The organism is Candidatus Zixiibacteriota bacterium, assembly GCA_035380245.1.
In the GTDB taxonomy this organism is placed as follows: Bacteria; Zixibacteria; MSB-5A5; order GN15; family FEB-12; genus DAOSXA01.
In genome coordinates this window covers 461,372-519,042 of sequence record DAOSXA010000003.1, presented here as the reverse complement: position 1 = coordinate 519,042, position 57,671 = coordinate 461,372, and the positions used below count along the sequence as shown (strand labels likewise).

49 protein-coding genes and 1 pseudogene (2 of these 50 running past the window's edge) are annotated in these 57,671 nt (G+C 53.0%); 11 read left to right on the top strand and 39 right to left on the bottom strand.

Annotated elements, in window-relative coordinates; translation table 11 throughout:
* Together PLF13_12500 and PLF13_12495 are read right to left on the bottom strand one after the other, a co-directional pair.
* On the bottom strand, nt 1–1,895 hold the 5' portion of the coding sequence (locus PLF13_12500) for an efflux RND transporter periplasmic adaptor subunit (protein HOP08100.1). 415 nt of this gene lie to the left of the window's left edge; the window shows 1,895 of its 2,310 coding nt (coding positions 1–1,895); its start codon is at nt 1,893–1,895; its stop codon lies beyond the left edge, outside the window.
* Nucleotides 1,896–1,961: 66 nt separating this feature from the next.
* Nucleotides 1,962–3,713: a chloride channel protein gene (locus PLF13_12495; GenBank protein ID HOP08099.1), complete on the bottom strand. Its 1,752-nt coding sequence runs from the start codon at nt 3,711–3,713 to the stop codon at nt 1,962–1,964.
* 170 nt (nt 3,714–3,883) lie between these two features.
* On the opposite strand from PLF13_12495, the gene PLF13_12490 reads away from it, so the two are divergent.
* On the top strand, nt 3,884–5,032 hold the full coding sequence (locus PLF13_12490) for an FAD-binding oxidoreductase (protein ID HOP08098.1): 1,149 nt from the start codon (nt 3,884–3,886) through the stop codon (nt 5,030–5,032).
* 53 nt (nt 5,033–5,085) lie between these two features.
* Here PLF13_12490 and PLF13_12485 read toward each other — a convergent pair whose 3' ends face one another.
* Nucleotides 5,086–5,862, bottom strand: a complete 777-nt coding sequence (locus PLF13_12485; GenBank protein HOP08097.1) for a hypothetical protein — start codon at nt 5,860–5,862, stop codon at nt 5,086–5,088.
* A 280-nt stretch (nt 5,863–6,142) separates the two neighbouring features.
* Here PLF13_12485 and purF point away from each other — a divergent pair, with 280 nt between their 5' ends.
* Both purF and PLF13_12475 read left to right on the top strand, forming a co-directional pair.
* Entirely contained in the window at nt 6,143–7,558 is a 1,416-nt protein-coding gene (purF, locus tag PLF13_12480) for an amidophosphoribosyltransferase (GenBank protein HOP08096.1), read from the top strand.
* Between the two features lie 180 nt (nt 7,559–7,738).
* Nucleotides 7,739–10,474, top strand: coding sequence for a S8 family serine peptidase (locus PLF13_12475; GenBank protein ID HOP08095.1), 2,736 nt, complete (start codon nt 7,739–7,741; stop codon nt 10,472–10,474).
* A gap of 80 nt (nt 10,475–10,554) precedes the next feature.
* Here PLF13_12475 and PLF13_12470 read toward each other — a convergent pair whose 3' ends face one another.
* From PLF13_12470 to PLF13_12300, 35 genes and pseudogenes are all read right to left on the bottom strand, one after another.
* Complete coding sequence (locus PLF13_12470) at nt 10,555–12,003, bottom strand: NADH-quinone oxidoreductase subunit N (GenBank protein HOP08094.1); 1,449 nt, start codon at nt 12,001–12,003, stop codon at nt 10,555–10,557.
* Nucleotides 12,004–12,082: 79 nt separating this feature from the next.
* Nucleotides 12,083–13,681, bottom strand: coding sequence for an NADH-quinone oxidoreductase subunit M (locus tag PLF13_12465; protein HOP08093.1), 1,599 nt, complete (start codon nt 13,679–13,681; stop codon nt 12,083–12,085).
* A complete protein-coding gene (gene nuoL / locus PLF13_12460) occupies nt 13,682–15,622 on the bottom strand; it encodes an NADH-quinone oxidoreductase subunit L (protein ID HOP08092.1) in 1,941 nt (646 codons plus the stop codon).
* 14 nt (nt 15,623–15,636) lie between these two features.
* Nucleotides 15,637–15,939 carry an NADH-quinone oxidoreductase subunit NuoK gene (gene nuoK / locus PLF13_12455; GenBank protein ID HOP08091.1) on the bottom strand — a complete coding sequence of 101 codons (303 nt, stop codon included), beginning with the start codon at nt 15,937–15,939 and terminating at the stop codon, nt 15,637–15,639.
* Between the two features lies 1 nt (nt 15,940).
* The gene (locus PLF13_12450; GenBank protein ID HOP08090.1) at nt 15,941–16,501 is read right to left on the bottom strand and encodes an NADH-quinone oxidoreductase subunit J; all 561 of its coding nucleotides are present in this window, start codon (nt 16,499–16,501) and stop codon (nt 15,941–15,943) included.
* A complete protein-coding gene (nuoI, locus tag PLF13_12445) occupies nt 16,498–17,004 on the bottom strand; it encodes an NADH-quinone oxidoreductase subunit NuoI (GenBank protein ID HOP08089.1) in 507 nt (168 codons plus the stop codon). The genes PLF13_12450 and nuoI overlap by 4 nt, the downstream gene beginning before the upstream one ends.
* 16 nt (nt 17,005–17,020) lie before the next feature.
* A complete protein-coding gene (nuoH, locus tag PLF13_12440; GenBank protein ID HOP08088.1) occupies nt 17,021–18,004 on the bottom strand; it encodes an NADH-quinone oxidoreductase subunit NuoH in 984 nt (327 codons plus the stop codon).
* Nucleotides 18,005–18,008: 4 nt separating this feature from the next.
* Entirely contained in the window at nt 18,009–20,567 is a 2,559-nt protein-coding gene (gene nuoG / locus PLF13_12435; GenBank protein HOP08087.1) for an NADH-quinone oxidoreductase subunit NuoG, read from the bottom strand.
* 8 nt (nt 20,568–20,575) lie between these two features.
* Complete coding sequence (nuoF, locus tag PLF13_12430) at nt 20,576–21,910, bottom strand: NADH-quinone oxidoreductase subunit NuoF (protein HOP08086.1); 1,335 nt, start codon at nt 21,908–21,910, stop codon at nt 20,576–20,578.
* The gene (gene nuoE, locus PLF13_12425; GenBank protein ID HOP08085.1) at nt 21,910–22,386 is read right to left on the bottom strand and encodes an NADH-quinone oxidoreductase subunit NuoE; all 477 of its coding nucleotides are present in this window, start codon (nt 22,384–22,386) and stop codon (nt 21,910–21,912) included. The genes nuoF and nuoE overlap by 1 nt, the downstream gene beginning before the upstream one ends.
* Entirely contained in the window at nt 22,383–23,555 is a 1,173-nt protein-coding gene (nuoD, locus tag PLF13_12420; protein ID HOP08084.1) for an NADH dehydrogenase (quinone) subunit D, read from the bottom strand. The genes nuoE and nuoD overlap by 4 nt, the downstream gene beginning before the upstream one ends.
* Nucleotides 23,555–24,070, bottom strand: a complete 516-nt coding sequence (locus PLF13_12415; GenBank protein HOP08083.1) for an NADH-quinone oxidoreductase subunit C — start codon at nt 24,068–24,070, stop codon at nt 23,555–23,557. Before PLF13_12415 ends, nuoD begins: the two co-directional genes overlap by 1 nt.
* Nucleotides 24,071–24,146: 76 nt before the next feature.
* Nucleotides 24,147–24,596: pseudogene (locus tag PLF13_12410) on the bottom strand (NADH-quinone oxidoreductase subunit B family protein).
* Nucleotides 24,587–24,943 carry an NADH-quinone oxidoreductase subunit A gene (locus PLF13_12405; protein ID HOP08082.1) on the bottom strand — a complete coding sequence of 119 codons (357 nt, stop codon included), beginning with the start codon at nt 24,941–24,943 and terminating at the stop codon, nt 24,587–24,589. Before PLF13_12405 ends, PLF13_12410 begins: the two are co-directional and overlap by 10 nt.
* A gap of 234 nt (nt 24,944–25,177) precedes the next feature.
* Nucleotides 25,178–25,534, bottom strand: coding sequence for a hypothetical protein (locus PLF13_12400; GenBank protein HOP08081.1), 357 nt, complete (start codon nt 25,532–25,534; stop codon nt 25,178–25,180).
* 56 nt (nt 25,535–25,590) lie between these two features.
* On the bottom strand, nt 25,591–26,649 hold the full coding sequence (locus tag PLF13_12395) for a histidinol-phosphatase (GenBank protein ID HOP08080.1): 1,059 nt from the start codon (nt 26,647–26,649) through the stop codon (nt 25,591–25,593).
* Nucleotides 26,633–27,967: an MFS transporter gene (locus tag PLF13_12390; protein ID HOP08079.1), complete on the bottom strand. Its 1,335-nt coding sequence runs from the start codon at nt 27,965–27,967 to the stop codon at nt 26,633–26,635. The genes PLF13_12395 and PLF13_12390 overlap by 17 nt, the downstream gene beginning before the upstream one ends.
* A gap of 3 nt (nt 27,968–27,970) precedes the next feature.
* Nucleotides 27,971–28,531, bottom strand: a complete 561-nt coding sequence (locus tag PLF13_12385; GenBank protein HOP08078.1) for an HDIG domain-containing protein — start codon at nt 28,529–28,531, stop codon at nt 27,971–27,973.
* A 46-nt stretch (nt 28,532–28,577) separates the two neighbouring features.
* On the bottom strand, nt 28,578–30,605 hold the full coding sequence (locus PLF13_12380; GenBank protein ID HOP08077.1) for a TonB-dependent receptor plug domain-containing protein: 2,028 nt from the start codon (nt 30,603–30,605) through the stop codon (nt 28,578–28,580).
* The gene (locus PLF13_12375; protein ID HOP08076.1) at nt 30,602–31,126 is read right to left on the bottom strand and encodes a hypothetical protein; all 525 of its coding nucleotides are present in this window, start codon (nt 31,124–31,126) and stop codon (nt 30,602–30,604) included. The genes PLF13_12380 and PLF13_12375 overlap by 4 nt, the downstream gene beginning before the upstream one ends.
* Nucleotides 31,123–33,213 (bottom strand): hypothetical protein, encoded by a 2,091-nt coding sequence (locus PLF13_12370; GenBank protein ID HOP08075.1) that lies wholly within the window; start codon nt 33,211–33,213, stop codon nt 31,123–31,125. The genes PLF13_12375 and PLF13_12370 overlap by 4 nt, the downstream gene beginning before the upstream one ends.
* Nucleotides 33,210–34,046 (bottom strand): hypothetical protein, encoded by an 837-nt coding sequence (locus PLF13_12365; protein HOP08074.1) that lies wholly within the window; start codon nt 34,044–34,046, stop codon nt 33,210–33,212. The genes PLF13_12370 and PLF13_12365 overlap by 4 nt, the downstream gene beginning before the upstream one ends.
* Nucleotides 34,047–35,567, bottom strand: coding sequence for a glutamate formimidoyltransferase (gene ftcD / locus PLF13_12360; protein ID HOP08073.1), 1,521 nt, complete (start codon nt 35,565–35,567; stop codon nt 34,047–34,049).
* An 83-nt stretch (nt 35,568–35,650) separates the two neighbouring features.
* Nucleotides 35,651–36,610: a hypothetical protein gene (locus PLF13_12355; protein HOP08072.1), complete on the bottom strand. Its 960-nt coding sequence runs from the start codon at nt 36,608–36,610 to the stop codon at nt 35,651–35,653.
* Nucleotides 36,611–36,615: 5 nt separating this feature from the next.
* A complete protein-coding gene (locus tag PLF13_12350; protein HOP08071.1) occupies nt 36,616–37,458 on the bottom strand; it encodes a DUF3108 domain-containing protein in 843 nt (280 codons plus the stop codon).
* Nucleotides 37,455–37,943 carry a low molecular weight protein arginine phosphatase gene (locus tag PLF13_12345; protein ID HOP08070.1) on the bottom strand — a complete coding sequence of 163 codons (489 nt, stop codon included), beginning with the start codon at nt 37,941–37,943 and terminating at the stop codon, nt 37,455–37,457. Before PLF13_12345 ends, PLF13_12350 begins: the two co-directional genes overlap by 4 nt.
* Nucleotides 37,940–38,581, bottom strand: coding sequence for an L-threonylcarbamoyladenylate synthase (locus PLF13_12340; GenBank protein ID HOP08069.1), 642 nt, complete (start codon nt 38,579–38,581; stop codon nt 37,940–37,942). The genes PLF13_12345 and PLF13_12340 overlap by 4 nt, the downstream gene beginning before the upstream one ends.
* Nucleotides 38,574–39,188 (bottom strand): SPOR domain-containing protein, encoded by a 615-nt coding sequence (locus PLF13_12335; protein HOP08068.1) that lies wholly within the window; start codon nt 39,186–39,188, stop codon nt 38,574–38,576. The genes PLF13_12340 and PLF13_12335 overlap by 8 nt, the downstream gene beginning before the upstream one ends.
* A complete protein-coding gene (locus PLF13_12330; GenBank protein ID HOP08067.1) occupies nt 39,163–40,242 on the bottom strand; it encodes a sugar phosphate nucleotidyltransferase in 1,080 nt (359 codons plus the stop codon). Before PLF13_12330 ends, PLF13_12335 begins: the two co-directional genes overlap by 26 nt.
* Before the next feature lie 104 nt (nt 40,243–40,346).
* Nucleotides 40,347–41,285, bottom strand: a complete 939-nt coding sequence (locus PLF13_12325; protein HOP08066.1) for a phosphate acyltransferase — start codon at nt 41,283–41,285, stop codon at nt 40,347–40,349.
* A gap of 1 nt (nt 41,286) precedes the next feature.
* Entirely contained in the window at nt 41,287–42,249 is a 963-nt protein-coding gene (locus PLF13_12320; GenBank protein HOP08065.1) for a phosphate acyltransferase, read from the bottom strand.
* A 4-nt stretch (nt 42,250–42,253) separates the two neighbouring features.
* Entirely contained in the window at nt 42,254–43,321 is a 1,068-nt protein-coding gene (gene buk / locus PLF13_12315) for a butyrate kinase (protein ID HOP08064.1), read from the bottom strand.
* Between the two features lie 7 nt (nt 43,322–43,328).
* Nucleotides 43,329–43,931, bottom strand: coding sequence for an indolepyruvate oxidoreductase subunit beta (locus tag PLF13_12310; GenBank protein ID HOP08063.1), 603 nt, complete (start codon nt 43,929–43,931; stop codon nt 43,329–43,331).
* Between the two features lie 8 nt (nt 43,932–43,939).
* Nucleotides 43,940–45,721 carry an indolepyruvate ferredoxin oxidoreductase subunit alpha gene (gene iorA, locus PLF13_12305; GenBank protein HOP08062.1) on the bottom strand — a complete coding sequence of 594 codons (1,782 nt, stop codon included), beginning with the start codon at nt 45,719–45,721 and terminating at the stop codon, nt 43,940–43,942.
* 288 nt (nt 45,722–46,009) lie between these two features.
* The gene (locus PLF13_12300) at nt 46,010–47,680 is read right to left on the bottom strand and encodes a restriction endonuclease (GenBank protein ID HOP08061.1); all 1,671 of its coding nucleotides are present in this window, start codon (nt 47,678–47,680) and stop codon (nt 46,010–46,012) included.
* Between the two features lie 781 nt (nt 47,681–48,461).
* On the opposite strand from PLF13_12300, the gene PLF13_12295 reads away from it, so the two are divergent.
* Nucleotides 48,462–49,721 (top strand): NAD(P)/FAD-dependent oxidoreductase, encoded by a 1,260-nt coding sequence (locus tag PLF13_12295; GenBank protein HOP08060.1) that lies wholly within the window; start codon nt 48,462–48,464, stop codon nt 49,719–49,721.
* A 162-nt stretch (nt 49,722–49,883) separates the two neighbouring features.
* The gene (locus tag PLF13_12290; GenBank protein ID HOP08059.1) at nt 49,884–51,176 is read left to right on the top strand and encodes a hypothetical protein; all 1,293 of its coding nucleotides are present in this window, start codon (nt 49,884–49,886) and stop codon (nt 51,174–51,176) included.
* A 199-nt stretch (nt 51,177–51,375) separates the two neighbouring features.
* Here the strand turns inward: PLF13_12290 and PLF13_12285 are convergent, their stop codons facing one another.
* The gene (locus tag PLF13_12285; protein HOP08058.1) at nt 51,376–51,852 is read right to left on the bottom strand and encodes a manganese efflux pump MntP family protein; all 477 of its coding nucleotides are present in this window, start codon (nt 51,850–51,852) and stop codon (nt 51,376–51,378) included.
* Nucleotides 51,853–52,127: 275 nt separating this feature from the next.
* Between PLF13_12285 and PLF13_12280 the strand changes: the two genes are divergently transcribed.
* The 6 genes in view from PLF13_12280 to PLF13_12255 are tightly spaced (at most 33 nt apart) and all read left to right on the top strand, a layout consistent with a single transcriptional unit that may run on beyond the window.
* Complete coding sequence (locus PLF13_12280) at nt 52,128–52,640, top strand: Rrf2 family transcriptional regulator (protein HOP08057.1); 513 nt, start codon at nt 52,128–52,130, stop codon at nt 52,638–52,640.
* 30 nt (nt 52,641–52,670) lie between these two features.
* Complete coding sequence (gene sufC, locus PLF13_12275; protein ID HOP08056.1) at nt 52,671–53,438, top strand: Fe-S cluster assembly ATPase SufC; 768 nt, start codon at nt 52,671–52,673, stop codon at nt 53,436–53,438.
* A 3-nt stretch (nt 53,439–53,441) separates the two neighbouring features.
* Nucleotides 53,442–54,875, top strand: coding sequence for a Fe-S cluster assembly protein SufB (gene sufB, locus PLF13_12270; protein HOP08055.1), 1,434 nt, complete (start codon nt 53,442–53,444; stop codon nt 54,873–54,875).
* The gene (gene sufD / locus PLF13_12265) at nt 54,872–56,200 is read left to right on the top strand and encodes a Fe-S cluster assembly protein SufD (protein ID HOP08054.1); all 1,329 of its coding nucleotides are present in this window, start codon (nt 54,872–54,874) and stop codon (nt 56,198–56,200) included. The genes sufB and sufD overlap by 4 nt, the downstream gene beginning before the upstream one ends.
* Complete coding sequence (locus tag PLF13_12260; protein HOP08053.1) at nt 56,200–56,511, top strand: Rieske 2Fe-2S domain-containing protein; 312 nt, start codon at nt 56,200–56,202, stop codon at nt 56,509–56,511. The genes sufD and PLF13_12260 overlap by 1 nt, the downstream gene beginning before the upstream one ends.
* Nucleotides 56,512–56,544: 33 nt before the next feature.
* Nucleotides 56,545–57,671 carry the 5' portion of a cysteine desulfurase gene (locus tag PLF13_12255; protein ID HOP08052.1) on the top strand. 154 nt of this gene lie beyond the right edge of the window, so 1,127 of the gene's 1,281 nt are visible here — the first part of the coding sequence; its start codon is at nt 56,545–56,547; the stop codon falls past the right edge of the window.

The following is a 57,671-nucleotide window of genomic DNA, read 5'->3' as shown; positions in this document are numbered from 1 at the left end:
AGAAAATCAAGGTCGGCACGTTGACGCTGAATTTGCGATCTGATTACCGCCTCTTCCTCGGGTTTGGGCGGCGACTTGAGTAATTCCAGCTTAGCCTGCCGGTTCTTCAGCGTAGCCCGGGCGATATCGACACTGGAGCGAGCCGTTTCCAACTGCGCTGCCGTCGTGAGATTCTTGGCGCTCAGGGTTTCGATTCGCTGCAGATCGCGTTGGAGTTGCATAAGGTTGGCCTCGGCGGCTTCAACATCGGTCTTCGCTTCAGCCACTTCCTCGGCTTTGGGGGGGGATCGCAGCAGGGCCAGTTCGAACTCAAGTTGCTCCAGCTCCGCCAGTCCGGCAGATATATCGCTGGTGACCTGATTTGACAGCAGCACTGCCACCGTATCTCCGTTCGCCACCATCTGGCCGTCCGCCACCACCGGTTTAAGGTTCAAGGTAGCCATTTCGGTGGTGGTCATTTGAACGTATGACGATTGCGTACTCGGTTCCGCCCCGCCCTTCTGGAGCCGCTTCTCAAGAAGTCCTAAGTTATTGACAAGAAGACTGAACTGTGCTGCCGGACGAACCGCCACTTCGCCGGTGACTCGTTGGGTGAACGGCACCCAAAACAATATCACTATCAGTGCGATCAGGATGATTAACTGAATGATCAGTCTAAGCGGTTTTTTAGCGATTTCTTTCATCTGGACAATGTGCTTTATCAGTCCCTTGAAAAAGCCTGTGATACTGCCGTGAATAATAAACAAGATCAGCACCGCTAACAACAACAATCCGGTCGGCCCCATGGAGTCATAAAGAAAACGACCGATAACACGAAGCACCCAGAAAAGGAGAAAGAACGTATATAGCCCGGAAAAAACCGCGTATATCCCGAATATCCGCCGTTCTCTCCCGGTTGCAGGATATTTTGGCTCGGACCAGCCCAGAACTACCCGTCGGAACCAGTTGGAAACATAACCGAATGCCTTGGAGCGAAGATTGGGAATATCCAGCCAGTCCGACAGCAGGTAATAACCGTCCAGCTTGATCAGCGGATTGAAATTAAACAGCAATGTCACGAAACAGATAATCGCCACGATGCGGGCAATATCGTTGATCAATATCCCCGGGACGGTAACTCGCCAGACCAGCACCGCAACCGCCATCAGGAGTATTTGAAAATAGGGACCGGCAAAAGTCACCGCCAGTCGATGCCGCTTGTTCTTGAACAGCCAGGCATCCGAGAGATCACAATAAAAACAGGGCTGAAAATACATCAACAGAAAGCCCATTTCGGTTACCTCTCCCCCGTAGTAACGACAGACCACCGCATGGGCAAACTCGTGAAGCGTTATCAGAATGAAGAACGAAATGACAATCGCAATCACCGAACCGAGGTTGAATACCGAATAAAGATTTACGGCAAAGGTGTTGACATTGGCCGCCAGTACCGACAGCCCTACGACCAGCAAAATCAATTGCAGCAGCCACCCCGTCATCGAGTGCCAGGGGCGATACCAGGGCAGTAATCGATCCAGTAAACGCTTGGGATTGATCGCCCGCAGTCGCACATAAAGCAGACGTGACCACAGCGAACGGTGCTCTTCAGCTATATAGCTGGTACGCGAGACCGCTTGCTCGGCTCGACAGTTTTCCAGAAAAAAGAGTTTCTCCAGCGCTTGCACGAACTGCCTTACATTTTCAGCGCTGAGGTTAAAACCGTATTTCTCCTTGAAGCGGGCGGCAATCTCATCGTACGAGGTCACCCCGTCCAACTGATGGATCAGCCAATGCTCCGGTTCGCGTAAACGGAAAAAGGTCCCACGGATGGGATCCTTGACCGTATAGACCGTGGCCCCATCCACCTCCATCGGTGATGAGATCAGGTCGCGGCGCAATCTGGCATAATCCGGCATGAGATTAATTTACCCGCTCTACCGTTCTATATCAAGCTTGAGATTGGATAATAGATTCGGACTGGATTATTGACGCAGAGTATCTATCAACTGGCGGTTGTAGTAAGCCAGCATATCTTCACGGCGCAGGACACCGATTACCGTATTCTGCTCGCCGTTTTCCACTACCGGGATCAGCTTGAGGTCCTGCAAGCCAAACAGGTTGTAGGCTTTCTCGAGATCATCGTCGGCACAGAGAGTTATCGGCCGCGGTCGAACAAGATCCTGGGCTATTACGAGAAAATCAAGTTCGTGATGAGTCAACATCGATCGGATATCCTGGAACGAGAGAACGCCGCGGAGCAATCCTTTCGAATCGGTTACGATGAAATACGATTCCTTGGAATGTTCAATAGCGTGGAAGATAGTCGCCAGCGGTGTCGCCGCCGGCACCGACTGGAAATCTCTATCCATGATCTCCGAGACCTTATGCGAGCGCAGCACGTTGATATCTTTACCACCGCGGATGTCGATCCCGCGTTTGGCCAGCTTGACCGTATAGATTGAATACTCGAACAGCTTGCCTGCCACCAGCCCGGCAAAGACGACGGTTACCATCAGAGGCAGAATAATGCGATAGTCGGAGGTCATCTCAAAAATGATCAGGAGGGCCGTAATCGGAGCATGGGTAGCAGCAGCCACCATGCCCGCCATCCCGACCAATGCATAAGCTCCCGGAGTCGCTGTCGTATTGGGGAAGAAATAATTGACGACCACACCAAAAACGCCGCCAGCCACGGCCCCCATGAACAGCGACGGAGCAAAAATACCACCCGAGTTACCCGAGCCCAAAGTCAGTGAGGTTGCCAACAACTTCAGGAATACAAGAATTATCATCAGGGTGATACCGATCTGACCGTAAAGCGTCAGCTTGATCGTTTCATATCCGTCAGCCAGAATTTGAGGATAGAATATGGCGATAGTACCCAGCAGAATACCGCCCAGAGCCGGCTTAAAGACATTGGGTATTTTCATCCCGTCGAAGACATCTTCGAACCAGTCGAGCACTCGGGTGAAAGCGGTCCCGAGCCCTCCCAGCAGGATGCCCATTCCGGCATACAGGGGGACTTCCCAAACCGACACGAGTGAGTACTCGGGGACATCAAATGCCGGGTGATTTCCCAGCACTGAACGTGTGACGACCGAAGCGATAACGGATGAAATAATAACCGGGGAGAAAGTCTTAATAGCGAAATCACCGAGGATGATTTCCAATGAAAAAATGACGCCGGCGATAGGAGCGTTAAAGACCGCCGAAATGCCGGCTGCCGCTCCGCAGCCAACGAGAATTTTGACACGGTCGCCGGACATACGGAAAAGCTGTCCGATCGACGATCCGACCGCCGAACCGATCTGGACAATCGGTCCCTCGCGTCCGGCTGAACCACCGGAGCCGATACATATAGCTGAGGCTATGGTTTTGGCCACGGCCACCCTGGCGCGGATGATACCGCCCAGTCGGGCTACGGCGTTCATTACTTCGGGAACCCCGTGCCCCTTGGCTTCGGCGGCAAACTTAAAAACAATAGGACCGACGAGCAAGCCGCCGACCATTGGAATCAACGGCAACCAATACTTGTAACCGCCGGTGCCGACGGCATCGGTCAGAATCTGATCGGTCAGTCCGAAAAAGAGGTTGTTGAAGTACTCGATCAACCAGCGAAAACCAATCGCCCCGAGACCGGTTGCAAGCCCCACAACGGAAGCCATAAGGATAAGAACATGAGTTCCGGTGAACTTATACTTATTCTGAAGTTTGGCGATCGTACGACTAAACATTGCAGGGGCCAATCTATCTTTTTGATGGTCGCTCGACAAGGAAATAATAGCTGTTTCGTACCGGGAATCAATCCGAGAGCGGGCGTCCGGGCTTGACTTTCCAGCTTAATTTCAAGATACTTACCGGACTGTTGGCTTTGGTTGCTAACAGATTCTGTGAGGTTGGTTCAATGCGTAAACAAGCTGATGCCGTCATTATCGGCGGTGGAATAATAGGGGTCTCGGTGGCCTTCTATCTGGCCCGCGAGAAATACGGCAATGTAGTCCTCCTGGAGAAAGAAACGCTTCTTGGTACCGGCTCCACCTGTAAGGCTGCCGGAGGAATCAGAGCGCAGTTCTCCGACAAGACCAATATACGGATGTCGATGCTCTCCGCTGAGATATTCACTCGTTTCAAAGATGAAACCGGACATGATGCTTTATTCGATCAGGTCGGGTACATGTTCCTCCTCGAAGAAGAGGACGCTATCAAACGATTCACGGCCGATTATGAACTTCAGAAATCGCTGGGCTTGAATGTCTCCCTGCTCAAACCGGAAGATATCAAGCAAATCGCCCCGCAGGTTTCACTCGAGGGGATTCAACTGGCCACGTTCTGCCCGGATGACGGACTGGGGGACCCGGCCGAATTTCTGACCGGTTACGAAAAAGCGGCCCGCGAGCATGGCGCTGAAATCGCCATCGAGACCGAGGCGACCGGAATCGTGGTCGAGTCGGGTAAAGTCACGGGCGTAAAGACCAACCAGGGTGATATTTCTACACCTTTGGTCATAGACTGTGCCGGTCCTTTATCGAAGTACGTGGGGAAACTGGCCGGTGTCGAAGTTCGGGTCGAACCGATCCGTCGTCAGATCGTTACCACCGGTCCGCTCTCGTTCATCCGTCCCGATTTTCCGATGGTCGTAGACGTAAAATCCGGTCTCTATTGTCATAAGGAATCGAAGGGCATGCTGCTCGGTTGGGCCGATCCGGCCGTGCAACCGTCGACCGATATTTCAGTCGATCCCGATTACACCGACATCATCCTCGAAAAAGCCCTCGACCGTATTCCACAACTCGAAGAGGCTGAGATTGCCAATCAATGGGCCGGGCTCTATGAAGTCACTCCCGATCACCGCAGTATCATAGGATACAATACGGAGCTGGAAGGGATGTTCCACGCGACCGGCTTTTCCGGTCATGGTTTCATGCATGCCCCGGCAGCCGGCTTGGTCACCTCACAGATTTTAACCGGGAAGAAGCCCCAGGTCGATATTGAAAGCCTCTCCCCCAAACGGTTCACGACCGGTGAGATAATGACCGAGACTAATGTGATTTAATCGGCTCGAATAAAACTTGGTATGAAAAAAGCCGGGACCATAAGGTTCCGGCTTTATTTATCCTGGTCGGACGGCCGTTCGCGTTTCGGTAATCGTTGCATGACGATACCGTCCCCGTAATTGATCGAATCCACTTTCTTGATCTGCGACAACCCCCAGGTTACATCGCTGATCTTCTCGGCCGATTTCTCGATCGTCTTGAGTTTCTGCACCAGTTCATCGTCAAGATCGCTGCGACGATCGAGCAATAATCGGACATGCCCCATAATAGCCATCACGATTCCGTTGATTTCATGATTGGCCGTAACCGCCACCTCGCGAATGCCCTCGAGCTTGTATTTTTCGTAGCTTTCTTCAGAGGCCTTCTTAAGCTCAGGGACATCACCGGCGGCGTACGATAATGCTAACAACGCCGCAAGAGCCTCAAGAAAACCATCCTCGGCAATAAGCGTCCGCTTCCCTTCCTGGAGTCCGATAACGGCCCCGAAAGTCCGTCCGCCGTGCGTGAGAGGCAGCGTAAAGGAATGATACGGCGTTTCTCCGCCGAACGACATGTAAGCTGAAAGTAACTGTCGTTTCTTACGCAGATCGGAGAGCAGTTCCGATTCGAGCTTTTCCAGAGTTTCTCGGGAAGCTTGATTGACGGCATGGTTGACCGAAATCACCGGCTCCATCTTGTCGTCGAACAAGAACAAAGCAGCGGCATTGAGACCGACTAGACGGGCTGCCTGACCGAGAGCTATTCTGGCCACTGAGGCCATATCTTCGGCCTGGGCGCCGCCAAGCGCCAGTTCTCGCAGTATTTCGAATCGGTCCTGGTTCTTATCCATAGCTGTCTGAAAAAAAGTATTTACAACTTATCTGAGCAAATCAAGTGCCCTGGTCCTGGATTCGTTTCACCGTGCAGTAAAATCATGAAAGACCCTGTAATATAGGCATTTTCGGCCGTTGAGGCAGCATAATTGTGGCGTATTTCTGAGCAGATTTGATTGCAAAACGCAAGTCCTTGCAGTACGCAAGAGAACTGGATGCAGCTTGTTACACAAATGTTTGACAAGCTCGACCGAAAAACATAGATTGTTGGTTTTTCACATATGGAGGTGCGGCAACGTGCTGGACGAGATGATACATGACAACTGCGGGGTATTTGGGATATACGGACATTCCCGGGCATCCAAGCTGACATATTTCGGACTCTACGCCCTTCAACATCGGGGACAGGAATCAGCCGGAATCGTGACTTCGGACAACGGGACAATTCACCTGCACAAGGGTATGGGCGAAGTCTCGGAAGTGTTTTCGGGCGAAGCCACATTCGATAAACTCAGCGGCAACGTTGCCATCGGACACACCCGCTACTCCACGACCGGGGCCTCGTCACTGATAAACATCCAGCCGTTTCTGATAACCAACCGGTCACGCTGCCTGGCGATTGCCCACAACGGCAATCTCACCAACTCGGCCGATCTTAGAAGTCAGTTGGACGCCCAGGGAGCGATTTTCCAAACCACCTCCGACACCGAGGTCATCCTTCATCTCACCACTCATTCCCGCAAGAAAACCAGAGTGGAACGCATTTGCGATGCCCTCAAACAGGTGCGCGGTTCCTATTCGCTGGTTTTCCTGACAGAGAATTCAGTCATTGCGGCCCGCGATCCATACGGCTTCCGTCCTCTCGCCCTGGGCAAGTATCGTAGCTCCTGGGTGGTTGCCTCGGAAACTTGTGCTTTCGATATCATCGGCGCCAAATACGTGCGGGATGTCGAACCGGGCGAGATCCTGGAGATATCGGACAAGGGACTGAAATCGTATTACCCGCACGGGAATCACACCAAACACGCTTTTTGCATTTTTGAGTATATCTACTTCTCCCGACCGGACTCCAAGGTTTTTGGCGAAAACGTCGATAAGATCCGCCGCCGTCTGGGACGCCAGTTGGCGCGGGAGCATCCGGTCGAAGCCGATATCGTCATCGGTATCCCCGACTCCGCCAATACCGCGACCCTGGGTTTCGCCGAGGAATCCGGAATTAAATTCGAGATCGGCCTTATCCGCAACCACTACGTCGGTCGCTCCTTTATCGATCCCCATCAGGCGATTCGAGACCTGGACGTCAAGGTCAAATTCAATCCGGTTAAGGGCGTCCTTAACGGTCGCCGCGTGGTGGTGGTCGATGACTCGATCGTGCGCGGAACAACCTCCAAGAAAATGGTCAAGATGATTCGTGAAGCCGGCGCCAAAGAGGTTCATTTCCGCGTTTCATCACCGCCGATTATCGCCCCCTGCTACTACGGCATCGATATGCCGACGAAAGAAGAACTGATCGCTTCACGACAGTCGGTCGAGGAAATCGAAAAGTACCTCGGAGCGGACTCGTTGCGATATCTGTCGCTTGAGGGAATGCTGTCGATGTCTTCGTTACCGGACACGACTTTCTGTTCCAGTTGCTTCTCCGGTGATTATCCGGTTAAGCCGTCGGAAATAAACGGAAAGCACTGCCACGAGCATAAGTTGCAAAAGGTTTAATTCGACCTCTCCAAGCTTGATCCGGCCCTTTATCCTGCCGATAACCTGACAGACAGGCGTTTTTGCGTTCGGTAAAACAGTTTTTGCCTTATAACCGTTTAAGGTTATATTTATGATGGAGCCGGATTCCAGTTCGGATTCGCCCCACCATCGCCATACTGCAACATGCTCGGAGCTAAAATGAAAGTCAGATCCGCGATCCCCTTCCTGCTCATTGGCGGGATAACCGTCATATTAGTCCTGACCTCGATCATGACCGCCCAAACCCGAACGAATGATACAATCGCCGCTCAGTACCCTTTTATCGAACGAGTACCGGCACAAAAACCGACTAATGTCGCCATCGGACCGAACGTCAATATCTCGCACGTGGTAGTGAAGTTCAAGGACGACGCCGCAGTGAGACTGAGAAACAGCCGGATGATAGCACTGGGAGACACCTCCCCTGCCGGCGCAGTTGATATCCTGTCTCCCTACATGGACAAACGCCTTCGGCGTCTGTTTGCCGATCAGGATGAAACCAGGCTTGACCGGCAGCGCGATGCCCTTCAGTACAAAACCGGGTATGAGCTGGCCGATCTTAACGGCTATTACCGTATAGATGTGACCGATCCGAACGAGGCGGCAGGGCTTATTAATCGACTCAACGCTTTGGATATCGTTGAGATCGCCTACTTCCAACCGCAACCGGAAGAAGCAGAGGATATTGATCCTCCCACTCCCGACTATCATGCCGACCAGGATTACCGTGAGGCAGCCCCTGACGGTGTCGATGCCGACTATGCCAATACTTTACCGGGCGGGAACGGCTCCGGCGTAAAAATTATCGACATTGAAAACAACTGGCAAACCACTCACGAAGATCTGGAAAAAGCTCTGGGAGGCGTAATCGGCTCGTACCCGGGTGGTGGAACAACCGGTCACCACGGAACGGCCGTGCTTGGTGAGATGGTCGCGGGAGACAACGGTTATGGCATGACCGGTATCTGCCCCGGCGCCGATGTGGGGATGGTTTCAGTGACAGTGCAGTCAACGGCCGAGGCCTTGTACACGGCAATCGATAACCTGGAACCGGGCGACCATATTCTGATCGAGCTGCATGCCCCCGGGCCGCGCTATGATTTCACTGCTCGCCTGGATCAACTTGGTTATATCTGCATGGAATACTGGCAAGCTAATTTCGACGCTATTCAATATGCCTGGGCTAAGGGAATCGTGGTTGTCGAGGCCGCCGGTAACGGGGCGGAGGATTTCGATGATGTAATCTACGAACAGGTATTCGACACGACCTACCGCAACTCCCACGCCATCATCGTTGGCGCCGGTTATCCCCCGGCTTCAGGGCAAGATCGAATCCGACAATCTTTTTCGAATTACGGTGAAAGAGTTAACCTGCAGGGTTACGGATCAGGTGTTTACTCCACCGGATACGGTTCTCTATTCGACGGCAATGATGATATAAATCAGTATTACACTTCTTCCTTCAGTGGTACCTCCTCGGCCTCGCCGATAGTAACCGGCGCTTCTGTCTGTCTTCAGGGTTATTACAAGGCGAACTATGGCGTTAATCTGACCTCGGATATGATCCGTTCCATCCTGGTCCAAACCGGTACGACTCAGGCCGGTGATACTACGGCCCATATAGGACCACGTCCCAATCTCGCCGCAGCGATCCCAGCCCTGTCGCCGCCTCCTTCGCTGTATACCAACCCGATTTTAATCGACACCTTGATCGACGACAGTACCGTGGCCGATATATCACTTTGGTTGTATAACCGGTCCATAACCAATGCCTTGGACTTTGAGATTACAACTCAGGACACTCTGGACGTAAAGGATCCGGCGGAATGGTTAAGCGCCAGTCCCTCTTCAGGGGTAATCGCAGCAGCGGATTCTATTGAGATATTGGTTGAGTTGGATGCTACCCAGGTAGAAAACCGGCTGGAGCGCTATAAAGGATTACTTGAGATACAATGGGGAACCTCCGGGCTACCATTAGATTCCATTACTAATGTACCGGTTTACCTTACGGTGCCTTGTAACGATCTGACTTACGATGTCATTAGTTCTGATGATCCCAACGGTCCGGTTTTCGACTGGATATCAGCTAAAACACTCGGGGCCAAAATCAATAACAGCTCATTTTACAATCCGGGCTTTGCAGATCCGCTCGACGACGGCTCAGCCGGACCGCGTAATATCGGTTTCGCTTTCCCGTTTTACGATACCAGTTTCGTTCGTTTCTTCATCGGTGTGAACGGAGCCATTTCATTTACCGACACCAACATCAACGTCAGCGGTTACTTCTCGAGTATTGACATTCCCGGAGCCCCTTACGCTACGGTTGTAGCCCCGTTCTACGGTGACCTGATCATCGACGATGAGGTCAATCCGGAAGCGGGCGTCTATCTCTACAATCCGCCGGGATACGATAAGATGGTAATTGAATGGTATCATCCGGGCAGCTTTTACGATTCCGGCGATACGACCATTAACTTCGAAATAATCCTAACCAGATTCGGCGAGATATTCTTCCAATACAACGATGTCGGAATCAGCAGCATCAGCAGTACGGTGGCGGTGGGTATCGGCACTGAGGGCTGTGCGGCGTTAAATTATAAAACCGCTGTAGGCGAGAGTTATACCGGTGTCAATACGGGACAGGTTATCCGCTTCAAATGGGCCGGTCAGGAACTGGTAATGGCCGGCAACGTCAACGGCGAGGCAAGCATCGACATCAGTGACCTTGTGTACCTGGTCTCCTACATGTTCCAGGGCGGACTGGAACCGATTCCCATGGAAGCCGCCGACATGAACTGCAGCGGCGGCGGACCGGATATCAGCGACCTGGTATACCTCGTAAACTATATGTTCAACAGCGGACCGGAGCCTTGCAAATTCTGGATGTCCCAATAGACCGGTTCAATCCGAGACCAATAAGAAAAACCGGTGATCGTGACAACCACCGGTTTTTTTTGATTTTCTGCCTTCGAAAATTACAGGAAGGCAAAGAGTGCTCGCTGCGTAATCTCGATAACCGTCTCGGGGAAGAAACCGAGCCCCAGTGTCCCAAGCGCAGCAATGACAACCACCAGCATCAGGCTCGGTGAGAGCTTAACCGGCAGGAAGTTACCTTCGGGTGAATCGAGGTAAGCGGCTTTAATAACTCTGAGATAGTAATAAACCGAAATGAATGAGTTCATCACACCGATTACCGCCAACCAGATGAAACCGGCTTTGACGGCAGCCGAGAAGATATAGAACTTCCCGAAGAATCCTACGGTCGGCGGGAAACCGGCCAGGGAGAACATAAACAAAGCCAGAGCGGCACTCAGATATGGGTGCACTTTGGCCATACCGGCTATTTCGCTAATCATAGCCTTACTTCCCTGGCGAATCTCAAGCATGGTTATAATGGCAAAAGCGCCGGTGTTGAACAGCGCATAACCGATTAAATAGAACATGGCCGCCGAGATCGAGGCCTTTCCCCCAACCGCCAGCGCCACCATAATGTAACCGGCATGGGAAATCGAGGAATAAGCCAGCATCCGCTTGACATTCTCCTGACGCAGGGCGAACACGTTTCCAACGGTCATGGTCAGCACCGATAAAATCCAGAAGAGCATCGAAAGAACCTGCATCTGGTCGAAACCGTACAGGAAAATTCTCATCATTACGGCAAAACCGGCAGCTTTCGGACCAACCGAAAAGAACGCGGTCACCGGCGTAGGAGCCCCCTGATAGACATCCGGAATCCAACTGTGGAACGGCACGGCGCCGACCTTGAAGCCGAATCCGATCAACACTAACCCGACTCCCGAATACATGTACAGTGGATAATTGGACACGATAAACGAGAAGTCGGCTACGATGCGTCTCAGATCGGTGGTCCCGGACGCTCCGAAGATGAAGGCGATACCCAGCAGAAGGAAGCCACTGGCAAAAGCGCCCATCAAGAAATACTTGATACCGGCTTCATTCGATTCCAGTGAACGTCGCGCAAATCCGGCCATCACATAAAGCGGAACGGACATTATCTCAAGACCGACGAACATGACGATCAGATCCGTGGTATTGGCCATGACCATCATTCCGACCGTGGAGATCAGCAACAGGGCGTAAAACTCGGGGCGAGCGATTTTTTTCTCGTGAAAGTAGCGAATCGAAATAAGCAGAGCCAGAGCGGCAATACCGTTAAAGATAACCTTGAATGCTGCGCCGAAGTTATCGCAGGTGACCATGCCGAAGAATCCCGAGGTTTGATGCCCCCACTCACCCAGCGCGAGCAGCATGGAGACGATAATGCCGACCATCGCAATGACTCCGGCAGCGCGACCCAATTGACGAGAAAACGAAATCAGAAGGATCACGAACGCCGCTACCAGGAGACTGATTTCCGGGTAGAGCATGTCAAAGCTAATCGATGCCGAGGTAAAGTCTATCATATCTGTTCCATCCATGACGGTATATCCCGCCATGCCTCATAAGCCTCAACTACTTCCGAAGCCAACCGCAATTCGATCATTACTTCAGGCACGGCCCCCCCTTGCTCAAGCTGCATTCATGAAGTTCAGCCGAGCCCTCATCTGCAACGAATACCCGGGTATCCTGAGCTCCCGACGGGGCCTGTGCGGTTCGAGCCTGATCAACCTGCATCATGACCTTTTCCAACGCCGGCTTCATCCGCTCCAGGAAGGGTGACGGATAGATTCCAATCCAGAAGATCAGAATAAGCAGCGGGATCAGGATAATTTTCTCACGCCAGTCCAGATCCTTGAGCTTCTCGTTTTCCGGATTGGTCACCTTGCCGAAGATCACCCGCTGGTACATCCAGAGCATATAGCAGGCGGACAGAATTACACCTGAAGCTGCTATAACACCATAGACCGTGTTGGAATCGAACGTACCTAGTAATATCAGAAACTCGCCGACGAAACCATTCGTGAACGGAAGGCCTATCGACGAAAGCGTGACTATCATGAATATGGCCGAGAACACCGGCATAACTTTGGCCAGGCCGCCGAAATCAGAAATCAAACGTGTATGACGACGGTCGTAAATCATACCTACCACAAGGAACAGGGCGCCGGTCGAAACACCGTGGTTGATCATTTGCAGAACCGATCCCTGTAGTCCCTGCATATTAAGAGCGAACATTCCCAGCATAACGAAACCCATGTGGGACACCGATGAAAACGCCACCAGCGATTTGACATCCTTCTGGACCATGGCCACCAGCGCTCCGTAGATAATCGCGATCAATGCCAGCACGCTGATATACGGCATATAAACAAGGGTTGCCTCCGGGAACATCGGCAGACAAATCCGGATAAAACCGTAGGTACCCATTTTGAGCAACACACCCGCCAGAATAACCGAACCGGCCGTCGGAGCCTGTACGTGTGCGTCAGGCAACCATGTGTGCAACGGCCAGAGAGGTACCTTGATGGCAAAGGCCAGGGCGAACGCTCCGAACAAATAAAGCTGCACGTTGTGCGCCAGCGGCATCTCGGCCAGTTTCACCATATCGAGCGAGAAAACTCCCGCATAAGCCTGATACTGGAACATCAGGTAGATCAGCGCAACCAGCATGAGCAGCGATCCGAACATCGTGAACAAAACGAACTTGATCGCGGCATAGACTCGTTTCGGTCCGCCCCAGACACCGATGAGGAAATACATCGGTACCAGCATGACTTCCCAGAACACGTAGAACATGAACAAGTCCAAGGCACAGAAGACACCGAGCATACCGGTTTCCAGAAGAAGCATTGAGACAAAGTATCCCTTCACTCCTTTCTGGATCGACTTCCAAGAAGCGAGAATAGCCAGCACGGAAAGAATCGTGGTCAACAGGATCAACAACAGTGAAATGCCGTCAATGCCGAGATGATACTGGATTCCAAAAGCGGTAATCCAGGGCTGATCGATCTCGAACTGCATGCCGTTACCCATCGGGTCGAACATCCCCCAGAGCAGGAACGACAACAGCATGGTGACAAACGATACTATCAGGCTTACCGATCTTATGGTGTCGAAGCGCTCTTTAGGCACCAGAAGCAACAACAACACACCGATAGTCGGCAGGAAGGTGATTAATGTAAGAATATGGTCTCCCATCATCTATCCTAACAGCAGGTAGGCCACCAGGGCCACAACTCCGATGACAAATACCGTTGCGTAGGTGCGCACTCGACCGGTCTGACAGTGACGAAGTCTTTGCGACATCTCGCTGTAAACCGAAGCAAGGCCGTTGATCAGGCCATCGATGATACTTTCATCGAACACATGCCAGAGGAATTTTGAAAAACCGATCAAGGGCTTTACCACTGCGGCACCGTACAGCTCATCTACATAATACTTGTTAAGCAACACCCGATGCACACCGGACAACTTCTGTTGCCATTGTGTTGCCAGTTCCGGCTTTTGCTTGTAGAACAACCGCGCCACGAAGATGGCAAGCAACACCAGAATCACCGTTGCCGTCATCAACGTTACTTCCATCCCGGTGTCTCCCCCGGCCGAGGCCAGGGCATGTACGGCCGCCTGTTGTGACGGACCGGACATGACCGGTTCGAGCCAATTCTCGAAATAGTTGGTAGCGCCGAAGAATATGTGCGGGACGCCCACAAAACCGCCGATTACCGAAAGCACTGCCAGGGCAATGAGCGGAATGGTCATCGACTTGGGTGACTCGTGAATGTGTTCACGGGTATGGTTATCCATCCGTTCCTTACCGTGGAAGGTGAGGTAAATCAGACGGAACATATAGAAGGCTGTCAGACCGGCGGTCACGAATCCAACTACCCACAGCAACCAGTGCCCGTGATGCGATGAGAACGACTTCCAGAGAATCTCATCCTTCGAGAAGAATCCCGACAAACCGGGAATTCCGGAAATCGCCAGAGTCGCTGCGAGCATTGTCCCGTAGGTAATCGGGAGGTATTTCTTCAAACCGCCCATCTTGCGCATATCCTGTTCATCCGACATGGCATGGATCACCGAACCGGCGGCCAGGAACAAGAGCGCCTTGAAGAAAGCATGGGTCATCAGGTGGAAAATACCGGCCGTGAAAGCGGCCACACCACAAGCAAGGAACATATAACCAAGCTGGCTGACCGTCGAATAGGCCAGCACGCGTTTGATATCGTTTTGAGCGAGTCCGATCGTAGCCGCGAAAATCGCCGTTGCGGCGCCGATGATTGCCACCAGCATGAGAGCGTCGGGAGCCATCATATAGAGGACATTGGATCGGGCTATCATATAGACACCGGCGGTAACCATTGTGGCGGCGTGGATCAACGCCGACACCGGAGTCGGACCCTCCATGGCATCCGGCAACCAGATATAAAGAGGTATCTGTGCCGATTTACCGGTGGCGCCCAGGAACATCAACATACAGGCAGCCGTAATCAAGGTGCCTCCGGCAACGAACACTGCCGGCGCCGATGCCATAACAGTCTTGAAATCGAGTGAGCCGACCTGCCAGAAAATAATGAACATGCCGACCAGGAAACCGAAGTCGCCGATTCGATTGACCAGGAAAGCCTTCTTACCGGCATCGGAGGCGGACTGCTTATGGTACCAGAAACCGATCAGGAGGTAAGAACACAATCCCACGCCTTCCCAGCCGACGAACATGAAGAGGTAGTTATTCGCCAAAACGAGCGTCAGCATGGCAAAGGCGAACAGGTTGAGATAAGCGAAATAACGACCGAAGCAGGGATCATGGTGCATGTAACCGGTCGAATATATATGAATCAGAAAACCGACTCCGCTCACCACCAGGATCATGACCGCTGAGAGAGGATCCAGCAGAAAAGCAACGTTAACGTGGAACGAACCGGATGAAATCCAGGTAAACAGCGTTTGCTCGATAATCCGGCCGTCTACAGGAAGGCTCTTCAGCTCGAAGAACAGCAACAGCGACAGCACGAACGACAAACCGATCGAGGTACAGGCAATGAACGAAACCACCGGCCGGGGCAAACGCCCCAACAGCAGTCCGTTGATCAGAAACCCGATCAGCGGGAAGAGCGGAACCAGAAACAGGTATTCGGACATATCCTCTCAGCTCCTCACCATTTGAGCAAATCGTAACGATCGATATTGATCGTTTCGCGGTTACGGTAAATCGTGATAACCAAAGCCAGCCCAACCGCTACCTCAGCGGCCGCTACCGCGAGCACAAGGAACACGAAGGCATGGCCGTCGGTCAGATTCAGGGCGCGTGAGAAAGCAATAAGGGCCAGGTTGGCGGCATTGAGCATTAGCTCTACCGACATGAACATCACGATTATATTGCGGGAGATCATTACACCGACTATCCCGATCGCGAACAATACGACCGCTACCATCAAGAAGGCGGGAATGGTCAACATCTTATTCTTGTCCCTTCTCTTCTTCGAGGCTCGGGTCTTCGGGCCGATGACGCCGGGCAATTACGACAGCTCCTACGATTGCTGCCAGAAGCAGAATCGAAGTAAGCTCGAACGGATACAGGTATTTGGAATAAAGCAACTCGGCCACGGTATCGACCGCTCCGAAATGCGTCGAAGGCTCGGGCATGATGCCGATCGGTCCGGCTTTAGCGAATAATCCGGACCTGACTACCATAGCCATCTCAATTACGAACAACACCGAGACGACATATTTGGTAGCTTTACTCAGGACCGTGGAACCCTCACCGAGATCCTCACTGCTTCGTAAATTCAGCAACATAATGACGAACAGAAACAGCACGAGAATGGCCCCGGCATACACAATGATCAGCACCGCGCTCAGAAAAAGAGCCCCGAGCTGAACATAGAGAACCGCCTGTGCCACGATCGAAACGATCAGATACAGCACTGAGGCCACCGGATTGCGCTGGCCGATCATCATGACCGCACCGAACACCGCGACTATGGCGGAGAACACAAATATGACCGTATCGAGCATCATTTGGGCTTGTCCGTTACTCCATACACCTTGCGCACCCGACGATAAATCCGCTTGAGCGGATTATCCTTACGCGGATGCGGCACCAGCATGTCTTCTTTCGTCCAGAGGAATGAATTGCGATTATCACCCGCGAACTCATATTCCTGGCCGAGGAATATCGCTTCCTCGGGACAGGCCTCTTCACAGAAACCGCAGAAAATGCAACGCAGCAGGTTTATCTCGTAAACCTTGGCGCCGCGTTCACCTTTTTCGTTTTCCTTAGGCTCCATATAAATGGCATCAGCGGGACAGGCCGCGGCGCATAAACCGCAACAGACACAGCGCTCGGTGCCATCGTCATAGCGCTCGAGGTAGTGACGTCCGCGATAGCGCGGAGACATCGGCTTCTTCTTGCGCGGGTAATCCAGGGTCAGCGGTTTTTTGAACACGTGTTTGAAAGTGGTCCACAGCCCTATCGGCATGTCGAAAAACACATGTTTCAGCGCTTGTAATAACGACTTCATAAAACAACCTATCGATCTACAGCATCACCACGGCTGCCGTTATAAGCGTGTTCGCCAACGCCAGCGGGAAAATTATTTTCCAGCCGAAGTTCATCAATTGGTCATAGCGGAAACGCGGGAAAGTGCCGCGTAACCAGACATAGATAGTCATGAAGATCAAAACTTTGATCAGGAACCAGATAACCGGCGGCAAAAACGGTCCGTGCCAGCCGCCGAGGAATATGGTCGCCGCAACCGAGGATACGGCAATCATCGAGGCATATTCACCGATAAAGAACATCGCGAACTTCATCGAAGAGTATTCCGTATGGTAACCGGCCACCAATTCTGCTTCCGCTTCGGGCAAATCGAACGGAAGACGGTTGGTCTCGGCAATGGCACATGTCAAAAAGAGCAGGAAACCGAGCGGTTGCCGGAAGATGAACCAATCGAAGAAAGAAGCCTGCTGATCGACCAGTTCTCTCATCGAAAGCGTGTTGGCAATCAACAGCACTCCGATGATCGACAATCCGTAGCCGACCTCGTAAGAAATCATCTGGGCCGAAGAACGGATTCCGCCAAGCAGAGAATACTTCGATCCCGACGACCAACCAGCCAGAACGATACCGTACACTCCCAGCGAAGTTACGGCGAATACCCAAAGGATACCGATATTAAGATCCGAAATCACACCGGTGACTTCGTATCCGAAAAAGGTCATATCACTCGAAAACGGAACAACGGCGAAGGTGAGAAAGGCCGGGATAAACGAAATTACCGGGGCCAGCGTATAGGTCCACTTTTCGACATTGTCCGGAGAGATATCTTCCTTAAAAATCAGCTTCACGGCATCGGCAATCGGCTGCAGGATACCACTGGGACCTGCCCAGGTCGGCCCCATACGATGCTGCATGCGAGCCAGCAGACGGCGTTCGAACAACGTCGCATAAGCGCATCCGGTCAGAACGACAATCAGGACCGCGATTATTTTAATCGATGCTATGATGATGGTTTCCCACATGCCGTCATTCATCCACTTTACTTAGGTTGACTCGGTCCACTCGCAGCTTGCGAAGCAACAGTGATGTCACTGCAACCGCCGAGAAGTTACGCGGCAACAGCAGGACATCGTTCTCAACATGCTCGGATATTTTGACCGGGAGTATCACTTTACCGGTCGGCGATACCAACCGAACGGAAGTACCGTTTTCCAGACCGTACCGATCGGCCATTTCCTGTGACAACTCGACATAAGCCTCACCGGCAAAATTGACCAGCGAGGGAGCTTTTTCGGTCACATATCCGCAATGATGAGGATCGTCGCAAATCAGAACCGGATGCGGATACTCCGCCGAAACCTCTTCCGATTCGGGTGTCACCTTGATCATCTTGTCCGGCAAAACGGAAGGCTTATAAACCGCCAGTGCCTGAGCAATCTCATCGGTCAGAATCGCTTCTTCTCCCAGTGCGGACTCATCCATCGCCTGAGCGATAAGGCGGATTAGTTCTTCCGCCGATTTGGATTGTTCCACCGGATTCAAGGCTTTTGAGGCGGTCTGTTTGACGCCTTCAAGATTGATGAAATCACCCTCGACCTCAGCCCAACTGCCCAGCGGCAATACGACATCGGCCAATTCGGTCGTCTCCGTCTCGAACATGTCGGCTACAACCAGGAAATCCAGTTTCTCGAGACCTTCCCGAGTGAACTCCTTGTCAGGATATATGGACATCGGATTGCCGCCCACGATCAGGCAAGCGTCAATCTCTTCCTTCTTCATCAGATTGAGCATAGCATCGGTATTGTGCGCCGCCGATTCGGGATAACTCCCCCAAAGCTCGGTTAACTTCGCTTTGAGTGCTTCGGGCGGATTGGGAACCACTCCCAGCATTTCGGCTCCACGCGAATTGGCATAGCGAGCTAAAACGGCTAATTGTCCGCGCTCACTCAGGCTCATCAGCAGATTTAGATTAGAGACCGCAGCACCGATAATTTCGCGTGCTTTCGAGCGAGCGGCCAATTCACCGATCATGAAAGTAATTTTGCGACCCTCGGCAAGGGCGCGCGCAACAACTTTCAACTCATCAGGTTCGAGACCGGCAGCCTGAGCAGCCTCGGCAAGAGAGCCATAACCGCAAGACTCCTTAAACTGACCGGCCTTGCCGGGATCAGCCAGGGATTGTTCGATCGCCGCCAGACCAATTCCGGCCAGAGCCGCTTCGTCCTGTCCGATCCGATAAACCAATTCCAGATCGGCGACATCAGCCGCCTTGACGGCATACGGATTGAGCGAGTAAATGCGCGGTTTGTGGAAATTCCGCGCCTTGCGGACACGCAGATATTCATTCGGATGCTCGCGAATCAAATCGGTCGCGAAACAAACTATAACATCTGAGGTATCAATATCGGCGATTTTAAACGGTTGATTGCAGAGTTTGCTGAATACCGAATCAGGCTCCTCCGGCAACCACCGATAGTCTTGTCTGAAATCGATGTTGTTCGAACCAAGGATTTTCCGGAAGAACTTGTTAAAAGAATACAACGCCTTGTTATCCAGGTTCGGAGCTGCCAGTCCGGCGATACATACCGCTCCCTTGCGCTCCTTTATCTCAACAAAACGTTGTGCAATAAGGCTGATCGCCTCATCCCATGAGGCCGGGACCTGCTTGCCGTCCCGTCTGATCAGCGGCTGTTTTAAGCGGTCCGGAGAAGTGATGATCTGATAGCCATAACGAGTTACGTCGGCTATCCAGCCGTCATCGATGTCGTCGTTGCGCCGCGATGTCGTACGATATATGTGATTCTTGTGTTGATCTTTATAGAAGAGCGTGTTCGAGCCGCTGCTGGTGAAATTGCAGATCGAGGGTGAAGTCTTGGTCAGCCAAACCCTGATTTTGTAGCGCCAGTCACTGTTGGTCAAAGCCCCAACCGGACAAATCTCGGGCAGGTTGCCGGAAAAAGGATTATCGACCTGCTCACCGGGAGCGGCATTGATCTGAGCCATATTACCGCGCTCATAAACACCCAGGTCGTATTCTCCGAACGCCTGCTTGTTGGCGCGAACACATCTGTAGCACAAGATACAACGGTTCCGATTGAGCACTATTTCCGGTCCGATTTTGAGGTCGTCGAACGTGGTCGACATCCCCTCATCGACAAAGCGGTATTTAGTGAACTCAAACCGGCTGGTATCGATACCGTGGGCAAAGGTGAGATTTTGCAGTTCGCATTCTCCCCCCTTATCACACGTGGGACAGTCCAGCGGGTGATTCGTCAGGAGGAATTCGAGCACGGCTCGACGTCCTCTGAGAACCAGATCCGAATTCGTGTGCACCACCATCCCGTCGGTCGCATCAGTAGCACAGGAAACAGCCAGCTTCGGCCATTTCTCGATTTCAACATAGCACATACGACAGGACCCGGCCGGCTTCAGCTTGGGATGCCAGCAAAATGTGGGGATATGTATTCCCACACCGCGCGCCGCTTCCAGTACGGTTGTCCCCTTGGGGACCGTTACCGTGCGGTCATCGATCGTCAATGTGACAGTGGGTACTGCCGCTGTATCTTTTTTCGTCTCTTCCGCCATGGCTTCGTCTAGTTAAAAGGGAACTCCGTCTTCACCAGGCATTTCTTGTTGTCAATATGGTACTGCCATTCATCGCGCCAGTTCTTGATGGCCGACAGAACCGGCATTACCGCCGCATCACCCAGCGGACAAACCGTCCGACCCAGGATATTGCCACAAATTTCTTCGATCAATTCCACATCACCCGGTTGACCTTTACCGGCTTCGATTCGATTGATGATCTGTTCGAGCCAGCCGGTGCCTTCACGACAAGGCGTACACTTGCCGCAGGATTCGTGACGATAGAAATGGATCAGCTTTTTGATCACCCAGACAATACAGGTGTCTTCGTTAAATACAATCACCGCCCCGGAACCGAGCATCGAGCCGGCCGCGGCGAGTGATTCATAGTCAAGGTTGATATCGAATGTCTCGGCCGTCAGGAAAGGTGTCGATGATCCGCCCGGGATCACCCCCTTCAACTTCTTGCCGCCTCGAATACCGCCGCCGTATTCCGGGTCATAGATTAACTTCTTGAGCGAAAAGCCGAGTTCGACCTCGTAATTCCCGGGATTGTTGACATGCCCGCTGAGCGAGAAAATCTTCGAGCCCGTGGACTTCTCCGTCCCCATCTGCTTGTACCAGGCGGCTCCGTTGCGAATGATGTGCGTTACGGCCGTCAACGACTCAACGTTGTTTATGATGGTCGGACAAGAATAAAGACCTTCCACCGCCGGGAACGGCGGTTTTATTCGGGACATCCCGCGCTCGCCTTCGAGCGAGTTAAGAAGCGCCGTTTCCTCACCACAGATATAAGCACCGCCGCCGGTATGGACGATCATGTCAAGGTCGTAACCACTACCGTGTATGTTCTTACCGAGATGCCCGGCCTTGTAAGCTTCACCCAGAGCTTTCTCGATCATATCGGCGCAATGAGCGAACTCTCCGCGGATATAGATAAACATGAGATGGCAGCCAATGGCATAAGCGGCAATGCACATCCCTTCGATCACAGCATGCGGGTCACGTTCGAGTATGACACGATCCTTACAGGTTCCGGGTTCGGATTCATCGGCGTTGCAACACAGGTAAACCGGTTTGTTGAGCCCCTTGGGCAGAAAACCCCATTTGACTCCGGTCGGGAAACCGGCGCCGCCGCGACCGCGCAATCCGGAATTCTTCACCTCCAGTTGAACGTTTTCAGCGCTCCACTCTTTCAGCACCTTCGGCCAGATTGCCCAGCCGCCGTGCTTGACGTAGGTGTCGATATTGACCTGATCCGGATCTTCGACATATCTGAAGAGATGAAGCCGGTCGCTCTTGGCAACCTCTGCGGCATTGGTTCTTACGGGTGAGTAGAACATCAGGCCTTGCTCCTAAGCTCTTCCAATATCTGATCCACTTTTTCGCGGGTCAGATTCTCATAGTAATCCTGGTTAATCTGCATCATCGGGGCCGTTGCACAGGATCCCAGACACTCGACCGAGATCAAAGTGAACAGGCCGTCGGAGGTGGTCTCCCCCTTCTTTATCCCGAGTTTCTGCTCCAGGTAACTGATCAGACCGTCGGCGCCCAACAACGAGCAGGAGATATTGTGGCAAACCTGAATGAGGTACTTGCCGACCGGCTCCTTGGGGAACATCGTATAGAAAGTAGCGGCCTCGGCGATCTCAACGTACGGTACGCCGATGATTTTGGAGATCTCGTGATAAATTTCGTTATTGAGATGCCCGACCTGACGATAAGCCACGGTTATGGCCGGCAAAATCGCCGACTTGGCCGACGGATACCGGGCGGCCTTCTCCTTTATGCGGGCGACTGACTCTTCAGTGAGAATCATCGGTCAACTTCTCCCAGCACAATATCAATGGTTCCAACGGCACACACGACGTCGGCCAACAGACTTCCCTCACAGAGGACCGGCAGACAAGCCAGATTGATAAAACAGGGTGGCCGCACTCGTACGCGACGCGCCTTGGTCGTACCGTCGCCGGTAATATAGAATCCGAGTTCACCCTTGGGCGACTCGATTCCCTGATACACCGAGCCGGTCGGCGCCTTGAAACCTTCGGTAATGATCTTGAAATGGAATATCAACGATTCCATCTTGTATAGAATATCTTCCTTAGGTGGCAGAACGACTCCCGGAACATGAGCACGATACGGCCCCTCGGGTATGCCGTCCAGCGCCTGACGGATGATTCTTATTGACTGGCGCATTTCATCGACACGAAGTTTGTACCGATCGAAGGCATCACCGGTCTTGCCGAGACAAACATCGAAATCGAAATTCTCATATCCGGAATAGGGGTCATCCTTACGGACATCGCGTTTAACACCGCTGCCGCGAAGCATCGGTCCCGAAAGTGACCAGGCAATGGCGTCTTCGGCTGAAATAACGGCAATTCCCTTGGTGCGGTTAAGGAAAATCTGATTGCCGGTGAGCAGCTTCTCGTAATCTTCAATACCGCGTTCGACGTTGTCGCAAGCGGTACGAACCTTCTTGTCGAAATCGGACGGAAGATCCCACGCCAGCCCGCCAATGCGGATATAAGTAGTCATCATGCGTTGTCCGGCACAAGCCTCGTAAACGTCGATAATTGACTCTCTCTCACGGAATGTATAGAGCATCATCGACAAAGCGCCGAGGTCCATGGCATGCGTACCCAGCCAGACCAGGTGCGAGTTGATACGCGTTAATTCAGCCAGGATAACGCGAGCCCATTTGACCTTGTCCGGGACATCGATCTCCATGAGCTTCTCGACCGCCAGGCAATAGCCCAGGTTGTTACTCATGGGGGCGAGATAATCCATCCGGTCGGTGCATGGAATGGCTTTATTATAAAGCTTCGATTCCAGAGTCTTTTCGATGCCGGTATGGAGATAACCGACTACGGGACGAGCCGAGATAACCGTCTCACCATCCAGCTCAAGCACCACCCGAAGCACACCGTGGGTCGACGGGTGCTGCGGCCCCATGTTTACGGTAAGGATCCTTGACTCCGACATTATTTTATCACCTCGGGCGGATCGTCCTTGTTCCAGCTAAACATTGGCTGCTCATAATGTAACTCATGGTCTTTACGGAGCGGGTATCCCTCGAACTCATCCGGCAACAGAATGCGGGTCAGATCGGGGTGTCCTTCGAAAGTGATACCGAACAAATCCCAGACTTCACGTTCCAGCCAGTTAGCCGACGGCCACAGATCACACAACGTCGCGATTTTGGGATTGTTACCGGATATACGGGCTTTAAGAAAGAAACGGTATTTGCCGCTAAGAGAATACAGATTATAGACCATCTCGAAGCGGCCCTCGGACTCGCTTTCATGTCCCAGCCAGTCAACGGTGGTTATATCGCAGAGGTATTTGACATCCAGATCGGTGCTTTCCAGCAGAGCCTGACAGATGTCGACCAGGGCTTCGGGCTTGATGAAGAAACTGAGATCGCCGCGAAACTCTTCTTCTTTGAGTACCGCCTCCGGGAACCGTTCCTTTAGAAAGCCTCTAATTTTCTCTTCCATACCGAATCGAATCCCTGTTATCCTCTTAAATCTTACGACCCCAGGACTCACGGTAATTTTTCATGGAGTCCTTATCGACTTTTTCGAACAGCTTCATAAAACCGTTCATGAGCTGCTCCGGTCGCGGCGGACATCCCGGCACATATATATCAACCGGGACAATGCGATCGACACCCTGTACCACAGCATAGTTATTGAATACCCCGCCACAGGAAGCGCATGCGCCCATCGCAATCACCCATTTGGGATTGGGCATTTGCTCATAAAGCGTCTTGATCACCGGAGCCATCTTAAGCGACACCCGACCGGCAACGATCATCAGATCGGCCTGGCGCGGTGACGGACGATACACCTCCATCCCGAATCTGGCCAGATCATAATGGGAGGCAGCCGTTGACATCATCTCGATAGCGCAACAGGCCAAACCGAAAGTTAGAGGCCACATGGAGCGCTTGTGCGCCCAGTTCACCATTTTATCCAGCGAGGTCAATAAGATCGAATCGGGGATTTTCTCTTCTATTCCCATTTGAGGGCTCCTCGTCCCAGAACGTAAAAGTAACCTACCAGGAGGATGATAATGAATACCAGCATTTCAACAAAACCGAAGATGCCGAGACGACGGGAGATCACCGCCCAGGGATATAAAAAGATGATTTCTATATCAAAAAGGATAAATAGAATGGCCACCAGGTAGAATTTAACCGGCACCGGATTCCGGGTGGTACCTACCGGCTCCACACCACATTCGTAAGGGTCATTCTTTTTACCTAGCCGGGTTCGCTTGCCCACGTACGAAGAGAGGAGCAAGAATGCCACAGCCATAACAACCCCGCAGAGCATCAGAAACAGAATGGGATAAATAGTATCAAACATGCGGTGTCATACACTCCACACTACGCAAATTATTTTGGTAACTGTAGCCATTCTGTTTTGCAATGTCAAGAATTTTTAAGAGCGTCATCTGGTCTTTTTGGTCGTGGCGATTATCTCATTCGGGCTGAAACCGTTCACTCAATAACCTGAAAGCCAATTGCTTACAAATTACTCCTATTTAACCAACAGCCCCGAGATTGCTACTTTTATCACAAATTGACAGCTAATGCGGCATCAGCCGGGAATGATTTCATAGGCGTGAAAACGCCCGTCTGAGCTTATTGCCGAGCGAGCGGTGTGACGATTAAAACCGCCATAAGCAGTGGAGTTTCCATAAAGTTTTATGGATGAATCGACCGGATCCAAATCAAGCCACCCTCCCCCGGCTACATGGACATCAGCGTCGAATATCCTAAGCAGATCGGGCTTGTGAACCCAGGTCGAGGCGACGTTTTTGATGTCACAATAGCGATCGACCAGGTTCGCATGATATGGGAATTCCGCCACCGGACCAACCACTAACCAGGGCTCGTTGTTATGCTCAATGATGACAAACTTACAAACTAGTTTTTCACCGCCGTTAATCCTCACCGGCGATTGATGCACCCGACTGAGAAACAGCAGATGCGTTATGATATCGGCCGGACTCAGGACTCCCCTCCGACTCTAATATGGTTAGAAAAAATCCAGCCGCGTCTTCCCTTCCAGGCTTCTACACGATATAAACCCGGTTCGGACAGTTCATATGTGATATGATCCGTTTTCTCACAAAAAATACTCTCACCGTTTCGGACCAGGTTCAACCGGGCCGCTTCGGGTGTTTTCACCTCAATCACGGTTTTTCCATCTTCGAGGTTCAGTTCACCGCCGCTGCCGACCTTGCGTCGTGAGTTTTCACACCAGAATTCGAAGTTCTCGGCATCGCCCCAACGAACGTTGGCGAAATAAAGCCGACATTCTCTTATGGCTGCATATAATTGGAGACGAGCCCGGTCAAGATCGCGACTTAATTCTTCCGGTAAAGCGATGTAGCAACGCAGGGAACGGAAATGGACTTTATACGGAAATATCTCAACGGTGAGTGGGCCGACTTTGATCGGAAAAGCGTGGGCATCCACCCCGGCGATGCCGACCACTTTGCGCGACCGGTTCAATTCGTCCCATTTACGAAGAATGCGATCGGTCGGACCGACCATCGACTTACGCGGGGAAAACGCCATGATAAGTTTGTTCGAGGGCGTGAGCTTCTCCATCCATTCGGACATCTGATTCCATAGTTCGATACCGTTGTATCCCCTGACAGACCAATCTTTCCAGGGATAAGCAGGATGCTCGACAATCGCCTCTCTTATTTCGTCGGGGTGAGCCAGAATACCGAGAGCCCCGTCGGCGGCTCCGGCCGCTACGTACTGTGCTGCGGTCATGTCTTTCGGATAAACCCGGGGAGAATCGAACAGCAGATAATGATGGCAGTCATCGAGATCGTTGTGTTCGTAACCGATCAGGACCAGGGTATCGCCGTAAAAGCCTTCTTTACCGGCCTCGCGATTGTTGAGATTCATGTGATCCGAAAAGAGCATGAATTCGAGGCCGGTTTCTCGACCAATCGCCACCACTTCTTCCAGAGATTTGGTGCCGTCGGACTCGGTCGTGTGAACGTGAATCACACCGGTATATTGACAGGAGCCGTCAGCCTTTTTTTGCATAATCCATATCTCCGGTTTCCGGGACTTTGCGGAAAATAAAGAGTCCGATCGCCATCATCACCACCAACGAAAGGACCGCCGCCCGATAAGGTAGCTGGTCGTATTGCTCAGGGCCAATCTTGAAAATCTCAACGACTTGCCCGCCGAGGAACCGGTTAGCATTGAAGAGGTACACCGATGCGGTCCAGATAAGCGGTCCCAGCACTGCTGCCGCACGTCCGGAGAGTGAGAAAAGACCGAAAAAACGACCCAGTTCATTCTCAGGCACCAGTTCGGCCAGCAAGGGTCGCGATACGGTCCATAGACCGCCAAGAAGGATGCCTATCAGCGAACCTAAAATCCAAATCATTGACTGACTCGCAGTGAAAACAAACAGCACCAGACCGGCTAGCCAGCCGGCCACGATCACGACCATCAGTTTCTTCAAACTTACGATTGTCGCCACCTTACCTATTATGAACGACCCGATCACGGCGGAGACGGTCGATACAACGAGAAACATGGTTATTAGTTCCTCATGAAAGCCAATCACCACTGAGGCATACAAACCCATATTTATGATAACGACAGCGACAGCATCCTCAATGAAATAATCCGCAATCAAAAAACGGAGTACCCCGGGATAGCGTCGGGTATCCCTCAGTGATTCCCATACCTCCTTATACGCCCGGATCAGCCCCGGTGTTGAGACCGTCCGGGATCGTTTTTCCTTCACCCAAAGAAACGTGGGAAGAGCAAACAGGAAAAAGAGCACCGCTGTAGGAATAAATGCCGCCGTCTTCCCTCCCGCTTCGAGCAGCGGCACATCCCAGGAAAAGAGTGAGCCGGTCACGAACGGCAACACCAGCAACATCCCGCCAACCGAACCTACATAACCCATAGCCACCCCAACTCCCGAGACGAACCGTGCCTGGCGTCCTTCGGCCACTGAATACAGCAGGGCGTTATAGAACGGTTGCCCCGCCTCATAAGAGAAGTTGGCCGTGATGAGCAACACGATCGTAACGGCAATTGCTCCCACGGGAACGAACGCTAAAAGACCGGTCGCGATACAACAGGTAAGTGTAAACAGAAACAGAAACGCTTTCTTCTTCCCGGCCTGGTCGGAAATCGCCCCGAGAGCCGGTAAAACCAACGCCGCAGCCAGCATTGATATCGAGTACGGGATATCGAAATGGCGGTCGCCGAATCCCAAATCTTCAACGATATGACGCTTCAGATAAAGCGAGATGATGTTCATGGAAAAAATAGTGTTGGCAAAGTCGTACAACGACCAGGCAATAACGTCGCGGCGCAGGATGCTCCGTTCGGTGTTCACGGCCTAAAGCCCCAGATCGGTTCGGATACGCAACATACCCTCTTGTACCAAAATCAGAAACTGCTCGAGAGTGAGTCCAAGATTGGAGCAGGCCGCCATATTCTCACGCGAGGCGCCCGCGGCGAAACGTTTCTCACCAAATCGACGAACCATGAAATCGATATCGATCGCATCGAGCTTCTTGTCGGGGTGCATCAAAGCGCAGGCAACGATAAAGCCTGAAGCGGGATCAACCGCATACAAAGCCCAATCCATGAGGTTATCACACGGGATATGGCCGGGATGAGCTTTGATCGCATGGAGCATTTCGGATGGAAGTCGACATTGACTCAACCATTCACAGGTCATGAACCCGTGACGATCCGGATCATCCTTGGTCTTTTCGTAGTCCAGATCATGGATGAGACCGGTTAATCCCCACATTTCAACATCCTGTTCCAGATGTTCCGCCAGGCGCCGCATACCGGCTTCTACCGCCAGGACATGCTTCAGCAGATTGCCGGTCCCTAATTGCTCGACCGTTTTACGATAGGCTTCATCGCGTGTTAAGGTCAACTGTTGCATAATTGAATTAAGCGCCCGCCCTGATACATGTCAAGCAGCCCCGAATCTAATCGAGGAAGTGCCAGGCAATACCGTAATAGAAAAACTGATCGGTGTTATGGAAATAGTCTCGTGTCCGGTAAGTCTGACTGGTAATGTTTTCGAAAACCGTAAAGAAACGAAACGGCCCCATCTCAAGCGTGAGTTTGCCGTTAATCAGCGGATAGTCACCCAATTCGAGATCCTCATAACCGTCGTAGGGACCGATATAAACCAACTCGGCATAACCGTAAAAGTCTACTTTGCGACTGTCCCAGGGCAGATGCAACTCCAGTCCGGCATACGACTGGAAATCAGGTGTATAATAAGTCGTATCCAGGTTTTCGTAGGAAATGGAGTGAACGGCAACACCCCCGGACAGGTTCATATACCGATTGAGTTGCAGTCTTTCGGAGACCGAAAAATCAACGAAGTCAACATCACCGTTTTCAGGGGTGAAAAGGTCATAGGTTATGTCTTCGTCGTTTGTCTCGTAGTTCCGCCAGTCGATCCCGTCGGTTATCCGTCCGCCGGTAACGGAAAGTCGCAACGCTGTCGTACGGCTGCCGTATTCGTAAACGGCGCTGCCGATCAACTGCTTTTCCGCTACCAGATCATCGTTTCCCGATTCGGCGTAGTTGATGGAAGAAGAGCCGAAAATCGAGAGTGTCCGGAAATGCAGAAAACGTTCGTACAGCGTAGGCGCTCGCTCAGCATAACCGGCCGACAACAACAAATAGGACCGATTGGTCTCACGAGTTACGATCAGAGCGCCGAGTGGTTGAAGATCAAACTCATCATCATAGCGCCCACCTCCCACCAGCGCCCAGGTGAGCCCGTGCGATAAATGCGCCAAAACAATCCGCAAATCAGCTTGAGATCGTTCGTAACGATGATACCAGTTATCGTATTCCAGACTGGTTCCGCCGATTCGAGCCTCGAAAAGGTTGTTCCCCATCACCTTGGTCGCTTCAAAATACCCCGCGTGACCGGTATAGCGACGGTTGGCCAGATAAATATCGTTCATGGATGCAAATTGACTGAGATACTTATATCCAAGCGCCAGACGAGCATCGCCGGCCTCGTTGTTTTTCTCGATTATCAGCTCCCCCCGACTCTCGCGGCTGAAACGGCGGTATGCTACACCATTTAACATCACATGAGGATAAAGAACACCATTGTCGCGATAAAGCTGACCTCGCGCCTGAGCCCCCCAGGTAAGACCGATGGGGAAATAGAAATCACCAACATAATTGTAAGAGTGATCGCCGACACCGTTATAGCCGTCACCGTCCCGGTATTCCACCGAGGCATGAGTCTGGCGACCGTCATGGAAATTGCGAGTGAATCGCCCTCGCACCCAGGACCATCCGAGATCCCCTTCTTCCCCCAGGATGGAACTGTGCGAAATACTGTCGGTCGGCTTCATCGGTTCGGTTACCAAAGCGGCAACCGACTGGTCCGCTCCGAACAGGATCCCCGCAGCCCCCGGAACGATGTACAGTGATTCGTCGAATGCCGTCGGTAAAGCGTTGACATCGACCAGGCCATCCGGTTCGATAACATGACCGAACGGCTGCATGGTCCAGCCGTCAATAACATAACTCATGCGCGGCCCGGAAAGCCCATACGGCTGTATGGTCTTTCGAGTCGGCGTGAATCTGGCGTCATTTACGAAAAACCCCGGATCGAACTTGAGATAATCACCGGCATCATGATAAAACGACCGCTTCCTTTGATCGGCAACATTCAAGCGGTTTGAAGCAAAATAAACAAGGAGACTGTCACGAGAGGAAAGCCTCGGTTTGCGACGGATCAACGTCTGCCTATAACGCTCCAGACGTTCCTCGAATGTTAGCGAGTCCGCCAATAATGAATCCGCTCCCGCGGCAAGCGAATCAGGCACGAGAGATGAATCCGAGACAAACGAAGAATCAGACGCCGGGATCACCACCGTTGAAGTTGTGTCTATAGCGACTTGAGCACTGTCGACCTCCTGTCCGAACACAGGTGAAGTCACCAGCAACAGCGATAACAATACAAGCAGATTTTTCATTGGCAACGTCTTTCCTTGAGATATAAAAGACGCGCCGCGGGAAAAAGCAAAGGGAAAATAACGGCGTTCGATGCCATGCCGATCAGTACCCAGGGTAGTCCACCGATAAACCGCGGCCAGAACGGCTGAAACAGATAAGCATCAACTACTGTGACCGGAAGATAGAACAACACCGTACACATCAGGCTATACAGCACCAGGATCAACGACCGACGCCACAAACCGTAAGATTGCCAGTCCGTCAGATCGAAGAAAGCCCCGATTACTCCCGAGGCGGCGGCGCCCGATACCTGAGCCAGCATAATCGGCGGCATGGCTGGACCGAAGGGATGAAACAAAGTCCATAACCCCATGCCGACAGCACCGACCAGCACACCGGGGACTAAGCCCCAGATCATACCGGCGACAAAAATTATAAAGAAGGCCGGATTGACATTGGGTAATAAGGTCGTACCCAAACCAAGCACATAGATTAATGCCGAGAAAACCGCAATGCGAGCAATGAGGCCGATCCGATTCATCGGATAACGGCCACCTTCGCGGTGCCCTCCGCGAGCATTTCGGTTAATCCTTCACGGGTGAACAGACGTGCATAAACCAAATAGATTCCCGAGGCGACTTCACGCCCGGCTTCGTTAGTCAGATCCCATTCGGTGTAATACAGCCCTCGGCGGGAATTGCGCTTAACGATGTCTCCGACGGTCGCCACTCTTTCCCCGGCCAGTGAGTAGATATCGACTATCAGCAAGGGATCGATACTGACATCGTAAACAGGATAGCTGGTTTCATCAGTCGGCATCTGGAACTTGAACGTAACTTTTGGTTCATCCATCTCACTGATCACACAAGGATTCGGAAAAGGAACCAGAACGGACGCCATGACATCGATGAGACTGGAGTCCACGCCAACCTTCTCAGGGATGTAGTACCCCATCAATTGCGAACGATAGTGGATATTGTCATAGAACTGCTTCTCCGATGAGGCCGGCGTCATGATGAACGTAAGTGAGGAATACTGCCTGGGATTTATCAAATCGAGACGGTTGACGGCATCATCGGGAACGAGAAAAGCATCGATCACCATCGAGTCGGGATCAATCTCAGACTGGTAGACGATATTCACTCCCCATCCCTCCGGAAGGGTAGGATTATCAGAATCACCGGGATCACCGTTCAGCAACCAGATAGTAAACAGTGAATCAATATGCACGATATCATAAGGATTATCGATAGTGTCGGTTACTTTGGTGGAATCACTACAGTTGGGGAACGAGCCGTCGTTACAGATCCAAAACGTCGTATCGTACCAGGTATTGTTGATATCGTCCAGCTTCAGATAATAGGCAGCATTGTGATCCGGCAAAGTATCGTTTTCGTTGCCGCGTAACAGCACCGGGAAAGCCCGATAGGTATGCAGGCAGGAATCGGGAATCGCAGGGTAAGCAGCACGCTCCGAATATCCGATATTATTCGGTGAATCCGCCCGGCTGCCGGTGAACCAGTTCCACAAAGCGAACTCGGCGAAAGTCTCGGCCCAGCCAACAGTACCGTTCGTGATCGAATCGACAACCATGGTGGCGGAAGTTAGAAACTGATCGCCCAAACCTAGTTCTTCACAGTGCTCCCAAATAGCCCGCACCACACCACGGTCGTATTTCTCGGTGAGAAATATCGGGAATACCACACTTGAGTACGGGTGCATATCAAGAATACTGGTAAACTGCTGTATCGATTGCTCGGGGTGATTAAAGAAGGTCGGTAGATAATAATAATAGTCATTGATATCGTCGTATATCTCCTCCTCCATCCAGACAGCCGACATCTCCATCCAGTACCGTTTCTCTGCGGTCGTACCGGACGCTTCTGAATAATCCATGGAGAATTGCACGGAATGGAAATACTCATGGGCCACGGTCGCTCGCATGGCATCGAGCGGTCGGTCTTCGTAACCGTAAAGGCCGGTGTAATCGTTACGAAGTTGCATGTAGGAAGTCGCCCATACGACACTGTCCGAGTCGAAATGGTGTACGATCAGAGAATCCGGATAAGTTTGACCATAGTAGAGATACGACATAGACAATAAATAGACATCAAATCGTTCATCTCCCCCGGCGGGATAGAAGTCATCACTTAGAGGAGCGGGAAATCCCAACGTATCGACTATGTAAGAATGTACATAATCGAGAGTCGCGGCAATCTCATCGATATAGTCAGGGATACTGTTGTGGTTGTTATCGACAGTCGGCTCGTAAATCGCATCATCTCCGGTAACGGCATAGTGAATCAGGAACTTGCCGCTGGGAGAACCATAGGTTTCGGGGAGCCCCGTAGGACGGGTGATTAGTTCGGCCCCAAGGCTTTTCATCAGCTCCGGATCGAACGACTTGTAATTGTCGACGAAGTTCGCAATAGCCGGCATGCCACACCAGTGATGCGGAGCTTCCTCATCGCGATCCGTTTCAGCTAACGCCAGTTCCGGGACGTGCTGACCGGTGGCCAACATGTAATCGATGATTATTTCTTTCTGTTGATCCTCAGAAAGTTCTTCCGCCGACACCAAAGCGGACAATGCCAGTAAGAAGGCTATGGTCACCAACAACTGCTTCAAGAGTTGCTCCTTTTTTGGGTAGCGGCTTTTTTAAGCCGTTCGAAATACTCGATACCAACCGGTTCGCTTCCAACCAGCCCACACCGACCTGACCGACCATGGAAGTCGGAGCCTCCGGTTATCAAAAGACCTTTCGCCGAAGCGACTTGTTTCAATCGATCTACCTCATGCTGCTTGTGATCCGGATGAAACGCTTCTATTCCGTCCAGTCCGGCCTCGATCAGATCGTCAAATTCGAATCCGAGCCCGCTGACGACAGGATGTGCTATCACCGCCAGACCGCCGGCTTCGTGGATTATATTAATTGCATCGGCCGGCGATATATTCTCTTTCGGGAAATAAGCCGGACCGTCGTTACCGATGTACTTACGGAAAGCCTCCTCAAAGGATCCGATAGCTCCACGGTCGAGAAGTGCCTGAGCTACATGAGGACGACCAATAGCTGCTCCGCCTGCCCGAGCTATAACATCATCCATGTTGATTTCGACACCCAGTTCATTCAACCTTTTGACCATCAAACCACCCCGGAGGTTCCTTTTTTCCTGGAATTTTGCGAGGCTCTCGGCCAGCATGGAACTGTCGGAATCGAAATAATAAGCCAGCATGTGCAAATCACGTCCTTCGGACGAACAGGACAACTCCAATCCGGGAACCAGTTCCGGGTCATTCTCGGTCATCAGCGCCAACACCGCCCGATAGCCGTCTACCGAATCATGATCGGTTACGGAGAAGGCACGCAATCTACAACCGCGCACCAACTCCAATAGTTCCTCAGGCGTGGATAAACCGTCCGAGAAGATCGTATGTAAATGAAGGTCGACCCGCTCTTTCATCTATAATCCGGCTTCAACCAACTCCTTAATTTGGACCGCCAGTTTGGAGGCATCGGCAGTCACCTGTTCGACTTCGGCCTTTAGCTTTTTCACGAAATCCTGGTCTTTTATTCCGCCTAAATTGATACGAACATTGTAACCGGCTCCTTCGACCGCCGCCATAGCCATTAGTCCCGCTACCCCGGCATCAGTGATGGAGTTGGTGTTGCCTTTTTCAGCCACCGATCGCGTCAGGGACAGCACTTCCCGAGCCTTCTTCATAACCGTAAGAGGGACTTCGGCCGCGTGCTTCGTGGCCTTTTCAACAGCCGCATCGCGTTCTTCACCGGTCGGCAGCTTGAACGCTTCCATAACCTTATTGAACGCTTCCTTGTCGGTGTCGATCAATTTGGTCAGCTCGGCCCGAAGCCGGTCGCCTATGTCTCGAATCTCCCCCATCTCGCCCTTGACCGCAGCATAGGCTTTCTTGCCCACCGTGAGACGACAAACCATTGAGGTCAAAGCAGCCGACAGTGCCCCGGCCGAAGCCGCGACGGAGCCACCGCCCGGAGCCGGTGATGAGGAAGCAACTTCTTCGTAAAAACTCTCCCCGGCGGCACTACCGCCGCCACCGACTCCGCCGGCCGCGGCCAGCTTGTTCTCCAGCACTTGCAGTGGAGTGAAATTTTCGAGGCGCAGGTAGAAATCCGCAACATCGAGCATGGCATCGGAAGGAACCAATCCCACGATCTCGGAGGAGGTAACGTTGACTCCGTACCGGGCCGCTTCCGACTTGATCGTCTCGAACACGCGGAAAATCGGTGTTTGGGGATAATTCACGAGGTTCATGGAAATTTGAACCTGATCGCGTTCCTTGATCTCAAACCCCAGTGCCTTGCAAAACCGATAACCGCCCTTCAAACTGCGGACAGCATCGGCGATCTTGTCGGCAATCCATTTTTTATTGGTACCCAGATAGACGTTGTAGGCAACCAGCGGGAAACGGACACCGATCGCGGTCGCACCGGCCTTGAGATTCATCTTGGCCGGACCATAATCAGGCTTTCGCGTCGGGTCGTTTTCGATAGCGTCAATCATTCCCTCATACTGCCCCTTGCGCACCTTAGCCAGATTTCTACGGCTTTTCTTGGTCGCGGCGTCTTCATACAGAAAAACCGGGATTTGCAACTCATCGCCGACACGCTTGCCCAGCTTGTTGGCCAGCTCGATAGCATCTTCGATCGACACTTCGGAGATCGGAATAAACGGGCAAACATCGCAAGCGCCCATGCGCGGATGTTCTCCCTTATGAACGGTCATATCGATCAACTCGGCCGCTTTCTGGTATCCTCGGAAAGCGGCATCGACCGCTTTCGACGGAGGGGCAACAAAAGTAACCACAGCACGGTTGTGGTCGTGGTCCATCTCCTTATCAAGCAACACCACACCGTCTTCGGCGGTGATGGCATCACAAATGGCATCAATCACCTCAGGACGACGTCCTTCGGAATAATTCGGGACACATTCAACAAGCTTCGGCATTATTCTCTCCAAATCGAAATGCCGACTCGCAGGGCGGAATCGGCATGTAGGGCTCTGGTTAAAAAGATCTATTCAAAAACAGACTATTTCTCCATTTCGCGGCGTAGTCCCCAGGCCAGGAGTGGGACCATTAACTCGTGATGGCCGACAAAGTTGTATCCCTTACCGGCATCATGAGTGGGGCGAGACACCACATTCATCATCGGGCGATAGTGCGCGATCATGTCGAAGTTGGCCGAGGTAAGCTGGCTTTCCCCGGGATTGAGATTGCGCGCCACCGTGAGTGCTTTTAAAAACACCTCGGGTAATATAACGGCTGAGCCGAGATTTGCAATCACTCCGCCGCGATCTATTTCGGCGCAGATACTGCACAGGATTCTGAAATCGCGGTGCGATCCGGCTCCGACTTTGGCTCCGTCGAACTCCGGATGCTGAGCCACAATGTCCGTTCCAATCCCGGCATGAATGGTGGCGGGGATATCTAACTCCGATGCCGACGCAAACAGCGAGTACCCCATATAGGGGGCCTCACGCTCCCTTATCAGCATACCAGCGGCAGCCCCCAGACCGATTCGGAGTTCCTCGGCGATGTCACAAACCCGGGCGAATAACTGGGCGGTATCACGAACCATTCCAAAAGAACCATCCGCCAGACCGGCCAGAACGTCCTCGGAAGTGGCTCCGAAAAAGGCGACTTCCAAATCATGTATCAATCCGGCCGAGTTGAACGACAAACTGGTTATAATGCCACGTCTAAGGAGATCGATCACGATCGGCGAAAGACCTACCTTGATGACATGCGCTCCCATCATTACATGGAACGGCTTGCCGGCTCGCCGGGCTATGCCGACAGCTTTAATGAAATTGCGGAGATCGTTGGCCTTGAGATATTGCGGCAGACAGTCAAAGAAATCGGCGCCGTTAAGATGTTCTAAAGGGCAACCGAAAGAATCAACCACCGCTTTGCTGGCTCGCTCCGCGTGCGGATAGCGTTTGACTCCGGTGAGATCAGCCGGTTCGTATGTCTTATCTTTATTCCTCATATCCGTCAGAAAGATACCAGTTCACCTATCGTGTAATCCGTTAACTCGGCTGATATCGATCCGACCAGCACTTTTGACTTCATCAACACCGGCATGCGAAGACGGTCGTCTGTCAACCAGACTTTGAGCCGACCTTCGTGCTTGAACACTCCCACCGACTGAGTTAACGGCTCAACCACGATGCAATCAAACGTGCCGGCTTTAACCTCCACCCGTTCTTTTTTGAGAACTTTGACTTCCAGCGGATATTGTTTGCCGTCGGTGAAGTTGTCAACGTAGAGCGACTTCCCCACTTCAAGATTCTGGGTGCGAACGTAATAGAGCACCGAAAGCGCATCTTGAACAACGGTAGGTACGGGGATCGTGTCGTTATCGTAATAAGCGAGATTATTCTCCTGGTCGAAAGAGTACATGCGGTCGGCGGTATAAGAACCTTCGCGAAGATTTTTCTCGAATCGCCAGCTATAAAGACCGGTGGCGTCAAGGATCGACTCCACCCGATCTTCGACCTTGTAGAAAGTCGAGAAGAAATCGTTCGATTCGGCATGCGTAACGATCTGATAGCATGGTCGACCCTCATATTCGATCAGGCGAGGAACTTCCATATCGGCGGTGCCGGCATTGATGAAACCATAATTAATATCGAAAGTCAGCTTCTCCCCGACGCCAAAGGCCACATTCTCGATGAACCGTTCCCAGGCCTTGGTGTCGACAGTGGAATCGATATCATCAGCCGAAGCGGCTCCGGCAATTTGCACCTCCACCGTTACAAAATAAAACAACGGCACTAGTCCTATGCCGACTAACGCTACCAGGACGAAGCGTTGCAATCTATCCTTGAAACTCATTCTATCTTCTCGTCGATTCTTCTTACAAATTCATCGAGCTGTTGGCCCAAATGTTCGCCGATTTCTATAAACGTCTGATTATAAACATCGAGTGACCGACCGATCGGGTCTTCGACCTCTTCACCTTCCGGGGAAGAACCCGGAAAGTTCTTGAATAAAAAGGTCTTGTCCCTGGAGTCGGGCTGCATTTTCAGTATTTGTTTCACATGCGATTCGGTCATTCCGAGGATCAGATCAGCTTTGTCTATTAACTGCCGTGTGAGCGGTTGGGACTGATGCTTTGAAAGATCGGCATCCCATATCCGAGCCGCTTCGATCGCATAAATAGTCGCCGGAAAATGCGAGGCGGCATGAGTACCGGAAGAAATCACCTCGAATTTGTCCGGTCGTTCTTTATCTAAAAGCACTCGCAAGGCTCCCTCAGCCATAGGTGAACGGCAGGTATTTCCGGTACATACGAACATAATAACGTATTTATCGCTCATTGAAGAGACCTCCCAAGCGCCGTCTCTATTTCCGAGACAGCGATAATCCCTTCGCGAATCATTTTAACCTCGTCATTAAGACAACGCACCACCGTAGACGGTTTACGCGCCAGTACACCGCCGTTCAAATAAAGCGCTACCGCATCGCCGAACATCTCACCGGCCTCAACCACTGTGGCCGGGACTTCCTTTCCGGACAGGTTAGCCGAAGTTGCTACAATCGGCACCCCGACTTCCCGACACAACGCCTGTATCAACGGAGACGAAGACACCCTGAAACCAGCCAGACCTGATTGAGCGAAGAGTGCTTCCGCCTGTGGTTGTGCTTTAAGAACCAGCGTCAACGGTCCGGGAAGAAAACGATCACCCAGAATTTGTGCCGGCGGAGTCAATACCCCCCATCTCGCAACCGAGGCCATATCCGGTACGAACACCGACAACGGCATATTCCGATCACGCTGTTTGACCCGGTACACCCGGTCAAGCGCCGGCTGACTGTCGGCCCGGGCCAACAAACCGTATTGAGTTTCAGTCGGAGCCACCACCAGGTCACCGGTCAACAGACAAGAAACGGCACGATCCAAAGTCTCTGATCTTAATTCGTGCGGGAAGACACCTATGATCGTCGGTTCATTCATTCTCGTAAGGTCCGTAACCCTCCGCCAGCGAATCATCGGCAGGAACCGGGAGACTGTCGTAAAGTCCCGGCAGGCGGTTGATATCTATATTAACGACCACAACCCAGGCATTATCATAGCCAACGGCTTTAGCCTTGAGTTGATACTCTTCTGCTTCATCACGGTCGGCAAAACCTCCGACACGCAGTTTGAAATAAGGTACTTCATAATCGATGTAAACCGGGCGGTCGAAAATCTCCTCGGCGATATGGCGTGCCGTCTGCGCCTCACCGAACAGCTTCGTAGTTAATAACTGAATGCGAAACACCTGATTGTTGAGGCTGTCCGTTTGATTCGGCAAACCGACGATTGTCGTGTCGACCGGTTGATCGGCATCAGGTTGCGGTATCCCGGACGGCGCTTGTCCAATTACCCCGCGGTTTGGTTGACGAGCGGGGATGTTCTGGGTGTCGTCGGTCAGTTCCAACGGATCAAAACGCAGGTTTTCAGGTGCGCCCGCGGATTGACCGGTATCACCTTTTTCCTCGCCCGGTCCCGAGCCGCCGCCGACACAACCGACCATAAGCAACATTAATGTCAGGCTACAGATATTTCTTATAATTTTCATTCTCCGCCAACTTCACCAATAACTGCTTAATACTCTGAGCCTTCGATTTGTGCACAACCAGGGTAATCTCCCCTGAACGCACTATGACCAGATCGGACACACCGACACATGCAACCAGACCTTCGGCATCGTTATAAACGGTCGTCTCGAAAGATTCCAATGTCACCGCTTCGCCGATCATGACGTTGTTGTCGCTGTCCTGTTCTCGGTTTCGCTGCAGGGAGTTCCAGTCGCCGACATCATCCCAGACAATATCCGCCTTGATCGTCAGCACATTTTCAGCTTTCTCCATGATCGCGAAATCGACTGAAATCGAGTTGATCCGTTCGTACAACTCGGTGCGTGCCGACATTTCTCGTTCGGTTCCGATATACTGCTTATACTCCTCGAAGAGATGCGCCATCTCCGGTTGGTATTTTTCTATAGCGCGCATAAACGCCGCCGCCGACCAGATAAACATGCCGCTGTTCCAGAGATAATGCCCTGAAAAATAATACTCCTTGGCCACTGCCAGACGCGGCTTTTCGGTAAACGCCGAGACATGATAAATATGATGACGACCCTTGTAATCGAACTCATTCCCGAGTTTGATGTACCCATAGCCGGTTTCGGCCCGAGTCGGTACGATCCCCATTGTGATCAGGTAATCCTCGGCCGCCGTCAAAGCCGTTCCTTCACGCAGGATATCGATCAAACGATCAGCCGGTTTGATCAGATGATCCGCAGCCAGCACGATCAGGTTGGCCTCAGGATCCTCTTTCAGCAGATGCACAGCCGCCAGCCCTACAGCGGCACAGGTATTGCGCCCGAAAGGCTCCGCGAGAATGTTTTTATGATCGATCCCTTCAATCGCATCATAGATGAGGTTTTCCATCGACCGTGACGTCACGATACGGATATTCTCAATCGGCACCAGAGGAGTGATGCGATCAATCGTTTCTTCGAGCAGCATTTTGTCCGAGAGTAATCGGAGAAACTGCTTCGGTTTTTCTATTCGTGAGAGCGGCCAAAAACGTTCACCGCGCCCACCCGCCATAATCACACTATAGAGCACGCTTATGTCCCTGTTATTCAAAAACGTGTAATCGGCTGATAATACCAGAGTTAACAAGACCAGTCAAGCATTGAGTTGACCGCCCGCTCCCATCCGGCAAGAAATCAGGCAACAGCCGCTAAAACGGCCAGTACGATAGAGTTAAAGCGACTCGCTACCGTATCCCAGCGGTTAGCCAGCGCCACGGGAACTTTGCCGCCCACCAGCAATCCGCCGGTAGCCGCATTTCCATACAGCGCCATAACCTTGTATACCCCGTTGGCGGTCTCGACCGTCGGCGCTATCATACCATCCGCCTGCCCGGCGACCTCGGATTTAGCGATCCCTTTCGCGGCCGCCGCCACCGGATCGACAGCACAATCGAACGACAGCGGGCCATCCACGAAACCACCCTTGATCTGGCCTCGCTCGGACATTTTGGCCAAAGCAGCCGCTTCGACCGTCGCCCTCATTCCGGGGTATATAGCCTCAACGGCACAAATCGCCGCAAGGCGCGGCTGGTCGATCCCGATCGCATGACAAAACGAAATCAGATTTCCCGCCAGCGCCACTTTCCACGCCAGGTCCGGTTCCGGCGTTACACCCGAGTCGGTCATAAGCAACAGCTTGGGATAGGCTTCCGGCTTGATCACGGAGATATGCGAAACCTTGCGCCCCTTGACCCGGAATCCGGCATCCTTACTCAACATCAACTGCAGAAACTCGATCGTATCGCCGCGTCCCTTGATGATCAGGTCAAGGTCGCCTTTGGCCGCCATCTGGGCCGCCGTAACGAACGCCTGATCCGGTTGATTGATATCGATCACCGGAACATCGAGTGAGACTTCGGCCTCACGGCATTTGTCATGATACAGCTTCTCGTCGCCGACAACGGTCAGATCGATTATCCCCTGCTCCACCGCTTGTGCTGCGGCTCGCAGCCAGGGAACCGCCGAGGGGACCACCAGCGCCGCTCGCGGCTTCTTTTCGGCGGTTCGAGCTTTGGCGCGGTCCAGTAGTTCTTCGAAATTACTCACATCCGGAATAATGCGCGTGTCGTTCATGTCAATTCTCCCCCTTGCCGAACACATCATTGAGAGCGTAGTAATCGGCCAGCAGACAGGCCAAAGCCAGCGATGATTTCTTGTTCTTGACCGTATCGGTGCGCGACACCAGCGAGACCGGCACACGGGCGCCGACAATCACACCGGAGAAAATCGCCTTGGGGAATTGGAAAAGCGATTTGCAGATGATGTTGCATTCCTCGATCGAATCGACGACGAACACATCGGCGTCTCCCGCCACCGGGTCGGTCACTCCGTAAGCCTTGGCCGCCTCGGGCGACATGGCAATATCGACCGGCATCGGACCGGCAATCAGGACATCGTTCAACCGTTTGCGGGCTTCGGGAATAACATAATCGACATCCGTCATGGTGTGTGGAATCGTCTTGGTGGCTTTCTTGACCGTAGCCGACACTGCTACCTTCACCGGCGACAATCCCAGCGCCTGCGCCACCAGAACGGCATTCTCGATAATTTGATACTTGGTCGCAGGATCGGGCCGAACCACCATACCGCCGTCGGTGAAATTCAGCAGCTTGTGACGCCCCGGAATATCCAACACCGCGCAATGACTCAGGGTGTTGTCGCCCCGCAGACCGTAACGTTTATCCAGCACGGCTTTCAGCAGCGCCGAAGTCGGCAGAAAGCCCTTCATGATCGCATCGGCGTTTCCGGCGGACGCCAGCGCCACCGCTTTATGCGCCGCCGTGGGAACATCCGGTTCGTTGACCAGTTCCAGACGGCCGATATCGATTCCGTGCTCATTGGCCAGCGCTTTAATCTTCTCGCCGTCGCCCACCAGAGTGGCATCCAGAAATCCATCGGCCTGGGCCTGCGCAACCGCTCCGATCACATCGGCATCCTGCGCCGCCGCCACGGCCACTCGCTTTTTACGGCCTTCGTTCGCTATCGCAATCGCCCGCGCGATGATTTCATCGGCGGACTGTATCGGTTTATCCGTCATTGGCTCAATACTCCTTGAGCTGTTCTTCGCCGCGCAGGAAGCGCATTCCCGCCGCCGCCAGCGCTTCCATCTCGAATTCGCCCGGAACGACAATCACCTTCCCCAGGAAACCGCAGTATTTTTGAATCTCGTCAACCAGCCGCCGGGAATTGGCCATACCGCCGGTCATCACGATCGCCTCGAACTTTCCGGCCAGCGCCACCGCCGCCTGACCGATCTCCTTGGCGATCTGGTAAGCCATCGCGTTGAAATAAAGCAGGGCCTTTTCATCCCCGGCCTCGATCATCTTCTCTACCTCGCGCAGATCCGAACTACCGACATAGGCCGTCAGTCCCGATTCCCGGGACAGTTTGGCCATTAGCTGTTTTTCGTCGTACTTGCCCGAGAAACAGAGCTTGACCAGCCCGCCTATCGGCAACGCTCCGGCCCGGTCCGGTGAAAACGGCCCCATACCGTGGAGGGCATCATTGACATCGATAACCTTCCCTCTCTGCAGCGCCGCCACCGATATGCCGCCTCCCATGTGTACGGCCACGAAATTGACCTCGGTCAGTTTTTTCCCGAGTTTCTCCGCCTCGCGGCGACAAACCTCTTTGATATTGAGAGCATGCACCCGGCACTTGCGTTCGATTTCCGGTACCCCCGAAATGCGGGCCACCTCGATGAAATTGTCCACGGTAACGGGATCGGCAATCATGCTGGGAATGCCGTAACGACGACCGAGATGTTCGGCAATGATCGATCCGAGGTTCGAGGCATGGTTGGACCACCGCATCGTTCGCAGATCGTCGAGAAGCAGGTCGGTAATTTTATACGTGCCGCCTTCGAGCGGTCGTAACGGAGCGCCGCGTCCGATTACCGCCTTCGGTTGTCCCTTCGGCAGATCGAGCGAGTCGATCCAGGCATCGATCGCCTGCATGCGAAAATCGAATTGGTCGGTAACATTGTCGAACCGGCTTAGTTCGGCTCCGTCGTGCCGGATAGTCTGTTCGGCGACGAGCACGTCGCCGTCGAACAGAGCCATCTTGGTCGAAGTGGAACCGGGATTGATTATAATCAGTCCGTTTTCCATGATGCTATCAGACGGGGGTGTCTTCCAGCTTCAGGGCGCGACCGCGATCAAAAGCCTGAAGGTTGATATCCACGAACTTCGGCTTGACCTTGGTCTTGATCGTCTCCTGCCAGAGCGACAAATCGAACGGCAAATGGTTCGACAGCACCCCTAACAGGATCGTATTCACGAGACGCGGATTACCCAGTTCATGAGCAATCCGGTCCGCATCGACCGCGATCACATTGGCCGCCTTCTTGCGCATCGTCGCGACCGGATCGTCGGGATAGGAGAACTGCTTCGAGGACGTCACGATAGCCGGCACGATGCGACTGGTCGAGACGATCGCCACGCCGTCCTTCTTCATCCAGTCCAGCGCCCGGAGGCCTTCAGCCGCCTCGAACGCCATCACCACGTCGACTTGACCGTATTCGATAGTCGGGGAATAAACTTTCGGTCCGATCTTGACGTGCGTGGAGACCACTCCCCCGCGCTGTGACATACCGTGGACTTCGGATTTCTTGACATCGAATCCGTGCATCATCGCCGCTTCCGATATCAACTCCGAGGCCAGAAGAACTCCCTGGCCGCCGACGCCCACTATCAGAATGTTGTAGTTTTTATTTTCCATCGCTTCACCTACGCTTTCACGGTCTTGGACTTGAGGTGAATCGCCTCCACCGGACAGATCTGCGCACACAGGGTGCAGCCGGTGCAGAGAGTTTCGTCGATCAAGGCTTTGGGATTGCCGTGCTCATTGGTCTCCTCGGCCGCCGCGATAGCCGGGCAGGAGATCCGGAAACAGGCCGAACAACCGTTGCAGGTATCGAGATCGACGACATAAGGCTCATTCATGATCCGTTTCGGCATCAGGACACAGGGACGGTTGGTAATGATTACCGAGGGCTCCGCTTTGGCCATTTCGTCCTGAACCGTCTTGAGGCAGGCTTCGTAGTTGTAAGGATCGACGCCCACCACCGATTTCACGCCCAGCGCCTCACACAGCTTGAACAGATCGACCTTACCGGCCGGATCGCCCATCAGGGTATGGCCGGTTGCGGGATGTTCCTGCCCGCCGGTCATGGCCGTGATGCTGTTGTCCAGAATGATCACGGTGACATTGCTCTGGTTGTAGACGGCGTCCATGAGACCGGTCACGCCGGAATGCAGGAAAGTGGAGTCACCGATCACGGCCACGGTCCCTTTCCTGGAGCCGTCGACCCGAGTCATACCGATAGCGTTGCCGATCGAGGCCCCCATGCAGATGCAGCTATCGAGCGCATTGAGCGGCTGCAGCACCCCTAAGGTATAGCAACCGATATCGCCGTTCACCGCCACCTTGAGCTTTTTCAGAGCCATGAACATGCCCCGATGCGGACAGCCGGGACAAAGCACCGGCGGCCGTGGGAACATATTTTCTTCGGGCGGGATCGCCGCCGCGACCGTTTCGTCGATCACTCCCGCCTCGTGCAGCGCTTTCGCTACGCGATGCGGCGAAAGTTCCCCGCGCGGACCGGTGAACTTTTTCCCTTCGACCGGGAACCCGGCCGCGCGAATTTGTTCTTCGTAGAAAGGCTCCAACTCTTCGATCACGAGCACCTTGTCGTGCGCCTTGATAAACGCCTCGATTTTCTTCATCGGCAGCGGATAGCTGAAACCGAGCTTGAGATAATCGAGATCGGGAGCCACTTCCTTGCAGTATTGATAAGAAATTCCGCCGGTTATGATACCGACTTTGGAACCGTTGTTCTCGACCGTGTTCCACGGACAGGTTTCCGTATACTCGCGCAGCTTTTCGAGCCGTTCGAGCACCGCCACATGGCGGCCGCGAGCGTTGGCCGGGACCATAACGTATTTTGATGGATTCTTCTCGAACTGCACCTGCTCCGGGACCTTGCGGTCACCCATTTCGACAACTCCCTTGGAATGGGAGATACGGGTCGTTACCCGGAACAGCACCGGCGTGTCGTATTCTTCGGAAATCTCGTACGCCTTTTTGACCATCTCTTTCGCTTCGGCCGAGTCCGAGGGCTCGAACATCGGGACCTTGGCGAACTTGGCGTAATAGCGATTGTCCTGTTCGTTCTGGGAGGAGTGCATTTCGGGGTCGTCGGCCGAAACGAGCACGAACCCGCCGTTGACTCCGGTATAGGCATGGGTCATGAACGGGTCGGCCGCTACGTTGACACCCACGTGTTTCATCGTCACGAGGGCGCGCGCGCCGCCGAGCGAGGCACCGATGCCTACCTCGTAAGCGACCTTCTCGTTCGGTGACCATTGGGCATAGATATCCCGGTAGCGACGGGCGATAGTCTCGAGGATTTCGGTCGAGGGGGTTCCGGGGTAGGCCGCGGCTAAACGCACACCGGCTTCCCAGACACCGCGAGCGATCGCCTCGTTTCCGGAAAGGAGTTCTTTCATAAGTTATCTCGCTTTATAGTACAATACTCATATCCACTCAAAGGCTGCCGGAGCGGTTCCCGACAGCCGCTTCATGGAGGACATTATACTGTACTAGGCCAGCAAGATCAACAGCGGCGGGGCGGAATTTTGGAGGAGGGGGGGGAAGCACCGCCTGCAGCCACGCGGCAGAGCATGTGAGGACTATGTTGAATCGTCCTGGGCCAAAGGCTCCGCTTCCCGGCAGGGATAGCAGGAAAGATTACGATGCCTCAAACTGGAGACTACATAAATCAGGTAGTTGTACGGCTATTCGTTCTCTTCGGCCAGAATTCTCTTGGCTTCTCTCAAATCGATTCTTGCGTGATGGCCGTGTTTCTCCAACAAATGTAACAGGTTCGACCCACTCAACAAGGTTAGTGGTTTGCCCTTGGCAAACTCATACGCGTCCGGGCCATAATCGGCTGTAGAAACCAGAATACCCTTGGTAGCTCCTTCATTCATTACAGTGCCGTATAGATCACGAACTGCAGAGACTCCAACGGTATTAGTATATCTTTTCGCTTGAATGACGATTTTTCCCCCACGAATTGGATCGGGATCAAATGCGATTGCATCAACACCACCATCCCTGCTTGCTTGAGTTACCTTGACTTCACCGCCCGCAGTTTGAAACTCCTTCTCGAACAACTCTCTAATCAGATGCTCAAAATCCTCCCAATCCATTGCTGCCAAATTGGTTGAGGCATCGATCTTGTCAGCAACAGCATATGCCTCGACAAATCGCTTATCAGTTCTGCTGATTTGTAAAATGGGCTGCACGGGAGTCAGACTGCTCAGTTTGCTGCTTGCAACACCTTTCAGGTTCTTGAAGCACGCTTTGGAGTCGACATTTGACAGGTCAATCTCCGTAAACTCCCCCTTCTTCACTTGTATGCTGAGAATACAGTTGGTTTCTTCTTTGCCTGTTGCCCTGTTGACGGCCTTCACCCACCCGTTGAACGAAATGGCGTCGACTGCATCAGCAACATCTGCTTCGAACAATTCGTGAATGGTCCTAAGAGTGACCTTGTACATGGCATCGTCAAACATCCTGTTCATTTGAGACTCGGAGATATAGGACTCCTTGAGCTCCTTCCTGGATGCTATGTACTTCACTTCCTTGACTCTCGGAAGGCATTCTATTCCAGGAAATTCATACTCCAGAATCAGTATCTTGCTTTCTGGGGAGTACTCCAATTCGAAGTTCTTCGGAAACGAATCAGGATATTCTGAGTTGTTCAAAACCATTTCGCAATACTCAGTGATCGAATCGGCATTGCGCTCCAGATACTTCTCCTTCATTTGATCGACTTCCGCGTTGAAATCCGCTTGCTCTTGCAAGAATGCACTCTTTCTCTTTTCCCACTCCGCAACATCTTCCTCCCAGTGTTTCAGCTCATCTTCGAAATCCCTATCCAGTTGATTGTTGTACTCCTCAACAGCAGAGCTTTGTGTTTCCCACTCCGAGACAGCCGCCGCGAACTTGTTCTCAAACTCTTGAATCCTCATTTGCTTCTTCCGCTTGAGCAGTTTCTCAAGAAAGGTAAAGACAGGGGTATACTCGGCCGATTCTCTGTTCGGTCTGGGCGGGGATTCCTTCTCGCTCTTCTTGGTCGGTTTGGCCGGTGGTTGCTCAGGATACTGATCGCGTATCTTCAGGCTTTCCCAATCGACTCTGTCGTCGACAGACAAAGTGTGAATGAGAAGGTTGTCAATCTGCCTCAGGGATTCAGCCGCGTCTACTGTTCTTGAGTTTGCTTCTTCAAGGCTCGCTTCCCTTGCTGCAGCGGCTTGCCGCTTTGAGTCGACAACCTTCCATTTGTCGGCCCATTTCTGCGCCTGCAGATTAACCTTGTTATTGAGCATGGCACGATTCGGTGCAGACACAAGTTTGTGCTCATTTAGTCCCTTGTGGTACATCTCAATCGTGTATTTCAAGAGGCGCGTCCTAGAGACACTCCAGTGCTCTTGCGCCCGCCCAATGTTGATCAAATCATTACTCATTGCTCATCACCTCTCATTGCTCCGGCACTATGACCATGACTAAGGGTATCCTCACAAGGTGCGTAGTCATTTCAGTTCACCGCTACGAGACTCGTTTGGATATCCTCCGGATTATGAGCCAAACCGTATATTCGATTGGTTCGTAGTCCACCGATAGGTGCTTCCCCATCGGAGACCTCTCCCCCGATGTTCTCACCTATTAGATGCAATTTACAGAATATGGATCGCGGAGTCAATCAGAATACCCGGAAGTTGTGGCCCACCTTTCAGGTGGGCTCCCGTCTCCAGATAATCGCATGCCTGTCCATCCTACAACGCCCCTCACGAAACGTCATGCCGGCGAAGGCCGGTATCCAGAGATGAAGTCGAAACCGCCCAGGTTTCGACATTCACAAATTCCGTGGGGGGCAGACGTCTCGTATGCCCCTGCAGCAGCCACACCGGGCCGAAGGCTCGTAGGTGTGTTGTCAAAACTTCGCTTCGCGAATCCCACCCGAGGGGTGGGGCACCGAAGCCCGGTTGTACGCAAGTCCCTCCCGAGGGAAGCGTTGAAAAAATCATTTCGTGGGCGGCAAACATCCTCGTCTTCTCCTTGTCCCTGCGAACGGGTGTCCACATCGCTGGTGGCCCACCCGTCCACGGGTGGGGTATCCCTCCCCCCATTCCCCTTGACAGGGGCGGAGCGCGGACACTTCATTGGGCCATGAACAACCCTATGCCCTCAGCTAAGCCGCCCGTCATCGTTATCGGCGGCGGAGCCGCCGGTCTCATGGCCGCGGCCGAGGCCGCCCGTTGCGGCGCGCCGGTTGTCATCCTCGAAAAGATGACACGTCCTGGACGCAAGCTGCGCATCACCGGCAAAGGCCGCTGCAACCTGACCAATATCGCCGAGAAGCGAGAATTCATAAGTCACTTCGGACCGCAGGGGAAATTCCTCCACCAGGCCTTCGCCCGCTTCTTCTCCGACGACCTCGTGAAGTTAATGAAGTCGTTCGGCGTGACGGTCAAGACCGAGGAGAACGGGAAAGTCTTCCCCGAAGGCGACAGCGCCACGGCGGTGGTCGACGCCCTCGTCGACCAGGCCGCACGCCTCGGCGTCGTCACGCGAACCAACTGCGCAGTCGAGTCAATCCTGAGCGAGGGGGAGTCGATCTCAGTGCAGGTCGCAGACGGCGAAATCCTCCCCGCCTCGGCGGTCATCCTCGCCACCGGCGGGGCCTCCTACCCTGCCACCGGGTCAACCGGCGACGGCTACCGTCTGGCCGCCAGTCTGGGTCACACCATCGTGCCCACCCGACCGGCCCTCGTACCGCTGGAGACTTCAGGACCGGAAGCAGCCGAACTCCAGGGATTGTCCCTGCAGGACGTTCGAGCCACCATCCTCGTTGACGATAAACGCGTAGCCCACCGCGTCGGCGACATGTTGTTCACTCACTTTGGCGTGTCGGGACCGATCATTCTGTCGCTCAGTTTGTCGGCGGTCGACGCCCTCGCGGCGGGACAACAGGTCAAGGTGGTGATAGATTTGCAGCCCACTCTCGATGAAGCCAGTTTGGATGCATGCCTTCTGCGAGACATTCAGGAACACGGTCAACGACAGCTCCAAACCCTTTTGAAGAATCTGTTGCCTAATCGCATGATCCCGCTTTGCTGCCGTCACACAGGAGTCTCGGGAGAAAAGCCCGCCAACCAGATTACCGGCGAGGAACGCAAGCGTCTGCGACGCTGGTTGAAAGGATTCATGCTCGAAATCCGCGGCCATCGCGGTTACAACGAAGCGACCGTCACCGCGGGCGGCGTCAGCCTGAAAGAGGTTAATCCCAAAACGATGGCCTCCAAACGCGTACCGGGCTTGTTCTTTGCCGGCGAGGTGCTGGACATCAACGGCGACACCGGCGGCTACAATCTTCAGGCGGCCTTTTCGACGGGCTGGGTTGCCGGCCATGCCGCCGCCGGAGCGCAAACCGTTCCGTGAACGGCAGATGTCGGTGGCTCACCCGTCCACGGGTTGGGTGTGCGACAGCGCCGCGACGACAACCTGAGGGGTTTGTTCCCCCCAATCCCCTTGACAGAATCGGCGCGGGACAGCTTATTGGCTACATATAGAAAGAAGTCCATATCCAGGAGGTTGCTATCCATGAATTACTCGTCAGTGCAATTATACAAAATCATTCAAACGGCTCTTATCGCTCTGCTTCTCGCCATGTTAACGATAACCGGAGCGCTGTTTCTTTCCTGCTCCGATAAAGGCACTGATGATGTTGATGAACCTGTTGACAATATCCCACCCGGAACAGTGACGGACCTGACTATCACTAGTTTCACCACGACTTCCGTCAGTTTCTCGTGGACCGCTCCGGGTGACGATGGTGACAGCGACATGGTGAGCGGTTATGACTTCCGCGGCGCGCTGGACAGCATCACACCGGAGAATTTCAGTCAGGCCCAGCCGATCGACAGTCTGGTTCTTCCGGTACCGGCCGGCCTGACCCAGTCCGGGACTCTGGTCGACCTGGATCCCGGAACGACTTACTACTTCGCCCTGAAAGCCTACGACGACCAGAATAACTGGTCGGATCTGTCAAACTGCGTACGGGCTGACTTGCCTGAAAACGCCGCGGTGACATTCACCGACGACGCTCTTGATTCGATCATTCGAGAGCACATCGGCATCCCGACGTCACCTTTGTATGCCAGCGATCTGGACACGATAACCGAGTTATGGTGCGAAGAGGCCGGCATTACCGATCTGAGCGGCCTGGAGTACGTGACATCCCTGGGCGTGATTCTTCTGCGCGGCAACGAAATATCTGATGTCACTCCCCTCGGCGGACTGATCCACCTCTGGGGACTGGGGCTTCCCGACAACGAGATCACCAGCATTTTGCCCCTCACCGGTCTGACCAATCTGCTACAGTTGGACGTAAACACTTGTCCTATCTCCGACATTTCACCCATCGCCTATTTGACCGGCTTGACAACGGTCCGGCTGCATTACACCCAGGTGACCGACTTCTCTCCTCTGCAGAGTCTTACGGATCTTGAATATCTTAATATCTCCGCGACACCGGGTCACTCGATCGCATTCATGTCCGGCATGATCTCTAAATTGAAAATTGCCGAAATGACAAACATGAGCCTTACCGACATCAGCAGCCTGTCGTCGCAAACCGATCTGGAAGAAGTGTATCTCAGCTATAACAGTATATCAGATCTCAATTCACTAACCGGATTAACTAGTCTTACGATTACTGACCTGCGCTGGAACAACATTGAGGATATCTTGCCGTTGGTCAACAACACCGGTCTCGGAGAAGGGGATGTGGTCAAACTCGAAAGCAACCCGCTTTCAGCCGAGTCGATCAACACCTACATTCCAGCACTCCAGGCACGCGGTGTGACGGTGACATACGTCGATACGAGCAAGTAAGTAAAGCATACATGTTGCGAGTGTTGTGAGCAGCCGGGATCTCAACGAGCGTTGAAAAACATTTTCTGCGACGGAGACAAGCCCCGCCGCTACGCATTAATGAATCCTAAACTCGCATAGCGGGCGGCCTTGCGTCGCCGTATTACAGTCGTTTCTTACTGAATATAAGAGCGTACGCCCCCGCATGGATGAATAAACCTTAAAGAACCGTTTTGACGGCCAGGCCGATCAGAATCAATCCGCCAAAAATCGCCGCTGAACGAGAGAAACGTAATCCTAAAGCACGGCCGAAAACCAGACCGACAATCGTCATCGCCGCCGCCACTACGCCGATCAACAGCGCCGGACTCAGAATCTCCGTCCCGATCAGGGCCAGCGACAAACCGGCCGCCAGAGCATCGATTGAGGTAGCAAACATCAGCACGATCAGGCTCACGCCGCGGGTCGGATCACCGTGCCATTGCTCCTCTTCCGGTTTGAACTGCTCCCAGATGGCCCGAACGCCGATGACGAACAGAATCGCCGCTGCCATCCAATTGCCCAGAGAACCTACGTATTTGACAATGAACTCACCGGCCAGATAACCGACCACCGGCATCCCGAATTGCATGAAACCGAAATGCCAACTCAGACGAAAGACCGTCCAGCGGTCGATCTTTCCCGCTTTGATCCCCACCGCTACAGCTACGGCAAAGGCATCAAAAGCCAGCGCAAAGGCCAGCCCAATGGCGTTAACCCAGTCTATGATGTTTCTCCGCTCGGTCGGCCAAATCCTTGCGGTTCGGCCGGTTCAACCTCAATCACAACACCTGCCAATATAATCCCGGAAAACATGAAATCAACCGGAACCTTTTTTTAAGCATACGGTTAAAGAAAATACTTTACATATTTGTAAAGTATTATATATTGCTCGACCAATTTGGTAGTATTTGAACTGATTTGGAAAACGAGATGAGAGTATCAGCAACAGAAGAATACGGACTTCGCTGTCTCCTTACCCTGGCCCGCGCCGGCAAGGGGAAACAGATGTCCATTTCCGACATTGCCGAAGCGGAGGGAATTTCCGTTCCGTATGCCTCCAAGCTGTTGTCAATGTTGCGTAAAACCGAGCTGGTCGCGGCTGAACGAGGTCGCAACGGCGGATTTTGGATTACACGAAAACCGTCCGAGATCAACCTCCATGAGGTCATCATCGGTCTGGGCGGGCCCCTGATCGATCCCGACCATTGTAGCAAAATGACCGGGAATCAGGAAAAATGCGTGCATGGCAGCAAGTGCTCGGTGCACGATGTATTAGGCGGTTTGGCAGGTTATGTAGCAACTTTCCTGATGGAAACCACGTTGCAGGATCTGATCGACGGCATCATACCGAAAGCCTGCCCCCCGCCGCTGAAGATAATCAAGCTGGACACACCAAAGAGCAAAAAGCTTCCACGGAGAACCGGCAAACAGACACGAGTTTGATGTAACGTTCATAATAAGGACTGATTTGAAATGGCCGATAAACCTTTGTTCGAGTTTAGAGATATACACGTCGAAGTCGAAGGCAAAGAAGTGGTCCGTGGCGTGTCTCTGAGCATCATGCCGGGAGAAATTCATGCCATCATGGGCAAGAACGGTTCCGGCAAATCCTCCCTTTCCAACGCCCTGATGGGTCATCCGTCCTATCGCATCACCCAGGGTGAAGCGCGTCTGGACGGAGAGAATATTCTCGAGATGGAATCGGATGAACGCTCGCGGGCCGGGATGTTCCTGGCCTTCCAGTACCCGCTGGCCGTACCGGGCGTGACGGTGGCTAATTTCATGCGGGCAGCGCTACAGTCGCACCGGGGCAAAGACGCTGACATGAGTGACTTCCGCAAGCTGTTCAAGTCAGAAATGAAGGCGCTCTCGATTGACGAGTCATTCGCCACCCGTTATCTCAACGACGGTTTCTCCGGCGGTGAGAAAAAACGGATCGAGATTCTTCAGATGTCGATGCTCAATCCCAAGATCGCCCTGCTCGATGAAACCGACTCGGGACTCGATATCGATGCCCTAAAGACGGTTTCCGAGGGGATCAATCGTTTTCACAACGACCGGAACGGCATCCTGCTGGTAACCCACTATCAACGTCTGCTCAATTACGTCAAACCGGATCAGGTCCATGTCATGATGGACGGCAAGCTGGTTATGACGGGCGGTCCTGAGTTGGCTCTCAAACTCGAGGACGAGGGCTACGAATGGGTGGAACAGGAGACGGCCGCTAAGTCTGGAGCGTAACCGATGTCCGATAAAATAAATCAACAGAACCAGGACCTGCAACGGCTCGGCGAGGATTTCGCGACCAAGTATGGCTTCCACGATCCGGTGGACTATTTCCACAAGGGAGCCCGGGGCATCAATCACGAAGTGGTCGAGATGATCTCGCGAATGAAAAACGAACCGCGCTGGATGGCCGACATTCGCCACGAAGCGCTGGACATTTTTCTATCGAAGCCGATGCCGGACTGGGGCAGCACCGAGATACTGAAAGAGATCGACTTCGACAACATCTACTACTTCATGAAGCCGATTGACTCGCAGAAAACCTCCTGGGATGATGTCCCGGAGTATATCAAGAACACTTTCGATAAGCTCGGCATTCCTGAAGCAGAGAAAACCTTCCTGGGCGGTGTCTCGGCTCAATACGAGTCCGAAGTGGTCTACCACTCGATGAAGGAAGAGCTCAAAAAACAGGGGATCATTTTTCTCGATATGGACAGCGGACTTCGTGAACAACCGGAGATCATGAAGAAGTATTTCGGATCGGTGATCCCGGCTCTGGACAACAAGTTCGCGGCTCTTAACACCGCCGTCTGGTCGGGCGGATCGTTCATCTACGTACCACCGGGAATCGACGTCAAAATCCCGCTACAGGCTTATTTCCGCATCAACGCCGAAAACATGGGCCAGTTCGAGCGAACCCTGATTATCGCCGACAAGGGTGCCCGGGTTCATTACATCGAGGGTTGCACCGCACCGGTTTATTCAACCGATTCACTGCACGCGGCGGTGGTTGAAGTGATTGCCCTCGAAGATGCTTCCATTCGCTATACGACAATTCAAAACTGGTCCCGGAACATCTTCAACCTGGTGACCAAGCGAGCCTCGGCCTACAAGAACGCGACGGTCGAATGGGTTGACGGCAATCTTGGCTCGCGCCTTACGATGAAATATCCCTGTATCCAGCTTCTGGGCGAAGGAGCCCGAGGTGAAATTCTTTCGGTGGCTTTCGCCGGTACGAAACAGCATCAGGACGCCGGAGCCAAAGTGATCCATGCAGCCCCTAACACCTCATCGCGCATCACCTCCAAGTCGATCTCCAAGGACGACGGCCGCGCCTCTTACCGGGGTTTGGTGAAAGTGTACAAAAACGCCGTGAACACCAAAACCTCCGTGGAATGCGACGCTCTGTTGATCGGTGAGGACGCTCGTAGCGACACCTACCCGACCATGGAAATCGACAACGACGAGGTCAAGATCGAGCACGAAGCGCGTGTTTCCAAAGTTGCGGAAGAACAGCTCTTCTACCTGACCAGCCGGGGCTTGTCCGAGGACGATGCCCGCCTGCTGATCGTAAACGGCTTCATGGAGCCGTTCACCAAGGAGTTGCCGCTGGAATACGCGGTCGAGTTGAATCGCCTGATCGAGTTGGAAATGGAGGGATCGATAGGATGACAACCGTGCAAAAAGAAAACGACGCGATCCACACCATTCCGGACATCGCTCCCGAGTTGGAACGAGGACCGAAATGGCTCAGGAATCGCCGCTATCAGTCCCGCGATGATTTCAATGCCATGCCTCTCCCCCGTCGAGGACTGCATTTCTGGCGCTACACCGATCCGAGCAAATACCTGATAGATCGGAATGCCATAACCGATACAGCCTTCGATAAAAACCGCGATCAAATCCATGCCGACCTGCACCGACAACTCGCCGATGGTCATTTATCCGGTCTGGTGCTGGACCTGGGGGGGCGTGAGATTATAATCGAAACTTCCGAGTCACTCGACAAAGCAGGCGTGGTGATCTGCCGTCTTTCGGAAGCGGTGGAAACTCACAGCGAACTGGTCGAAAAATACCTGTACAAATTAGTCAATTCAGCCACCGGCAAATTCGAGGCCATGAACGGTGCCCTCTGGAACGACGGTATATTCATCTATGTCCCGAACGGCAAGACGATCGAACAGCCGATTCATCTCATGCGCGAATCCGGTCTGGCTAATTCGGTACAATTCCCGCGCCTGCTTACCGTGATTGGAGAAAATGCCGAGGTCACCCTCGTGGATGAATACAGCGGCGGCGCACCGGATATTGACAATGGCGTATCCTACGGCAACGGCGCCGTAGAAATCTTTGGTTTGGCCAACAGCCGTACACGCTACGTAACAGTCCAACGCCACGAAAACGGCATGCTGTGCTACCTGACCCACCGGGCACAAATCGAAGCAGGTGCAACCATGCTGACCATTCCTCTGGCTTTCGGCTCTTCTCTCTCCAAAGCCAGTTACGGCGTGACTCTCAACGGGAAAAATTCCGAAAGCAACATGTACGGCCTGTTGTTCGGCAAAGAACACCAGCACTTCGACAACCACACCCTGCATCACCATGCCGTCGGAGAAACGACATCGAATATCGACTTCAAGGTAGTGGTGCGCGACAAGGCCAACTCGGCCTACACCGGTCTCATCAGAATCGACCACAGCGCCAAGACCTGTGAAGCGTATCAGGAGAATCGTAATCTTCTCTTAAATCGTGGAGCCAAGGCGGAGACAATTCCCGAGCTGGAAATTCTGAACGAGGATGTTCGTTGCAGTCACGGCGCTACGGTGGGCCAAATCGATCCGGAAGCGATTTTCTATCTCAAAGCTCGCGGTATCGACCAGTCGACAGCGGTTCGGATCATCGTTGCCGGTTTTGTCGCTTCGACTCTGGATCGCCTGCCCGGAGATCTGAAGGATCGAATCACTGATTATGTCATGCAACGCCTGGAGGATATATAATGTCGAAATTCGTCAAAGTCGCTAAGATCGGCGACATTCCCGAAGGCTCCATGAAGGGATTTGAGGTTGGCTATGACCGTATTCTGGTCTGCCATACCGCCAAGGGCTGGTTTGCCCTGACGGATGAATGTTCGCACGATTCAGCCCCGATCTCGGGTGGAGAATTGCGCGGCCAGGAAGTGGTCTGCCCGCGCCATGGCGCCCGGTTCAACATCGAAACCGGCGAGGTTGCCGCTCCCCCGGCTGTTGTGGGAATCGACCCTATGGAAATCAAGATCGAGAACGATGAAGTTTTCGTAAAGGTCGAGTAGACCCGAGGTAACACGCCAAGAGGTTTGAATTTGATGCAAACGAACTCGAGAAACAACGTCGTAATCGGCACGGACAACTCGCCCTGCCGTCTGGATCATGATCGCATCCGCGAGGATTTCCCAATCCTGAAGGAAACGGTCAACGGCCATGATCTGGTATACCTCGACAGCGCCGCCACCTCACAAAAGCCTCGGGTGGTGATAGACGCAATATCGGAATACTACCGCAAGCAGAACGCGAATATCCATCGCGGCCTGCATTTCCTGGCCGAGAAAGCGACTGCCGCTTACGAGCACACCCGGCGACACACGGCCGAGTTCATCGGTGGAGTAGATCCGGATGAAGTGATCTTCACCGCCGGCACCACCGAAGGGATAAATCTACTGGCTTATACCTGGGGTGAGACCAACATCAGGGAAGGCGACGAAATCGTCATCTCCGAAATGGAGCATCATGCCAATCTCGTCCCCTGGGTAATGCTGGCGAAGCGTAAAAACGCGGTACTGAAACGAATTCCGATCACTTTCTGCGGCCATCTGGACCTGAGTCATATCGATGATATCATCACTGAGAAAACCAGGCTGGTGGCAGTGACACACATGTCCAATGTTCTCGGCACGATCAACCCGATCGCTATCCTGGCTCAGAAAGCTCACGCGGTCGGAGCGGTGATGCTCGGCGACGGGGCTCAAGCAGCGCCGCACCTGCCGATCAACATCAAGGAACTGGGTGTCGATTTCTACGCGTTTTCATCGCATAAAATGCTCGGACCGACCGGTGTGGGAGTCTTGTACGGTCGTCGCGAGTTGCTTGAAGCAATGCCGCCGTTCAACATGGGCGGTGAGATGATCGACCAGGTGTATTTCGATAAAATCACCTGGGCCGAACTGCCGCACAAGTTCGAGGCCGGCACACCCAACATTGCGGACGTGGTGGCGTTTGACGCCGCCCTTTCCTATCTAGAAAGCCTCGGGATGGAACGCATCCGCGAACATGAAGAATATCTGACTGACTATGCTCTCAAGCGTCTGGCTGAAATTCCGGGGCTTGAGATTCAGGGACCGCAGGAAGCCAGGGGACGCGGAGGAGCGATTTCGTTCACCGATCCCGACCTGCACCCGCACGATATCAGCACCTTCCTCGACTCCAAGGGAATAGC

What these genes read in the sequence shown, in the direction of transcription:
- PLF13_12495 (HOP08099.1), bottom strand. Translation starts at nt 3,713, where the DNA reads ATGTTTAGTCGTACGATCGCCAAACTTCAGAATAAGTATAAGTTCACC.
- PLF13_12490 (HOP08098.1), top strand. Translation starts at nt 3,884, where the DNA reads ATGCGTAAACAAGCTGATGCCGTCATTATCGGCGGTGGAATAATAGGG.
- PLF13_12485 (HOP08097.1), bottom strand. Translation starts at nt 5,862, where the DNA reads ATGGATAAGAACCAGGACCGATTCGAAATACTGCGAGAACTGGCGCTT.
- PLF13_12475 (HOP08095.1), top strand. Translation starts at nt 7,739, where the DNA reads ATGAAAGTCAGATCCGCGATCCCCTTCCTGCTCATTGGCGGGATAACC.
- PLF13_12470 (HOP08094.1), bottom strand. Translation starts at nt 12,003, where the DNA reads ATGATAGACTTTACCTCGGCATCGATTAGCTTTGACATGCTCTACCCG.
- PLF13_12465 (HOP08093.1), bottom strand. Translation starts at nt 13,681, where the DNA reads ATGATGGGAGACCATATTCTTACATTAATCACCTTCCTGCCGACTATC.
- nuoL (HOP08092.1), bottom strand. Translation starts at nt 15,622, where the DNA reads ATGTCCGAATACCTGTTTCTGGTTCCGCTCTTCCCGCTGATCGGGTTT.
- nuoK (HOP08091.1), bottom strand. Translation starts at nt 15,939, where the DNA reads ATGTTGACCATTCCCGCCTTCTTGATGGTAGCGGTCGTATTGTTCGCG.
- PLF13_12450 (HOP08090.1), bottom strand. Translation starts at nt 16,501, where the DNA reads ATGATGCTCGATACGGTCATATTTGTGTTCTCCGCCATAGTCGCGGTG.
- nuoI (HOP08089.1), bottom strand. Translation starts at nt 17,004, where the DNA reads ATGAAGTCGTTATTACAAGCGCTGAAACATGTGTTTTTCGACATGCCG.
- nuoH (HOP08088.1), bottom strand. Translation starts at nt 18,004, where the DNA reads ATGTGGGAAACCATCATCATAGCATCGATTAAAATAATCGCGGTCCTG.
- nuoG (HOP08087.1), bottom strand. Translation starts at nt 20,567, where the DNA reads ATGGCGGAAGAGACGAAAAAAGATACAGCGGCAGTACCCACTGTCACA.
- nuoF (HOP08086.1), bottom strand. Translation starts at nt 21,910, where the DNA reads ATGTTCTACTCACCCGTAAGAACCAATGCCGCAGAGGTTGCCAAGAGC.
- nuoE (HOP08085.1), bottom strand. Translation starts at nt 22,386, where the DNA reads ATGATTCTCACTGAAGAGTCAGTCGCCCGCATAAAGGAGAAGGCCGCC.
- nuoD (HOP08084.1), bottom strand. Translation starts at nt 23,555, where the DNA reads ATGTCGGAGTCAAGGATCCTTACCGTAAACATGGGGCCGCAGCACCCG.
- PLF13_12415 (HOP08083.1), bottom strand. Translation starts at nt 24,070, where the DNA reads ATGGAAGAGAAAATTAGAGGCTTTCTAAAGGAACGGTTCCCGGAGGCG.
- PLF13_12405 (HOP08082.1), bottom strand. Translation starts at nt 24,943, where the DNA reads ATGTTTGATACTATTTATCCCATTCTGTTTCTGATGCTCTGCGGGGTT.
- PLF13_12395 (HOP08080.1), bottom strand. Translation starts at nt 26,649, where the DNA reads ATGCAAAAAAAGGCTGACGGCTCCTGTCAATATACCGGTGTGATTCAC.
- PLF13_12385 (HOP08078.1), bottom strand. Translation starts at nt 28,531, where the DNA reads ATGCAACAGTTGACCTTAACACGCGATGAAGCCTATCGTAAAACGGTC.
- PLF13_12380 (HOP08077.1), bottom strand. Translation starts at nt 30,605, where the DNA reads ATGAAAAATCTGCTTGTATTGTTATCGCTGTTGCTGGTGACTTCACCT.
- PLF13_12375 (HOP08076.1), bottom strand. Translation starts at nt 31,126, where the DNA reads ATGAATCGGATCGGCCTCATTGCTCGCATTGCGGTTTTCTCGGCATTA.
- PLF13_12365 (HOP08074.1), bottom strand. Translation starts at nt 34,046, where the DNA reads ATGAAAGAGCGGGTCGACCTTCATTTACATACGATCTTCTCGGACGGT.
- ftcD (HOP08073.1), bottom strand. Translation starts at nt 35,567, where the DNA reads ATGCCGAAGCTTGTTGAATGTGTCCCGAATTATTCCGAAGGACGTCGT.
- PLF13_12355 (HOP08072.1), bottom strand. Translation starts at nt 36,610, where the DNA reads ATGAGGAATAAAGATAAGACATACGAACCGGCTGATCTCACCGGAGTC.
- PLF13_12350 (HOP08071.1), bottom strand. Translation starts at nt 37,458, where the DNA reads ATGAGTTTCAAGGATAGATTGCAACGCTTCGTCCTGGTAGCGTTAGTC.
- PLF13_12345 (HOP08070.1), bottom strand. Translation starts at nt 37,943, where the DNA reads ATGAGCGATAAATACGTTATTATGTTCGTATGTACCGGAAATACCTGC.
- PLF13_12340 (HOP08069.1), bottom strand. Translation starts at nt 38,581, where the DNA reads ATGAATGAACCGACGATCATAGGTGTCTTCCCGCACGAATTAAGATCA.
- PLF13_12335 (HOP08068.1), bottom strand. Translation starts at nt 39,188, where the DNA reads ATGAAAATTATAAGAAATATCTGTAGCCTGACATTAATGTTGCTTATG.
- PLF13_12325 (HOP08066.1), bottom strand. Translation starts at nt 41,285, where the DNA reads ATGAACGACACGCGCATTATTCCGGATGTGAGTAATTTCGAAGAACTA.
- PLF13_12320 (HOP08065.1), bottom strand. Translation starts at nt 42,249, where the DNA reads ATGACGGATAAACCGATACAGTCCGCCGATGAAATCATCGCGCGGGCG.
- buk (HOP08064.1), bottom strand. Translation starts at nt 43,321, where the DNA reads ATGGAAAACGGACTGATTATAATCAATCCCGGTTCCACTTCGACCAAG.
- PLF13_12310 (HOP08063.1), bottom strand. Translation starts at nt 43,931, where the DNA reads ATGGAAAATAAAAACTACAACATTCTGATAGTGGGCGTCGGCGGCCAG.
- iorA (HOP08062.1), bottom strand. Translation starts at nt 45,721, where the DNA reads ATGAAAGAACTCCTTTCCGGAAACGAGGCGATCGCTCGCGGTGTCTGG.
- PLF13_12295 (HOP08060.1), top strand. Translation starts at nt 48,462, where the DNA reads ATGCCCTCAGCTAAGCCGCCCGTCATCGTTATCGGCGGCGGAGCCGCC.
- PLF13_12290 (HOP08059.1), top strand. Translation starts at nt 49,884, where the DNA reads ATGAATTACTCGTCAGTGCAATTATACAAAATCATTCAAACGGCTCTT.
- PLF13_12280 (HOP08057.1), top strand. Translation starts at nt 52,128, where the DNA reads ATGAGAGTATCAGCAACAGAAGAATACGGACTTCGCTGTCTCCTTACC.
- sufC (HOP08056.1), top strand. Translation starts at nt 52,671, where the DNA reads ATGGCCGATAAACCTTTGTTCGAGTTTAGAGATATACACGTCGAAGTC.
- sufB (HOP08055.1), top strand. Translation starts at nt 53,442, where the DNA reads ATGTCCGATAAAATAAATCAACAGAACCAGGACCTGCAACGGCTCGGC.
- sufD (HOP08054.1), top strand. Translation starts at nt 54,872, where the DNA reads ATGACAACCGTGCAAAAAGAAAACGACGCGATCCACACCATTCCGGAC.
- PLF13_12260 (HOP08053.1), top strand. Translation starts at nt 56,200, where the DNA reads ATGTCGAAATTCGTCAAAGTCGCTAAGATCGGCGACATTCCCGAAGGC.